Origin of the sequence: Endozoicomonas sp. 8E (assembly GCF_032883915.1) — a bacterium.
GTDB lineage: Bacteria > Pseudomonadota > Gammaproteobacteria > Pseudomonadales > Endozoicomonadaceae > Endozoicomonas_A.
In genome coordinates, this window is record NZ_CP120717.1 from 2,989,117 (window position 1) to 3,045,781 (window position 56,665).

Sequence of the window (56,665 nt, forward strand, 5' to 3'; positions counted from 1 at the left end):
AGCTATGGGCAGCAAGAAGAAATTGATTTTGCGTCCCTTGCCTGGTCTGCCAGTCATCCGTGACTTGATTGTGGATATGAGCCTTTTCTATAAACAGTACGAAAAGATCAAGCCCTTCTTGATCAATGAAGAGCCTGCGCCGGCCATAGAGCGTCTGCAGAGTCCTGAAGATCGTGAGAAGCTGGATGGCCTGTATGAGTGCATTCTCTGTGCATGTTGCTCCACAGCATGTCCATCTTTCTGGTGGAATCCAGACAAGTTTGTTGGTCCATCCGGTCTCCTGCAGGCATATCGTTTTCTGGCTGACAGCCGTGATACTGCGACTCAGGAACGTCTTGCGGATCTGGATGACCCGTTCAGCGTTTTCCGTTGCCGTGGTATCATGAACTGTGTGGCTGTGTGTCCAAAAGGTCTGAATCCAACCAAGGCAATTGGTCATATTAAACAGATGCTGTTTGATAGTGCATCCTGATCGGTTACTCTATAAAGTGGATTTAAGAGATTAAACAGACAACAGGGGGCTCTTTTATTGCTGCATAAGAGACTCCCTGGAAGAGGAAGTTGTCGGGGAACTCGTTATCAGATTAATTTGAGGCTGGTCCGATGACGTGAAATGTGCGAATGTTGTGTGAGCGTACGTTTTTTGCTATCAGCAGTATCTACACTGGTTTTCAAAACTGATTTTCAACACAAAGGGTCTGAGGCTGGCGCCAGAAGTCTGGAGAAGCTGATGATCCAAAGAAAATTTCTGACTATAGTTGCGCTGTCGCACGAATTAAGTGGAACTGTAGTTTATTCTAAGCTTGGCTGACTACTGACTCTCTAAACCAATGAAGGGCAGGTCAGGCAGGTTTTATCAGCGGGACGGCCGGTCAATCACCGGTCTATCTGTGGAGTTTGAATAAGCGGGGGAGGCGAAAGCCCCGGTGTTCAGCGTTCTGCCTGTCAGGACAACAGACAGCAGGCCACAGTGCGACTCTCATGATTAGACAGCCCTTCATTCACGGGGTAGTGATGATGCAAGAAGGTGTGATGCAGCAAATGTGGGATACTTCACATATTTCCGGGGGGAATGCTGCATACGTCGAAGAACTTTACGAACAATTCCTTCGCGACCCGAATTCGGTCTCTGAGGAGTGGCGTGATTATTTTGAAAAACTTCCTCAGGTCAATGGTGGTGGTCCGGATGTACCTCATTCCACCATCCAGGAGAATTTTGTCTTAATGGCGCGCCAGCGTCAAAGCACCCGCCCAATCCAAGCCGGCACCATTTCCAGCGATCATGAGCGCAAGCAGATTCAGGTGTTGCGTTTGATCAGTGCCTTCCGAATCCGGGGGCATCAACTGGCCAGAATCGACCCATTGGGTTGTATGCAGCGTGAACAGTTTCCCGATCTGAGTCTTGAGTATCATGGGCTGAGCGAAGCAGATCTGGATACTGAATTCCAGACCAGTACCATTTTTATCGGTAAAGAGCGGGCGACGCTGCGTGAGATTATCGATTCTCTCATGGCCACCTACTGCGGTTCCATTGGTGTTGAGTACATGCACATTGTCAACACTGGAGAGCGTCGCTGGTTCCAAAGCCGCATGGAAAGTGTTCGAGGTCGTCCGGATTTGGGCCTTGAAGGCAGGCAGCATCTGCTGGAACGCCTGACTGCGGCAGAAGGTCTGGAAAAATACCTGGGAACCAAGTACCCGGGCACCAAACGTTTTGGTTTGGAAGGAGCGGAATCACTGATTCCTATGCTGGACGAAATTATCCAGCGCTCCGGTTCCTACGGCGCCAAGGAAATCGTGATCGGCATGGCACATCGTGGTCGCCTCAACGTACTGGTTAATATTCTCGGAAAGAACCCTTCCGAGCTGTTTGACGAGTTCGAGGGTAAGAAAATGGCCGATACCGGCTCCGGTGACGTGAAGTACCACCAGGGCTTCTCCTCCAACGTCATGACGCCGGGTGGTGAAGTTCACCTGGCATTGGCATTCAACCCTTCTCATCTGGAAATTGTGTCCCCTGTTGTGGAAGGCTCTGTGCGTGCTCGTCAGGATCGTCGTAACGATACAGCCCGTGGTCAGGTTATACCAATTGCCATTCACGGTGATGCCGCTTTTGCTGGTCAGGGGGTTGTCATGGAAACCCTGCAGATGTCCCAGACCCGTGCTTATAAGACCGGTGGTACTCTGCATATTATCGTCAACAATCAGGTGGGTTTTACAACCAGCAAACAGGAAGATGCTCGTTCTACAGAGTACTGCACGGATGTAGCCAAGATTGTGGGTGCTCCTATCCTTCATGTGAATGGTGATGACCCTGAAGCCGTCCACTTTGCGACCAAAATGGCGCTTGATTACCGAATGGAATTCAAGCGCGATGTTGTTATTGACCTGGTCTGCTACCGTCGCCGTGGACACAATGAGGCCGATGAACCTTCCGGTACACAGCCACTGATGTATCAGATTATCAAGAGTCACAAGACTACCCGTGATCTGTATGCAGAGAGACTGGTGGCAGCAGGCGTCATGGATGCAGAGAAGGACAAGGCGCTGGTAGACAGCTACCGTAATGCTCTGGACAACGGTGGTCATGTTGTTAAGTCGCTGGTAAAAGAACCCAACAAAGAACTGTTTGTTGATTGGGCTCCTTATCTGGGACATGAATGGACTGCGCGTCACGATACCCGCGTAGCCCTGGCTACACTGCAGGGGCTGGGTCAGAAGCTGTGCAAGGTACCTGAGGGTTTTGTCGTTCAGCGCCAGGTCAGCAAGATTATTGATGATCGACTGAAAATGGCTGCGGGAGCACAATCCATTAACTGGGGTGCAGCTGAAACATTGGCATACGGTACCCTGATTATGGAAGGTCATCCGGTACGTATTACCGGTCAGGATGTTGGTCGAGGCACTTTCTCTCACCGTCATGCTGTGCTGCATAATCAGAAAGACGGGTCTACCTATGTACCGCTGGCCAATATCTCCGAAAATCAGCCTGACTTCCAGATCTGGGACTCTTTGCTCTCGGAAGAGGCTGTGCTGGCTTTTGAATATGGTTATGCAACTACGACACCAGGCGCACTGGTTATCTGGGAAGCCCAGTTTGGTGACTTTGCTAACGGCTGTCAGGTTGTTATTGACCAGTTTATTACCAGTGGTGAGCACAAGTGGGGTCGTCTCTGTGGTCTGACCATGCTGTTGCCTCACGGTTATGAAGGTCAGGGTCCGGAGCACTCTTCAGCCCGTCTTGAGCGTTATCTGCAACTGTGTGCTGAGCACAATATCCAGGTGTGTGTGCCAACCACTCCGGCTCAGGTGTTCCACATGCTGCGTCGTCAGGTGTTGCGTCCGCTGCGCAAGCCATTAATCGCTTTTACTCCAAAGAGCCTGCTCAGGCACAAGTTGGCAGTTTCCACTTTGGAAGAACTGGCTGAAGGAAGCTTCCAGACCATCATTCCAGAGATTGATGAACATGAAACAGCCGAAATTACCCGTCTTATCATGTGCAGCGGTAAGGTCTACTACGATCTGCTTGAGTATAAGCGTGCAAATGAACTGAAAAATTCAGTCATCATTCGTATCGAGCAGCTGTATCCTTTTCCTCAGGATGACCTGGATGAGGTGATTGCGCGCTATCCAAACCTGAAGGATGTTGTCTGGTGCCAGGAAGAGCCCATGAATCAGGGCGCCTGGTATTGCAGCCAGCATCATATGCGCCGTGCTCTCGATAATCACACTAACAACTTGCGTCTGGCTTATTCAGGTCGTGAAGCTTCTGCGGCACCCGCTTGTGGTTATATGTCCAAGCATGTTGAAGAGCAACAAAAGCTGGTAAAAGACGCTTTTAACGTTTAATTGATGATGCCCCGGCAGCTCCGGGGCGATAGGTCGCAACCCCGAAAGGATCCATAATGGCCACTGAAATAAAAGCACCAACGTTTCCGGAATCTGTCGCTGACGGTGTGGTTGCCACTTGGCACAAGAAGCCCGGAGAAGCTTGCTCTCGTGATGAGCTGCTGGTCGATATAGAGACCGATAAAGTAGTGCTGGAAGTTGTTGCTCCAGCGGATGGCGTGCTGAAAGAGATTCTCAAGAATGAAGACGACACGGTCCTGAGCGAAGAGGTTATTGCCGTTTTTGAAGCCGGTGCAGCGGCTGCAGCCTCCGCTCCAGCGGTTGAATCAGCGTCGGTAACCAATGAAGTGCCTGCTAGTACGGAAGAGCCAATTTTGAGCCCCGCTGCTCGAAAGATCGCTAATGAAAAAGGCATTGACCCTACGACTATTTCCGGCACTGGCAAGGGCGGTCGTGTCACCAAGGAAGACGTCGTTCGTCATGCAGAGCAGCGGCCAGCTCAGATAGCTGTTCCTGCTCCAGCAGTCCAGGCTTCTTCTGCTCCTGTAGTAGAAGCTACCACTCCGGTATTTGCTGGTGAGCGCACGGAAAAACGTGTACCAATGACACGTCTGCGTGCTAGAGTTGCACAGCGTCTGGTAGAAGCACAGCAGACAGCCGCCATGCTGACCACTTTTAATGAGGTCAACATGAAGCCGGTTATGGAACTGAGAGCCCGTTATAAAGATCAGTTCGAGAAGCGTCACGGTGTCCGTCTCGGATTCATGTCCTTCTTTGTCAAAGCCTGTGCTGAAGCCCTGCGTCGTTATCCTGCAGTTAATGCCTCCATTGATGGTAATGATATCGTTTACCACGGCTATCAGGATATTGGCGTTGCTGTGTCCAGCGATCGTGGTCTGGTAGTACCTATTCTGCGTAATGCTGAAAACATGAGCCTGGCCGACGTTGAGGCGAAAATCCGTGAATACGGTAAAAAAGCCCAGGGTGGCAAGCTGGATATTGAGGACATGACCGGTGGAACTTTTACTATTTCCAACGGCGGTGTGTTTGGTTCGCTCTTGTCTACACCGATTCTGAATCCACCTCAGTCCGCCATTCTGGGTATGCACAAAATTCAGGAGCGCCCCATGGCCGTTAACGGTCAGGTGGAGATTCTACCCATGATGAATCTGGCTTTGTCCTATGACCACAGGTTGCTGGATGGCAAGGAAGCAGTCACTTTCCTCGTTACCATCAAGGAACTTTTGGAAGATCCAGCCAGAATCCTGCTGGAATTGTAAGTTTTCATGGGTTATGCGGCGGCTCAAAAGGCCGCCATTCTCATTTTCTTGGAATAGAAGATATGGCAAATCAGTTTGACGTTGTTGTCATCGGAGCAGGTCCTGCAGGTTATGTTTGTGCAATTCGTGCAGCGCAGCTGGGCCTTAAGACTGCTTGTATTGAAAAGTGGACTGATGACAAAGGCAAAACAGCTCTGGGCGGAACCTGCCTGAATGTAGGTTGCATTCCCTCCAAAGCGCTGCTGGACAGCTCTCACAAATTTGTTGAAGCTCAGAAAGACTTCAAGCTGCACGGTATCAATCACTCTGGTGTGGAAATGGACGTGCCGCAAATGATCGCCCGCAAGAGCAAGATCGTTAAAACCCTCACTACTGGCGTCGGTGGTCTGTTTAAAGCAAATGGTGTGACTCTGCTGGAAGGCGCTGGTAAAGTACTGGCGAATAAGCAGGTTGAGCTGACTAAGGCTGATGGCACTGTTGAAGTTTATGAAGCGGGTAATGTTGTCATTGCTACTGGCTCCCGTCCGGTAGAAATACCCCCAGCACCGACTGATGGTGATTTGATTGTTGATTCCACCGGTGCCCTCGAATTTCAGGAAACACCCAAACGTCTGGGGGTTATTGGAGCAGGTGTTATCGGTCTTGAACTGGGTAGCGTTTGGGGTCGCCTTGGCTCTGAAGTCATTGTTCTGGAAGCCATGGATCGTTTCCTGGCAGCTGCCGACGAGCAGATCTCCAAAGAATCCATGAAAATCTTCAAGAAGCAGGGACTGGACATCCGTCTGGGTGCCCGTGTCACTGGTTCTGAAATCAAGGGCAATGAAGTACACGTTACCTATGCGGATTCTGATGGCAGTGAACAGGTTGTTGTATTCGACAAACTGATTGTTGCTGTAGGCCGTCGTCCATACACAGAGAGCCTGCTGGCTGCAGATTGTGGTGTGAACATGGATGAGCGTGGCTTTATTTTTGTTGATGATCACTGTGCTACTGACGTACCCGGTGTATACGCCGTTGGTGATGTAGTTCGTGGTCCAATGTTGGCGCACAAGGGCAGTGAAGAAGGCATCATGGTTGCTGAAATCATTGCTGGCCAGAAAGGCCATATGAACTACGATTTGATTCCTTCTGTGATCTATACCCATCCTGAAATTGCATGGGTGGGCAAGACCGAGCAGGAACTGAAAGCCGAAGGTGCTGATTACAAAGTAGGTACCTTCCCATTTGTAGCCAGTGGTCGTGCTCTGGCTGCTAACGAGACGGAAGGAATGGTTAAGGTTATTGCTGACAAGGTAACTGACCGTGTCCTGGGTGTGCACGTAGTAGGCCCGAGCGCTGCTGAATTGGTTCAGCAGGGAGTTATTGCCATGGAGTTTGCTGCCAGCACTGAAGACCTGGCTCTGACTATCTTCTCTCACCCCACACTGAGTGAAGCTTTGCACGAAGCCGTTCTGGCTGTAGACGGTCATGCGATTCATATTCCTAATCGTAAGCGTCGCTAATTGAGTGTCCGGGAATGACTTACTGGTGTGCGGAATACCCACTTATAGCAGTAAGCTTTCTCAATCAAAAACTGATGCGAAGAAGTGTCAGAGGGAATCTTGGCCTGTAGGACTTAAGACAATTTCATATTGAAAGTACAAGTTAGACAGGCGTCAGGACCCAAAGTTTAATTTCGATGCCTTAAGGGTTGGGGTCGAAACAAAGAAACCTTTTTATCCACGGATGTGGATAGGAATTTGATTAAAACAACAATGGTATTGTCAGTATGAATCTCCATGAATATCAGGGTAAGCAGCTGTTTGCTGAATATGGCCTGCCGGTATCCAAGGGTATTGCCTGCGATACACCGGAAGAAGCAGTTGCAGCCGCAGACCAGATTGGCGGAAATCAGTGGGTTGTTAAAGCACAGGTTCATGCAGGTGGCCGCGGTAAGGCTGGCGGCGTAAAGCTGGTTAGCTCCAAGGATGAAATTCGTGAATTTGCCGAGAACTGGCTTGGTAAGAATCTGGTCACTTACCAGACAGACGAAAATGGTCAACCAGTTAGCAAAATTCTGGTAGAAAATTGCACCGACATCGCTCAGGAACTTTATCTGGGTGCTGTTGTAGACCGTTCTACCCGTCGGATCGTTTTCATGGCCTCCACTGAAGGTGGCGTTGAAATCGAGAAGGTGGCAGAAGAAACGCCAGAAAAGATTCTGAAGGCGACTATTGACCCTCTGGTCGGCGCTCAGCCCTATCAGGGTCGTGAACTCGCTTTCAAACTGGGTCTAAACGCTATTCAGGTTAAGCAGTTTACCAAGATCTTCCTGGGTCTGGCGAAACTGTTCCAGGATCTGGATTTGGCTCTGCTGGAAATCAATCCATTGGTTATCACTGAAGCTGGCGATCTGCATTGCCTGGATGCCAAGCTGAACATTGATAGCAACGCTCTTTACCGTCAGCCTCGTCTGAAGACCATGCACGATCCTTCTCAAGAAGACGCCCGTGAAGCCCACGCTGCTCAGTGGGAACTGAACTACGTAGCCCTGGATGGTAACATCGGCTGCATGGTAAACGGCGCTGGTCTGGCTATGGGTACCATGGACATCGTTAAACTGTCCGGTGGTGCTCCAGCAAACTTCCTGGACGTGGGTGGCGGTGCTACCAAAGAACGTGTCAGTGAAGCTTTCAAGATTATTCTGTCAGACGATAGTGTTAAAGCGGTACTGGTTAACATCTTCGGCGGCATCGTTCGCTGTGACCTGATTGCTGACGGCATCATCGGTGCAGTGAAAGAAGTCGGCGTTGAAGTGCCTGTTGTCGTGCGTCTGGAAGGCAACAACGCTGAGCTGGGTGCTCAGAAACTGGCTGAAAGTGGACTCGATATTATCGCTGCAAGCAGTCTCTCCGACGCTGCAGACCAGGTAGTAAAAGCAGCGGAGGGTAAATAAGAATGAGTGTCCTGATTAATAAAGAGACCAAAGTGATCTGCCAGGGCTTTACTGGCTCTCAGGGAACTTTCCACTCCGAACAGGCGATTGCCTACGGCACTCGTATGGTTGGTGGTGTTACTCCTGGTAAGGGTGGTCAGGAGCATCTGGGTCTGCCTGTATTCAACACGGTTGCTGAGGCAGTCGCTACAACCGGCGCTGAAGCTTCTGTAATCTACGTGCCCGCCGCTTTCTGTAAGGATTCCATCCTCGAAGCTGCTAATGCCGGTATTAAGTTGATTGTCTGCATTACTGAAGGTATTCCAACTCTGGATATGTTGGACTGTAAGGTTCGCTGTGATGAGCTGGGTGTTACTCTGATTGGTCCTAACTGCCCGGGTGTTATCACTCCGGGCGAGTGTAAGATCGGCATTATGCCAGGCCACATACATAAACCAGGTAAAGTCGGTATTGTTTCCCGTTCCGGGACCCTCACTTATGAAGCCGTTAAGCAGACCACTGACTTTGGTTTTGGTCAGTCCACCTGTGTCGGTATCGGTGGTGACCCGATTCCTGGCTCCAACTTCATCGACATCCTGAAGCTGTTTCAAGAAGATCCACAGACTGAAGCGATTGTTATGATCGGCGAAATCGGTGGTACAGCTGAAGAAGAAGCGGCTGCTTACATAAAAGAGAATGTAACCAAGCCGGTTGTCTCCTACATTGCCGGTGTTACTGCACCTTCAGGTAAGCGTATGGGTCATGCGGGTGCAATTATTTCTGGTGGTAAAGGGACTGCTGACGAGAAGTTTGCTGCTCTGGAAGAAGCTGGTGTTAAAACCGTCCGCTCTCTGGCAGAAATCGGTCAAGCTCTGAAAGAGAAAGCAGGTTGGTAAGAGTCCTATCTGATCAGTTTTGACTCATTATACGGCTCATCTCAGAGGAGATGAGCCGTTTTTTTAGTGATTTCCTGAGTGACCGCCCTCCTGTTTACCTGCATCCTATCGGGATTTCGGAATATCGCTATAGGCTGAAGCCGCTCAATGGCACATAGTTTCGCGTTTATCTCCACCCTCAGGGAATTCTACAGTGGATAAACCGAATCTGAATCCTGATAAATACAGTTTTGCGAAGGCCCTCAGGCCTTTTTCCTTTTCTGTTGCACTGATCACTTGTGGATTAGGGATCGCCGTGGCTTTCTCAAAGGGAGAGGGTGATATTGCAAGTGCTGTGGCTGTTATGATTGCGGGTATTTTATTACAGGCAGCCAGTAATCTGGCCAATGATCATGCTGACTTACATTTCTGGAATGGCAAGACAGGCCAATTGGCAGAGCAGGTGATTCAGCAGATTCGCAGGAACTTTGCTTTTGCCGGTCTTTTTGCCCTGGTAGCAACTGCCATAGGACTCTGGCTTGTCTGGAAAACAGGCTGGCCTTTATTTCTAATGGGGCTTTTTGGTGTTACTGCAGGGTACTTCTATACAGGAGAGCCTGTCGTCTATAAACATCTCGGTCTGGGGGTTCCAGCCGTTTTCCTTCTAACTGGGGTGCTGATGGTAAGCGGGTCTTATTATGCGGTTGCTGGTGTCTGGGATAATAAGCTGCTTTGGGTTTCTATACCGGTAAGTCTTTTAACTGCTGCCCTACTGGTGTCGAATGAAATTCGTGACTATCTGGAAGATCAGTCTTCCAGTATCCGAACCCTGACTGTCAGAATAGGGTTTGATGTGGGCAGGATATTCTACGCTGTATTGTTGCTGTCGGTATACCCGATCAGCTATTACCTCTACCTGAATAACTTACTGATAAACCCCGCTTATCTGATATTTTCGTTGTTACTCATCTGGCAACCGATTAAATTGTTAAAATGTTCACCAGGTGATTGTGAGTTAAACAAATTGCCGCCTATGACTGGGTGTTTTTTTCTGGTGTTCGGCATCTGCTTTATATTGAGCGTGATTAGACTTTCTTGATAATGAATTTAGGCCAAAGGACTCTCTATTGAAAAATTTAGAGTGGCGAAGTAAATGCAATTTTGAACAAGGATCAGGATAGACGACTTTTTTCTTTTTTATTGTCAGTTTTTTGAAAATAAGAAGTCAAAAGTTTGCAAATAATTTTAACGCAGTAAGCCTTTTATGAAAAATAGAAAAAACCAGATTTCATAATCTGGCTTTTTCTAACTCGCTCTTATTACTTGAATTCAGCATCAGTCTCCACTTTGCCAAGCTTTTTTATCTTTCTTACGCAGATCAAAGGCTTCTGGTTCGAACAGGGTAGATGGCTCTTCCGGTAGCATGTCAGGTGCCTTTTTATTGTGCTGAATCACTTTCAATTTGGTGTAACGGTCTTTGGTTGCTTTAGCCAGTGTTTCAGAGTTTCTCATGATGGTAGGTCTGATAAACAACATGAGATTTCGCTTCTGGTTCTTATCCTGCTCGAAGCGGAACAGGCTTCCGATGATAGGGATATCACCCAGTAGCGGGACTTTCTTCTTGGTCTGACTCTTGACGTTTTCAATCAGGCCACCAATGACTATCGTCTGGCCATCATCTACGAGAACGGTGGTTTTCAGAGTTCTGTTATTGAAGATCAGGTCATCATTCTTTAAAAGGGATTCTGAAGTACGAGTGTCCAGAGAAGAAACTTCCTGTTCCAGCTCTAGCCTGATGCCGTTTCCTTCACTGAGGTGAGGGGTGATCTTGAGCTTAATGCCGACATCCTTCCGGTCAGTCGTGGTGAACGGGTTATTACTGCCACCACCGGCTGAGGTTTGATAAGAGCCTGTCTTGATAGGAATATTCTGACCTACAAGGAATTCAGCTTCCTGATTGTCCAGCGTCAGCATACTGGGTGTAGAGAGAATGTCGTTGTTAGATCTTGAACTCAATGCAGATACCAGTACACCAAAATTATCCGCTCTCAAAGCCAGGGAGCCCAGGGTGATTGCCGTGTTATCGAGAATGTGTCCTGTTATGCTGCTCTTGTTGCCGACAACGGTTTTGGTTGATTTACCAGAAGGGTCGGTCTCGGTTGAGCCGCGAATGGTCTCTTTACCATCAATACCCCACTGGACACCCAGAGCATCATCTATACCGCCAGAGACTTCTACGATGACAGCTTCCAAAAGTACCTGGGATCTTGGGACGTCAAGCTGCCGAACGATATGCTCCATCTCTGCAAGAGTGTCCGGGTCAGCAATCATGATAAGGGCGTTCTGAGATTCGTCGGCTTTAACGAACACGTTCGGTGCTGCACCGGAACCCTTGCTTTTTCCGGAAGGCTGACCTTTGGTCTGAACCCTCGGAACAGAGGGGTGCTGTGGAACAGGCTGTTGTGATGAAGCAGAAGAATTGGATTTCTTTTCCTGACTCTCCTGAATCGTAGTAGATGCTTCTGCAAGGATTTCTGAAATATTCTTGGCGTCGCCGTAGCTGAGGAAGATCACCTTGGTAGTGGACTTGCGAATGCCTTCCTTGTCCAGTGTATCTACCAGTTTCCTGACTCTCTGGCGCTTGCTGGAGTTACCTTTGATGACCAGACGGTTGCTGCGCTCATCAGCAATGACCTGCAGTCCGCTTGGCATTTGTCCCTTGGCAGCTATCAGTGTGTCCTGAATGATTTTGGAAACATCACCCACCCAGGCATGCTTCAACTGAAGCACTTCGTAATCATTATTACCTGTCTTGTCCAGCTCCCTCACCAGCTTGGTGATACGCTCAACGTTGTCTGCAAGGTCACTGACTATGACAGCGTTACTGGATGCGGAAGCGGCTGCGTGCCCATACTGGGCGATCAGAGGGCGAATAATGGGAATCAGTTCAATAGCCGATACACTGTGAAGTTCCAGGACTCGTGTGGTCATGACAGCATTACGTGGCTTCTGATTCCCACTGGGAGAGCTGGTTTTTGCTGTAGTACTGGGCACTATATTGATGATGTTGCCCTTGGGTATCACGGCGTAGCCATTAGCTGACAGTACTTCGAGGAAAACATCGTAAACTTCGTCGCTGCTCAACGGTTTGGAAGAAATAACCGTTACAGTGTTACCCCCCTTGATTCTGGGGTCTATGACGAAGGTCTCACCAGTGATTTTGGCGATTTGGCCAATAAATTCACGAATGTCAGCATTCTGATGATTCAGAGTCCACTTCTTGTCCCTGACCGTTTCAGCCTTGAGGGCTTTTGTGGGAGGGGTCGCAGCCAGATTGACTGCAGCGGTTTCAGCAGAAGGGGCCGCTGATACATTGCTCTGAAGGCTAAGGGCAAGCAATGCAGCAAACAGAGGTCTGAAGGCCATGCATACAAATGGACAGTCTTTAGTTTTCATCACTTAACCATATGAAAAAGTTTTAATTCTTGTATCAAATCCCTTGATTAGCCTGCTGAAGTTTGTCTCTCAACTCCTGCATGCGCTGTTCAAGTGATTTTCCATCCGGCTCCTGAGTGAAACCGGGGCGTTCTGTGTTCTTATCCATAGTGTCTGTGGGGCTCTTGAATTCCTGCAAAGCCCTGTCATCTTTACCTGCATCCGGAAAATAAAGGATTTCAAGCTGGCCGTTGCGACTTAAAACCACATGATCTGAATGCACTTCCCTGAGTATGGCGCCACCGGGCAGGGTGTCTTGGATGCCATAAAGCTTGTCCTGATTATTGCCTTGGATAATAGCACTTGAATACTTATTCTTCTGGTCACGTTCTCCAAGAGTACCTCTGAGTACCAGATTTAACTTTGTTTTAGGCATATCGGCGGACTGTTTAGCGACTTCAGGCTGATGATTGGCACCAAAGAGTAATTCGAAGTCTTTAGGAGTAAGAACTTTTTCTTTTGGTTGATCTTGGTACACTTGTTCATAATCATCAAAAGCGTCTTCTTTAGCCAGTGATTCATAAATGATATATGACTGAGCGCCTAATGAAACAATCATGGTGATCGCCAGAAGGCTGGTCAGTGCTATACGATTTTTTCGATGGCCCCATTTTAAGTAGGTGGCCATGACCTCTGAATTCATACTGTTCTCTAATTTCTCTATTTAATGTGCACTTGATTAAGGAAAGCGTTATGGGTCATGGGCTATTCTTAAACTAAATAAAGCATAAGAGTGCTATTTTTAAAAGCTGATGCTTTCACCAAAAACAGTTTCCAATTAATCGTTTTCGATCAGGAATATCTTTTGGATCAAAAAGTTGGGTTTGTTCTTGAATCATTTTTAAAATTCAGTTGTAAAATTTGGATAATGGATCACACTTCCTGTGACGTGCTTGAAGAATAATTCAATTTCCAGGGTTCAGAGCAAAAAATATCGGATTGTTTCTGGTTGTCCTCGATCAACCTAATAGAAGTTCTGGAATTATTAATTATCCAAGGAGTTAGCCTTGACTGACACAGCCAGCCTTCCAGAAGATCCGGCATCCCAAAATCAGGGACAGGTTTTGCATCGTCTGCCATTTACTTTTGCCAAAAGGCATGGGGTGGTGCTGGTCTGGGAGCAGGAACATCCGGTGCTCTATTTTCGCTCGGTACCTTCAGCTGATATCTTCTCTGAGGTCACACGAATAACCTGCCAGTCTCCTGTTTATCGCAAAGTGGGAGCGGACAGACTCTCTGAAGTCTTGTCCGAGTGTTATCACAATGACAGCTCCGAAGCTCTGCAGAATGCTGCCGGTATTAGTGATGATCTCGATCTGAGCAGCCTTGCTGAAGCAGTGCCAGTAACAGAAGACCTGCTTGAGCAGAGTGATGATGCCCCTGTGATTCGCCTGATCAACGCTTTATTGACGGAAGCGATCAAGGAAGGCGCATCGGATGTCCATATCGAAACCTTCGAAAGTAATCTGGTTGTCAGGCTGCGGGTGGATGGTGTTCTGAGAGAAATTCTCAGTCTGCAACGAACTCTGGCTGCACTCCTGGTCTCGAGAATCAAGGTTATGGCTCGTCTGGATATTGCTGAAAAACGCATTCCCCAGGATGGCCGTATCTCTCTGAAAGTTGCGGGTAAAGAGGTAGATGTCAGGGTTTCAACACTACCGTCCAGTAATGGGGAGAGAGTGGTACTGCGTCTTCTTGATAAGGCAGCCGGTCGTCTTGAACTGAAGCATCTGGGTATGGAAAATCAGGATCTCCAATGCGTATCCAGCCTGCTGGCCAAACCTTATGGCATTATTCTGGTCACGGGGCCTACCGGTTCCGGTAAAACCACCTCCCTCTATGGTTGCTTGACCTCACTGAATGATAAATGTCGAAATATTCTCACCGTAGAAGATCCCATCGAATACAACCTCGAGGGTATTGGCCAGACTCAGGTGAATACCAAGGTTGATATGACGTTTGCAAGGGGGCTGAGAGCTATTCTACGTCAGGACCCGGATGTGGTTATGGTGGGGGAAATACGCGATACCGAGACAGCTGAAATTGCCGTACAGGCCAGTTTGACCGGTCACCTCGTGTTATCGACACTTCATACCAATACTGCCATTGGTGCATTGACCCGTTTGCAGGATATGGGAATTGAACCTTTTCTCCTCTCTTCCAGCTTGCTGGGTGTGATAGCTCAGCGTCTGGTCAGAGTTCTCTGTAATCAATGTAAACAGCCCTACCATCCTGATGAGGCTGAATGCAGGGAGTTAGGGATAGAGGTAGTCAATGCGCCTGAACTATACCATGCAAAAGGCTGTAAAGATTGCAACCATAGTGGATACCGTGGACGGACTGGCATCTACGAAGTGGTCATGGTCGACGAGCAGGTCAGAAGAATGATTCATGCAGGAGAGGGAGAGCAGGTAATTACTGACTATGTCAGAAAGAGCTCTCCTGGCATAAGGGAAGATGGTGCCAAGAAAGTATTGGCTGGTCTGACAACACTGGAAGAAGTGCTCAGAGTGACCCAGAAAGATTAATCCGTATCGGAGGCGGATCACCGCACGACATGGCTGCATATGAATACATCGCCCTCGACCAGCAGGGCAAACAGCATAAGGGAACACTGGAAGCCGACAGTAACCGGCATGTCCGGCAGATGCTTCGTGATAAAGAGTTGACACCTCTATCGGTCAATCAGGTTTCAGAGCAGAAACAGAATGCCTCCGGTGGTTTGTCTACGTTCTTTCAACGCGGTGTTTCTGCTGTCGAGCTAGCGACTCTGACTCGTCAGTTAGCCACTCTCATTCAGGCGGCCATGCCCGTAGAGGAAGCGCTTTATGGTGTCGCTTCCCAGCAAGAAAAGCGTAGGCTTAAAAATATTTTGTTGGCGATTCGTTCCAGAGTGCTTGAAGGTTTCACATTGGCCCAGAGCCTTGAAGATTTTCCTCATATTTTCCCCCAGATGTTCCGGGCCACGGTGGCAGCCGGTGAACATGCCGGGTATTTGGATAAGGTACTGAATCGATTGGCGGACTACACCGAAGCCAGAATGAAATCCACCCAGAAAATTCAACAGGCTCTTTTGTACCCCATCATACTGTTGATGGCGGCTCTGGGGATCGTTAGTTTCCTTCTGGGCTATGTGGTGCCGGATGTCGTAAAGGTCTTCGTCGACACGGGTCAGGATTTGCCCGGCATTACGGTTGCGCTGATCGCCGCCAGTGAAGGATTCCAGACCTACTGGCCTGTCATTTTCGGTATTATTTTCTTTGGGATTGTCGCTTTCAGACAGGCGCTGAAGAGGCCGGCTGTCCGGATGTCATGGGATCGTTTCTTTTTACGCTTACCCATTCTTGGCCGCTTTAGTAGAACATTAAGTGCTGCAAGGTTTGCCAGTACTTTGAGCATACTCACCCGAAGCGGTGTTTCGCTGGTGGAAGCCCTGATCATTGCGTCACAGGTTATTGATAACCGTGCAATTTGTGATGCGGTTAAAGATGTTGCCCGAAGGGTCAGTGAAGGTTCCAGCCTGAACCGAGCCTTGGCTGAAACCGGTTATTTCCCACCTTTGATGCTTCACATGATTGGCAGTGGTGAATCGACAGGTGAGCTGGACGAAATGCTGGACAGAACCGCCCAGAATCAGCAGATGGAGCTGGATGGAAGAATATCCCTCCTGCTCGGGCTTTTTGAACCCTTAATGTTGGTGGTTATGGGCGGTGTAGTCATGGTGATTGTGTTAGCCATACTGTTGCCCATTCTTAACATGAATCAGCTTTTAAACTGAATGCGATGAGCATGGCTTTTACAGCAATGTTCGTAAAGGTCGAAACAGGACGTACACGACAGAATCTGCCGGTTGACTGACAGATTTCTGGAAATGGAGGCAGTGATCCCATTTCTCGGTACGGAATCCATTGATGAGGTCGTGAAAATGATGACAAGACAGGTACAAAGAGGATTTACCCTCATAGAGATAATGGTGGTTGTCGTGATCTTGGGGATATTGGCTGCCATGGTGGCGCCAAAAATTCTCAGCCGTCCTGATCAGGCCAAGATTACAGTGGCCAGGTCGGATATTGAAACGCTCTCCCAGGCGCTTGAATTATTCAGACTGGACAATGGCTTTTATCCTTCAACAGATCAGGGTCTGGATGCCCTGATCAAGAAGCCTACCATCGCTCCTGAGCCTAGAAACTGGAATCCGGAAGGCTATTTGAAGAAAGCTCCGGTTGACCCTTGGGGGAATGCCTACATTTATCTGCAGCCTGGTAATCATGGAAAATACGATCTCTATTCTCAGGGGGCTGATGGCCGTGAGGGCGGTGAAGGTCTTAATGCAGATATTACTAACTGGGAAGAGTCTTGAACTCGGTTCTGATATCGGATTAAACCTTTCAAAGTTAAAGGCGCTCAATGAACAGTATGGTATCGGAAGTAAGCAGAACAGGTAGTAACAAAAATCAGGGTTTTACTCTGGTCGAATTGCTTGTTGTCATTCTGATCATAGGCATATTGCTGGGTATTACGCTATTGAGCCCAATGACCGGCAATGTACAAAAAACAGTTCAGGAGCAGGCAGCAAGATTGCAGATTTTGTTCTCTCAGGTCAGGGACAAAGCGCTCCTGGATAATGCCGAATACGGTTTTTCCATTGATGAGAATGGGCGTTACTACTGGTGGGTATTGCCGCTGGAAAGTAATGAATGGATTGTGATTACAGAGACACCTTTTCAGCCTTATAGGATGCCGGAAAGTCTGGATGTTTATCTGTATACAGATGAGGACGATTTGCCCTTTCTCGAACCCACAGATGCCGGCCCTGATGTTGTGTTTTATTCAGACTATCAGGTGACCCCTTTTTCTCTATTCGTGATCCCCAGTGAAAACAAAAAGCAAAGGGTGGTGTTGATAACCGATGGCTTGTCCGATGTCGAAGTCGTCCGCTAGTGTTTTTGGTTTCACCCTTATTGAGGTGATGGTGGCTGTGGTTATTTTTGCTTTAGCCGCTTCCATGTTGATGCTGGCAGACGGTAACAGTATCCGCCAAACCCGCTATATGCAGGAAAAGGTTTTGGCTGCACAGCTGGCCGATCAGTCTCTGAGCCGTATCCAGGCAGAAAAAAACTGGCCTGATAAAGGGGTCAGGGGAAAGGTTGAAAACTATGTTGGGTATGACTGGTACGTTCGTCAAACCGTCAGGGATACCACTAAGAGAGACTTCAGAAAGATCGTTGTGGATGTCTTTGTGGGTGTTCAGAAGCCTGATGGTGACGATATTCCGATCTTCTCTCTGGAGTCCTATCTGAGGAAGCCCAGAAAATGAACGGAAGCAAAGGGTTTACACTGCTTGAGCTGATGATAGCCATAATGCTCTTTGCCATGATCAGTACGGCGGCCTACAAGTTGTTCGATTCAGTGAGTCGGGCTCAGCAGGTGACCGAAGGCATTCTGGACAGTTTGGATGAAATTCAGCGGGCGAAGCTGATTCTGGAGAAAGATCTGTTCCAGTTGGCGGCAAGACCGGTACGGGATGAATTCGGTGAGACTCTACCAGCCGTCAAGTCTCCCAGTCTTGATGGCTTTGTTCTGGAATTTACCCGTGCTGGCTGGCGTAACCCGCTGATGGAGCTGAGGAGCAACCTGCAACGAGTTGCTTATAACCTGGAAGACGATGAGCTGGTACGTTACTACTGGCTAATGTTGGACAGGGCTCCTGATCCGGTTCTGATTAGGCAGGTTATTCTCGACAATGTGCACGGATTGAAAGTCCGTTTTATGGACGAAAAGAAGCGCTGGAACAACAGCTGGCCACCGGAGAAAAAATCCCGGAGACCCAAACCAGCAATTGGAGCAAAGAAAACAGAAGATCTGCTGATGCCTCACGCAATAGAGCTGACGATGCAGCATGGAAATTTTGGAAAACTGGTAACGATTTTGCCAGCTCTGGATTACAAGTCCTCGAATGCTCATACAAAACCCGATCAGGAACAGGGTAAAGATCAGAAGAAAGCAGGGCGAATGTCTTTCATGCCAGAGCTGTATGAGAGTGACGATGAAGAAGGTGATGAGAAAGAGGATGAACGATGAGGCCAGTTAACCGGCAGCGTGGCATTGCCCTGATCTATGTGCTCCTGATCTTCGCCATGATTACCTTGATGGCTTCCCAGATGACGACCAGTCTCTGGCTCCATACTGAAAAAAACACCCATTATCTGGAGCGTATCCAGGCCAGACATCTGGCTTTGGGGGCTGAACACTATGTTGCTTTATTGCTAGAGCAGGATGCGGAAGAAGACAAGAAAAAGAAAAAAATCATGGATCACGAAAGTGAACGCTGGAATATACAGGAAGTGGGCTACGCCGTTGATCAGGGGGATATCGAGCTGGTCATTGTTGACGAAACCAGTCGGTTCAACCTGAACTGGCTCGCCGCAGATGCACTGGACGGACAAAAGTTTCGTGGAATGTTCGAGAACATACTGAAAAACCTGGGTCTGAATGTACAGATTGCCTCAGCCATCAAGGACTGGATTGATCATGATCAGGAACCCTCAGAAGACGGTGGAGAAGACAATAATTATCTGTCCATGGATCCGCCGAGAAGAACTTCTGATGCTCCGTTTGTTTCATTATCCGAGTTAAGACTGATTCAGGGCGTTGGTATTGATGAGTTTGAGTTGTTAGCCCCCCTGGTAACCGCTTTGCCAGACACTACCAGGATCAACGTCAACACAGTGCTGCCTGAAGTAATGCGTTCGCTGTCAGATAAACTCACAGACAGTGATGTAGCGACTATTATTGATGCTCGGAGTGCAGAAGGGTTCGTCAGACTGGAAGATCTGGCCAGGCTGCCGGCCCTGAAAGATAAAACGGCCGCTCTTAAAGAAGTGCCTCTGGATGTTGCCAGCCAATATTTCACGGCTTACATCAAGGCAACGTATCGAGATACGTCATTCTATTTAAAAACCCTTATGTATCGTAATACAGAGGGACAGGTTCAAATCGCCGGTCGTGAGATTGGACCCAACGACTACTGGGTAATTGCCAAGAAGGAATCCTGAGGTCTAATAATGAAAAACATCCTGTTGATTCGGATACCACCGCCGGTTTCCCGGATTGAGACGAACACTCGAGTCCAGTGGGGGGCTTTTGCCAGTGACGGACAGCTCTTGGGAGATATCCATATCTCGGAGCTGGGTCAAGTCAAAAATGACTGGGTCCAGTTTGTTATCCCTAAGCCTGATAACAAGGAACTGGACGAGACCACTCTGGAAGATGAAATGCCTGATCAGGTGGTGGTGCTTTTGCCAGGGACTCTGGTTATGCACAAACAGCTGCCTATTAACAGTGGTCAGCGAAAGCATCTTTCAACCGCGCTGCCCTTTATGATTGAAGAAGAACTAGCCGATGACATTGAGTCCATGCACCTGGCCAGTTATCTACACAGGAAAAGTGAACAAGTTTTCTTATCGGCTGTTCCTCATGAGCAGATGCAATCCCTATTAGCCTGTCTTGATGAACAGGGGATTTCCGCCCAGCAAGTTATGGCTGAGCTACAGTTTTTGCAGGGCGTTCCGCGAGAATTAAACCTCCTTCTTGAAAATGATTCCTCTATTCTTTCTGCACCCGGCCAAGCCAGTGTTTGTCTCGACTACGAAGCGCTCAAGTTTGTTTTGGGTCATTGGGGGGAAAAGATCAGTGAAGACATTCTTCAGACGGATGAGGAGCTGATAGTTGAAGATGCTGAGGCTCTTGTTAGTGCCAGAATAAGATTTGCTGATGGTCTGGTGTCATTGGCTACTGAGAAGAGAGATCAGGTGAAACAATGGCTGGACGAAAAGGGCTGGCTGGTGGAAGAAGAGCCATTGACCGGAACTGTTTTTGAATATCTGGCAGCGTTGTATTTTTCATCCAAAAGATCTGCCGAATTAGTTGACCTGCGTCATGGCCCTTATCAATGCCCCAAAAGAGCCACCCACAGGATGCGTCGCTGGAAGCCTCTGGCCCTGGTAGCTTCCATCTGGTTACTGCTTGAGCTGGGTTTAAAAGTCGGGGAAGGGTTGCTGTATCAACAGAAAGCCCAAGAGTACTGGCAGGATAGCGCAGAGCTCTATTTGGAAGTCTTTCCACAGGATCAGCAGGTGCTTGAGGCCCAGACACACTCAGTTGGAAGTATTAACCTGAAGGGGCGTATGGAAAGTCGATTGAAAAATACTGGTCAAAGTAACACTGGGGAAGCCTTTTTACCCTTGCTGCAACAGGTTTCTGCAGTGTCATCCTCTTTGTCAGATTTTAAGCTGAAGCCGGTCAGCATGGATTTCAATGAAGCGACAGGAACACTGGTGCTGGAGTTGAAAGCAGACAATCTTGAAGGGGTTGATAAGCTGTTGGCGGCAGTAAAATCATCCGGGCTAAGCGCACGCCTGGATAGTGCCAACCAGGACAAAACGGGCGTCAATGCTCGCATGACGATAGGCAGGTGAAGCTGATGAAACTGACTCATCTACTCGAGAGAAGTCCACTCTGGCTGCAGCTTCAGGCTAAGTATGAGCTGATGCCGGAGAAAGACCGAAGAGCATTGCATCTTCTGACAGCACTCCTTTTGTTGGCTTCAGTCTATCTATTCGTTTGGGAGCCTATAACCGAATGGAGTGAAAAGCAGCAGGAAGAGTTCACTCACCAACAATCCATTTACGAATGGATAGCAGATAATGTTGATCAAGCAAAACAAGCTCAAAGGAAACAAAGGGCTGCGGGTGCAAAAAAAGACCTTTCTACTATTGTATCGGGCAGTGCCAGACAATCAGAACTGACATTAAGTCGTGTTCAGCCTGATCGTAAAGGTTTGGGAGTCTGGATAGAAGATGCGGCCTATCAGAAACTGCTGGCCTGGATGGTTGCATTGGATACCCGTTATGAAGTGACTATTCAGCAGATAAAAATCGATAGAGGTAAAGAAGAGGGGCGAGTGAAAGTCTATATGCACCTTGCAAATTGATCCTGCCAGATACGAGGGCTCCATCAAAAGCTTTCGTATCTCTAAATAAACGACAGCTTTAAAATTGAATTTTGGTGCTTTCTTCTTGGTGTTAAAGGAGAGTTTTCAAAATTAGACTCATGTTTTTGTAACCTCATTGATGATATTTGCTGACATTGAAAACACAGAAAAACTCGTAGCTAGAACACAAAAGTTCTTCTTTTTACGTGCTTTTTTTCTTGACACTTTCATCTGATCTGCATAACATTCGCTCCACTTCAGCGCAATGCACCGCGCACAGAAGTTGGGTGATTAGCTCAGCTGGGAGAGCATCTGCCTTACAAGCAGAGGGTCGGCGGTTCGATCCCGTCATCACCCACCAGTTCTCGAAAGGGATTGCGTGACCGCATGCTAGCTACTTTGAGCAGTGTGTGTAGAGTTCAGCGGACCGGTAGTTCAGTTGGTTAGAATGCCGGCCTGTCACGCCGGAGGTCGCGGGTTCGAGTCCCGTCCGGTCCGCCATATTCGAAAACCTAGCGATTTCTGTCGCTAGGTTTTTTTGTTGTTCAGCCTTAAAAAATACGGCTTTTTCACTCCTCCCGGAGTTTTCAGTCTTCGTTGTTTAACCGAATTTTTGCCTGTTTTTTCTGTATTTTTCTCTCTTCTCTCAAACACTGTGGTCTACAGCGGTTGACGAACCACAGCTCTATTTCCCTTTTTTAATCAGTACGTTAGATCTATTTTTGGCTGTGGTTCAAATTTCTGTTCGTTGACAAACCGGCGGTAGGGGCTCGGGACGCTGAGCCAATCTATTTATTCTGCACATCCTTCTTCAATGGCCTGCATTGCCTGCTTGAAAGACTCCTGAACATCGTCAAGCCAGTACATGACTTAGTCTGGTGCTTTGCCTTGTTGAGCAGGATTACGCACCAACAATAAGGTATCTTTCATCTTGTTCAGGTTCCGTACTGATTCCCAGCTTATGATGTTTTAGTGAGGGGGTGTGGTGGAGTAAACTCGATTTGCCTGGTGAGTTATTGAGGACGCAGATTATTGTGAGACAAGTGAAAGGTCACTATCAGTTCGACAGTGACCGGGGAGAAATAGCGGCAATTTTCATAAAGTGTTCCCGTTGTTCATTCCAGAGCATGGGGAATGGCTTCACGCAGTCCTTGAGAGAAAGTACCCACTCTCCCGTATTACAGAGAATGGCCTCCTGAATATCGGGTGCCAGGCAGGTCAGGCGAGTCATTTTGGCAACGCGGCTTTTATCAGTCTTCTCCTTCTTTGCCAATTCCTCCATATTTTTAAACCGGCCAGACTCCAGCTTCTTCATCCACCGATGCCCCTGAATCAAAGCCCTCTGAAGGGACACCATATCCTCGTGCCCAATCATACCGTCCGGCGTTTCAATAGTGGCTTTACCACCCCGGTGAAAAATCCGGATGGGTACAGTGACTTTAATCAGATTCTCTTTTTCCAGAAACTCAACGGTTTCTTCAGCAGTCTTGCGTATTCTTGCCATTATGCAGCTCCTTGCAGTTCTTGGGTGACGGCGTTGATGCCATCAGGTTGGTAGTAAATGGTCACCTGGTTCAGATCCAGCTCAATGCGCTTAATCAACAACTCAACCAGACGACGCTTTTCCGTTGCGAACAGTTCATCCCAAATGGAAGCGAGGTCGTTTAGCGCCGTTCGAATAACCTCTTCACTGATGGTGTTGTCCACCTGGTGGGCCTGTTGCCAGACTTTAAACAGCAGTTCTGGACTGGTCAGTCGTTTGTGGGTTTCTGCCAATATCAGGTTTTCCACGGCAGTGGCCGACAGCGGGGGCAGCGGCGCGTTTTTATAGCCTTTGGCTTGTGCGGTGTGACTCACGTAATAACGGAACTGTTGCCCTTTACGGCGGGTACTGCTGGTGGTCAGAGCGTGACCGTCAGGGCCAAACAATAACCCGCGTAAGAATGAAGGATTTTTCCTGTTACGTGACTCCCTGGAGCGCAGGCTGGCATGCACGTCGAAAGTGCCATGAGCCTTCGCCCACAAGTCCACGCTAATAATCGGTTTGTGTTCACCAGGGTACCATTGACCTTTATTACCGATTTCACCAATGTAGATCCGGTTCTTCAAAATTCGGTGAATGGTGTTTTTGGCAAAGTCGATACCTCCCCGGCTGCCACCGTCGCGTAAGGGTATCAGCTTGGTTTTATGACCTTGTGCGTTGACCACTTCACAGGTGGTGATGATAGAGCGTGTTTTGACAAAAGTTTTAAAAATAAGCTTAACGACTTCCGCTTCTTCCGGATTAATAATGAGTTTGCGCTCATTGACGTCATAACCCAGGGGTGGATTACCTCCCATCCACATGCCTTTCTTTTTCGAGAGCAGAAACTTATCCCGGATACGCTCACTGGTGACTTCCCTTTCAAACTGGGAAAACGACAGCAGAATATTCAATGTGAGTCTTCCCATACTGTTAGTGGTATTAAACTGCTGAGTGACCGAAACAAACGACACATCGTGCTTATCGAACAGTTCCACCAGTTGGGCAAAATCAGCCAGTGAGCGACTGAGTCGATCCACCTTATAAACCACCACAATATCGACCAGCCCAGCCTGAACATCCCGAAGCAGCCGTTGCAAAGCGGGGCGTTCAACATTACCTCCGGAAAAACCTCCATCGTCGTAATCATCCGGTACCAATATCCAGCCTTCGTGCTTCTGAGAGTGAATGAACGCTTCGGCGGCATCCCTTTGGGCATGTAACGAGTTAAACTCCTGTTCCAGCCCCTCTTCGGACGACTTGCGGGTGTATATCGCACACCGTTTTTTTACAGTCGCGTTTTTACTGGCTGGCATTCTGACCTCCTTTCAACCCAAAAAACAAAGGGCCTGACCAGCTTGATCCAGTGATGGTCTGTGCAATTTTGCTCAGGCTTTTATAAATCTCGCCCCGATATTCAAACCCTTCTGGTGTAACAATGACCCGGTGCTCTTCACCGTTGTACTCTTTGGTAATAACTGTTCCCAAGGGTGGCCTGACCAGACGACTGTTTTTAGGTTTGGGTTTGTGTTCACCATGCTTGCTGGCCTGCTTAAGTCGCTCCTTACTCTTCTCACTCAACCCTCCAAAAGCCAGCTCCTGAATTCGCATGGATAACCGTTGGCGTAAAATACGCAGATCCAGTTGGGGAGGAGGCTTGTTGTTCAACTCCCGCCACAACATCCTCAATTCGTCAGTATTCATTTTCTGCAATGCCAGTACTCTGGCAGCAATGCTTTTATCGTTCATAAGCAACCTCTGTCCTGTTTCTCAGTAGTGTTTACAGTCATGCACGAGGTAGCGGAGTTATCCAGTTGGTTAGGGTCTTTATTTTGGGTTCTTTGCTGTTTGCGCAGGATTGCTGAGGCCAGAAGAGTCGCAATTTCATCCCGTGGGCTAAGATCCGATTCTTTGAGAGATAATGATTCGTCCATGGTCGTTTGCCTGATGTCTCCAATGGTTTTTTATCAGTTTTGGGTAATCAGAAAATTCTGGCAATTGGTGATTATCAGGCGTTTTAAGGAGCTTTCAGTGGAACTCAAAAAAGAACGGGCGTATTGACAAAGAATCGGGTTCATTTGAATATGCTGTATAAAAATACAGATGTTTGTTTTGGTCTTTGTAGCGAGATGCATGTATGGAAGCATTGCGAGTCTTTCTAAACCAAACGCCATCAAAAGGAATTCAGGAGTATTTTGATCAGCGTAAGATCGTCTATCCCACTGATACGCCCTGGGATGATTTCCTGGTTCTTAATCTGCATTTGCAGAAGATGATGACCACATTACCGGAGGCCAGGCGGGTTGAGCTGAATGAGGAGTGTCAGCGCATCAATCGTATGGCTTCAGTCAATGGACAACAGGCTCTGGAAGCGGTTGTAAAGGACTGGAGTAAGTTTTCCAGCCTTGAGGATCAGTTTCACAGAAGTCAGTGGTTTTTTGATTATGAGCCGCAAACTTTTCTCCATGCTGAAAGTCTGCTTTGTTTTCATGAGTGCAGAGGTCGAAGTCGGCGCTGGAGCCGTTTTGGCTCGGAGGCAAAAACATCTGAACCTCAAATTCAAAAAAGAAAGGAGACATTCAGAGACTCGGTTCAGAGCTCACTGCGTGGTGGTGATCATACCCGTGTGGAGGTCTTCAGCCATCATCAGCATCCCGAGCGCATTCAGCTCAATATTCTCCGGGAACAACTGACCATCAGTGAGCAGTCGTTTTCTGACTCAGGTGAATTGGTGATGTCCCAGAGAAAGCCGGTCTTTGAATTCATCATTTTATTCGATATCAAGACAGGTCAGTTTGAGATCACTGCAGGCAGAGCAGATGAACGACGTTTACTGGCTGAAATTTTTGCCAGGGATGTGTTGAATGTAAAAAACATTCAGGACATTACGCAATGTGAATATAACCTCTCGTCCCTGATGGGAGAGCGTAATTTCCAGCTCGGTGATGACATTACGGATGTCAAAGTGATTGAGCTGGGTATTCTATCACCGTCGTTTGGAATCGTGGAAAGTTTCAGGCTGGATACCGATGCCCAGAAATGGGGTAACCTGTATCGGCAGCTTAATCGGCGATATGGGAATTACAACCCATTGGCACAGCAGGCAGAAATCAAGCATGCTCACCTCCGGGTGTGTTTCAGGCCAAACCGACACCATCCGAAAGGAAAAAAGTTCACCTTCAAAATTTCCATGAAAAACTGTGATCTGCCTGTAGGTGCGGAGCACCCGGAGGAAACACTCATCAGAGCTCATTACCTGAAACTCTGGGGGCTGGAGGAGGAGACGCCATCATGGATGTTGGGCTGAGTCGGCAGGCGGTGAAAACGCTTTTCCAGTATGCATCCAATGCACGAGAAACACCGGGATCGACTTGTATCATGACTCACCGTTGGCTCAGTCAGCTTTTTTCAAAGGATGACATCGCCCGGTTGGTGTCTTCCGGAGTTCTGGTGGAGTATGAAGAGGTCGAAGTTATCCAGACGGATGAACAGCCTGAGGGCGCGTGTCTTTTACCCCATCCGGTAGATGGCAGATTATGTTATTACGAGGAAGGGAGCCTGGTTTATGTCCAGCGGAAAGATACTCTTCGATACCGATTAAATCTTCAGGAATTGATAAGCCTGCTTCATCAGCTGCTTGAACTGCCAGAGAAGCTTGCTCCTGTTGAAAGGATTCCAGGCGTGATGTGGGAGTTAGGGCGTATTTCAGCCGGTCAGGAAGCTTTACCGGTCTGGTTTTGCTGTTCCCTGGCCAATCATCATGGGCTTGTTTCCGAGTTGCTGGAACAACATAAAACTCAGAAGCCCGGTGTTCTCCTGATCGGGCAGCCCGTTGATAAAGCCTATACCCGTTTGCCCGCTATCCTGGATGTCAGGGTAATTGGAGACCTGCTGGATCCATGGAGCGTAACGACACGCATTAATAAGTCGTTGCTGATCAGTTCATGTGGCTTTGCCCAGACTGCTGATGTGGAAGCACCGTTTTTCATGCCCCCGAATGATGCTTATATCCTGCTCAATCGGACTGGCGAGAAATACAAACTCAGAGGCGACAAACGCAAGAAGTTTTTCCGTTATATTTTCGAAGAGGGTAGAGATGCGCGTTACCAGGTCTCTTTCAGAAAAGCACTGCAAACTGCAGGTTACGAAGATGAATACAGTTCGGTGAAAAGTCTGTTTAAGGAAGGAGACCGACTTCGGGAAATTGTTTCTAATGAAGGTGATGTGCTGACCTTGCGTGAGGTTCCAAATTGATCTGAGAAACGAATAATTGACCCGTCACATGATCATGATGATGAAATGAGGCCCCATCCGGGGTCTTTTTTTTGGATGAAAGTTCACTTTTTTTAAAACGCTCCCAAAACGCTCCTATTTCTACCCTGAAACGCTCTTTTTATTCCGGTGATTCTATCTCCTGCCAACACGGCATTATCTGAAGGAGACAGAAATGGAAATAAAACACTTGAGTCAGGCTGAGCTGGCAGAACGCTGGGCTACCAAGCTAGCCACGCTGGAGAGCTGGCGCAGAAAAGGCTGTGGGCCTTTGTACCTGAAGCTGAACGGCAGAATTCTCTACCGCATTGCGGATGTTGAAGCCTTCGAGCGAAGTCGAACCTATCGAAGCATTGGTGAAAAGGCCGAGCTGGGAGGTGACATATGAATACTTCCCTGCAAAACCTCCTCGGCATGCCATTGCTTGAGCTGGCTTCCAAATCCTCTACTGAGTTACTGCAGTTGGCGGAAGCAGCCCGCCTGGAACTGGAGCAGATCAAGTCACTGAAGGATTTTATTGATGGAGCCATCGGCCATAAGTACGTCAGCCAGGTGACCCGGATGCGCACTGAGCAAGGGAAAGAGTGCGGCGTCGTTCATCTCCTGGACGAAGGCATAAAGGTATCTGCTGATCTGCCCAAGCGAGTGACTTGGGATCAGAAGCAATTGAAGACCATTGCTGACAAGATCGCAGCCCAAGGTGAGGATCCGGCTGAGTACCTGGAGGTGTCCTACAAGGTTGCCGAGCGAAAATACAGCGCTTGGCCAGATACGATCCGCAAGGCGTTTGAGTCTGCCCGAACCCTGAAGACCGGCAAGCCTGTCTACAAACTGTCGTCTGTTGAGGAGGATGCATCATGACCCGAGCACCTTCCGGTGGATTCCCCATCATCAGTGCCGATGAGCGCATGAAATTGCGACAGGGGATCAAAGCCGTACTGGCTGGAGCGTCCGGTATTGGCAAGACCAGCCAGCTATTAACATTGGAGCCGTCCAAAACCTGTTTCATTGATGTTGAGTCGGGTGATCTGTCAGTGGCCAGCTTTACCGGGGACACCCTTCGGCCTCGCAAATGGCAGGAGTTTCGTGACCTTGTCGCGTTTATTGCCGGAGCTAATCCAGCCCTGCGGGATGATCAGCCCTTTTCAAAGGCGCACTTTGATGCGGCTTGTCAGAAGTACGGTGACCCGACGCTACTTGAGAAATACGACACATTTTTCGTGGACTCCATCACGGCACTGGCCCGGCTCTGTCTGCAATGGGCAAAAGGGCAACCACAGGCGTTCTCGGAGAAGACCGGCAAGCCGGACATTCGTGGAGCCTATGGTTTGCATGGTCAGGAGATGATCGCCACGTTGACCCATTTGCAGCATGCCAGAGGTAAAAATGTGGTGTTTGTCGCCATCCTGGAGGAACGCACGGATGATTTCAACCGGCAGCATTACCAGTTGCAGATCGAGGGCAGCAAAACCGGTTTGGAACTGCCCGGCATAGTGGATCAGGTGATCACCATGGCCAGCCTGCCGGATGCGGAGGGTAATCCGCAGAGGGCCTTTGTCTGCCAGACCCTCAACCCCTACGGCTATCCCGCCAAAGACAGAAGTGGTCGTCTGGACATGATTGAACCGGCTCACCTCGGCCAGCTGTTTCACCGGATCCGGAATAGCCCTGTAACCTCTCAAGCCAACAACCCTGAGGAAGCCTGATCATGACTTCATGGAACGATTTTAACGACGCGGAAGATCAGAACCAGTTCGAGATCATTCCCGCTGGCACCCTGCTCAAGGTCCGCATGACCCTGAAACCCGGCGGCCACAACGAACCGGCCATGGGCTGGAACGATGGCTATGCCACCCAGAATGCCGATACCGGTGCTGTTTATCTCAATGCCGAGTTTGTGGGACTGGAGGGGCCGTTTGCACGACGCAAGTTGTGGACCCTTATTGGACTGCACAGTCCGAAGGGGCCTGCCTGGGCTGGAATGGGACGTTCGATGGTGCGGGGCATTTTGCAGTCTGCCCGGGGCATTCGCACCGATGACCGTTCTCCCCGAGCTCAGCAGGCCCGACAGATTCAGTCATTCAGTGAACTGGATGGGATTGAGTTTGTGGCGCGGATTGCTATTGAGCGCGATCAGTTCGGTGATGAGAAAAACGTCATCAAGCAGGCAGTGACTCCGGAGCATAAGGATTATGCCCGACTGATGGGGATTGCTCCTCACACTCAGCAAGCTCCGTCACAACCCCGGGCAGCAGCGCAACCGCAAGGTGAACAGCCGCCATTCCCGAGTGAGCCTCCCAGCTGGGCTTAACCCTTAACACAGCGCCCGGTATATGACCGGGCATTCAAAACCTATAAGGACATGAGTTATGAAAGCGATGACCATTTTCAATCACGAGCAGTTTGGCAATATCCGTACACTGACCGATAAACAGGGGGAGACCTGGTTTGTGGCGAAGGATGTTACGGATGCCCTGGGTTTTCGAGATGCCGAAAAAGGAATACGAGGTCTTGATGAGGATGAGCGGGGAACAACTACAGTGAGTACCCGTGGTGGGGTTCAGCAGGTCAGTACGATTAATGAATCCGGTTTGTACTCTTGCATCCTGAAATCCCGCAAGGCAGCCGTGAAGAAGTTTAAGCGCTGGGTCACCAGAGAGGTATTGCCGAGCATCCGCAAGCAAGGCCAGTACGTGATGAAAGGGGGTACCCTAACTACGGGTAGCCCTGCGGAGCCAGTTATTCATCCGGCTAAAGCACTGGAGGTGGTGACTGACTACTTTCAGCTGGCTACCCAGAATCTGCCCAACCTCAGTGAATCTTCCAAACAGGCATTGATGGCCATGCTTACACAGGAAGTTGTGGGTATCCGCTGCTTGCCTCTGCCAAGAGTTGAAGAGCGATTCTGGACCGCATCGGAACTGGCTGCAGAGTTTTATATTTCTCCCCAGCGGCTTGGCAAGACCGCAAACCACAACGGAATCAAGTGTGATGAGTACGGAGAGTTCCGTATCAGCAAGTCTCGCCACAGTGACAAGCAGGTAGAGCAGTTTTTCTACAACAGCAAGGGGCGATCTACCCTGGCACGGTTGCTCGATTGTGATCTGGATGATACAGCGGACTGATCATGACTGCCTGTTATCAATGCGGTCAGCCTGCCCGTGGATTCAGGTGGGCTCCCACTCAACAGCGACGCTTTACGGCAGGCACCCTGCGACAGTTTTGCAGTCTGGATTGCCTGTCACTGCATACCGAACACATCACGGAAGACGTTATGTTGGATTACAACCAAAAGCGCTCGATCAGTGAGCAGATCACCGAGAAAATCGACCAGACTCTGGAAAAGGTAGAGCAGCAGAAGACACCACGCAGTTATCTCGGGGCTTCACGGCTTGGAGAAGAGTGTCAGCGACGTCTGCAGTTTGAGTTCTGGCATCAGCCTGTAGATCAGGGTCAGCACTTCAGAGGTCAGTTACTGAGAATATTCCAGTTTGGTCATCAGTTTGAAGCGTTGGCGATTAACTGGCTGAGAGCGGCAGGGTTTGAGCTCTACACCGAAACCCGGGAAGGAGGGCAGTTTGGCTTCTCCGCAGCGGACGGAAAACTGAAGGGCCATGTTGACGGGATCTTCAACGGTGCTCCGGCCGGTATTGAGATGGACTGTCCAGCCCTGTGGGAGTGCAAGTCCATGAATAACAAGTCCTGGAAGGACACGGCCAAGCGGGGTGTGGTGCTGGCCAAACCTATCTATGCAGCACAGGTCGTCTTGTACCAAGCCTATATGGAGCCAATCGTTCCCGGTATTTCTCAGAATCCAGCCCTGTTTACAGCAGTGAATAAGGATACTTGTGAACTCTATTTTGAATGGCTGCCCTTTGATGCCGGACTGGCGCAGCAATGCAGTGATAAGGCGGTGGCCATTCTGCAGGCCTGTGAAAGCGGTGAGCTCTTACCGAGGATCAGCACCGATGCCGGTCACTACCACTGCAAGATGTGCCCTTGGAAACAGCAATGCTGGGAGGCAAGAACATGAATAACTGGATGGATTTTAATGATGCGCAGGAGCCGACCATTCTTGATGAGCTGGCTGCCGAAGACGTCAAAAGACGTATATTGGATCGACTGACTGACTTCTTTGGATACCTGTATCCCAATGGGAAGGTAAAAGGGAAGAAGTTTGTTCTGGGCAATGTGGCCGGAGACAAAGGGAAAAGTCTGGAGGTTGAGCTGACAGGAGAACGGGCTGGTCTCTGGCACGATTTTGAAAGTGGTGAAGGTGGTGATCTGGTCACTTTGGTTGCCCGCTCACAACAACTGGATGACAAGCGGGACTACCAGACCATTGTCCGGTTTATGGCTGAATGGCTCGGGCTGCCTTCAATATCGGTTGGGTCTGCCAATGCCCAACCTGCTGTCGATGAGCTTGGTGCGCATACGGGCAAATGGGATTATCACGACGGCAACGGCAATCTGATGGCCTGCGTCTACCGCTACGACACGCCGGAAGGTAAGCAGTTTCGTCCCTGGGATGTTAAGGCCCGTAAGCATCAGGCTCCGAACCCACGACCATTATACAACCAGCCCCGAATAAAAACTGCAGAAGAAGTGGTGTTGGTGGAAGGTGAGAAAGCGGCACAAGCTCTGATTGATCAAAATATCTGTGCTACTACCGCGATGAATGGAGCCAATGCTCCGGTGGAGAAAACGGACTGGTCACCATTGCAAAACAAGAAGGTGCTGATCTGGCCTGACAATGATGAAGCGGGAATCCTCTATGCAAGAAATGCTGCCCAGACCATCGCCGATGCCGGAGCTACCTCCGTATTTATTCTCAAACCACCGGAAGGTAAGCCGGAAAAGTGGGACGCTGCCGATGCCGTGGCTGAGCAGACCGATGTGCGTCACTGGTTGGTTACCGTAGAGCGTAAGACTGTGAAGGACTCAGTACCGGTCTACAGCTTTGGTGATCTCTGGGACGATAACTCACCCACGCCTGCTGATTTGCTTTCGCCAAGAGTATTAACACCGGGCGGGATGCTGGTCATCGGCGGCGCACCCAAGGTGGGTAAGAGTGATTTTCTGTTGAACCTGCTGGCCCATATGGCAGCCGGTCTGCCCTTTCTGGATATGCGGCCCAGTCGCCCGTTGAAGATTTTTTATCTGCAAGCGGAAGTGCAATACCACTACCTGAAGGAGCGGGTGCAGCAGCTGCCATTGAAGGATTATCAGATCACGCAGCTGCGGGAAAATCTGATGATGACTGCTCGAATGAAAATGGTGCTGAATGAGCAGGGACTCAGGCTGGCAGCCCGATCCATCCGTAATGCCTTCAGCGATGCTCCGGATGTCATTGTTATCGATCCCATTCGTAATGTCTTTGACTCCGGTCCTGAAGCCAGCAGTGAAAACGACAATAACGCCATGATGTACTTCCTGCAACAACGGGTTGAGCAACTGCGAGATATGGTGAGTCCGGAAGCGGGCCTGATCCTGGTTCATCACACACGAAAGATGTCCAAGAAGCAGCTGGAGGAAGATCCGTTCCAGGCGTTATCCGGAGCAGGTAGTCTGCGTGGTTATTACACCTCCGGCATGTTGCTGTTCAAACCTGAAGAGATGGAGCCGGAACGGATGCTGTATTACGAACTCAGGAACGGCTCATCACCGGATTCCAAACGGATCATCAAGCGTAATGGTCAGTGGTGTGAAGCGCCTGCCAATGGGGTGAGAATTGCCGGTGAAGAAATGGGCAAGAAACACGACGCAGAACGGATTCGTAAGCGGGAAGTGATAGTCCAGATCCTTCATGACGAGGCTTTACAGGGCAATGTTTATACGGCGAACCAGTTCTCTGAGCGATTTGAAAATCAGCGAGGATTGGGGGCCAAGGCAACTATCTACGAACGGATTCATGTGCTGGCGACCAAAGGCTATATCAAGTTCTTTCGTAACCATCAGGAGTACAACCTGCCCTCAGCCAGGCGCAGTAAATGGGGCTATCTCTGCGTTGAAGATATGAGTTATGGGATGGATGGTAAAGGGCTATGCAATGTCTCGCCCACCCACTTCAAGTGCTCTAAAACCGGAGCCGTATTACCCGTCGAAAACCCGGAAGTATGGGTTTATCACGACCAGGATTTTGTACGTTAAATGAGCAGTTTTCGGCGGTAATGTTTCCAGCTGGTTTCCAGTTTCTTCAGTTTTCAGAAGCTTTCAGAAACTGACTGGAAACGATAAACCATCGGTAAATCAATCAATTGCAACAGGAATGTAGTTTCGGTTCTTAAGTGATCTGGAAACTGACTCCATGGTCTTGCAACTTGTTGATTTTTAATGGGAAAAATTCAGTTTCCAGATTCCAGAAAAATTACCCCTAAAGGGGTATTCGGATGGGCCTCCTTGAGGTCGGCCCCATCCGATACCCGGACCCCTTTCGCAATGGAGGCGAGAATGAAAAATAAAACTCACACGGTGGAGCAGCTGGCAAAGCGATACCGTGAAGCCTGGGTAATATCACGACGAGTGCCGTCCGGACTGCAGTTGGGGTATTCCGCATACTGGCCAGAATTTAATCCCAACCGGTGGGAGGTCTACCGTTTGGAGGGCGTCAAGGCAAAAGCACCACCCGTTTCAGCGAATGCTGTGGATCGGATGGTCGAGTGCATGCGCTGGTTGCGTTGGCTCAGTGAGGATGAGCGGGAACTGGTGTGGATGCGGGCATCGGGAATGTCCTGGCGAGAAATCGCAGGTGCAGCAGGTAAGCCTCGAACAACGGTCTATCGCTACTGGCATCGAGCACTGTTGCAGGTGACTTTGTCGTTAATCGTTGACGGGTAATCACAGATTTTCATGTGTTACTTGTGGAGGTCAGGTGATATAGGGTTATGTTGGTTTTTCGGTAAAAATCAAAGTGGGACAAATTCCCGTTTTTGGCGCATAGTTATCGCTAAGCTCGAAGCAAAGTACACCCAAGCCCCGCACCACTCACGGTCCGGGGTTTTTTGTTGCCTGAATTTCATCACGTTCACGGAAGAACCATGTCCAGAATCCTTGTCGAAGCCATAGAGCATCGTCCCGTCGCCACCCTGGTGCCCTATGCCAACAACGCTCGTACTCACTCCGATGAGCAGGTGGACCAGATTGCCCGGTCCATCGAGGAGTTCGGGTTTGTCAATCCGGTGCTGGTGGGCAGTGACGATGTCATCGTAGCCGGTCATGGTCGTCTGATGGCGGCGAAGCAGTTGGGCATGGAAACTGTGCCGGTGATTGTGTTGGGGCACTTGAGTGAGACTCAGCGCCGGGCGCTGATCATTGCCGACAACCAGATCACGGCCAACTCGGGATGGGATGAAGCACTGCTCAAACAGGAACTGGCAGAGCTGGATGCCCTGGATTTTGACCTGGACCTGATGGGCTTTTCCGATGAGGAGTTGGAAGGTCTGTTGCTGGTGGACGAACCAGAAGGGCAGACCGATGATGATGAAATTCCTGAACCGGAAGAGCATCCCGTCAGCCAGCTGGGTGATGTCTGGATTTTGGGAAGCCATCGGGTGCTGTGCGGCAGTGCTACCGAACAGGCCGATGTGGAAACCCTGATGGCAGGCCAGCTGGCGGATATGGTGTTCACCGATCCACCTTACAACGTTGACTACGCTAACCCTGAGAAAAACACCCAAGCCAAAAAAGATCGCCGGATCAAAAACGATAATCTCGGCTCTGAGTTCCACGCTTTCCTACTGGCCGCCATGACCAACCTGCTCGGAGTCTGCAAGGGGGCTATTTATATCTGCATGTCGTCGTCTGAACTGGATACGCTCCAGAAAGCTTTTCGGGAAGCCGGTGGCAAGTGGTCCACGTTTATCATCTGGGCCAAGAACACCTTCACCCTGGGGCGCTCCGATTATCAGCGACAGTATGAGCCAATCCTCTACGGCTGGAAGGAAGGCAACGAACATTTCTGGTGTGGAGCCAGAGATCAGGGTGATGTCTGGTTCTTCAGCAAGCCTGCCAGAAACGACCTGCATCCCACCATGAAACCCGTGGAGCTGGTAGAGCGTGCTGTTCGCAACTCTTCCAAGACCCACGATATCGTGCTGGATCTGTTTGGCGGTTCCGGCTCCACACTGATTGCCTGCGAAAAGTCACACCGCAGTGCCCGGCTTACCGAACTGGACCCCAAATACGTTGATGTCATTGTGCGCCGATGGGAGGAGTACACAGGCAAGGAAGCCTATCTTGAATCCAATCATCTGACCTTTGAACAAACCAGAGAAGAAAGACATGGAAGAACTTTCAAGGCGACTGGATCAGATTGATTCCAAGCTCGACAAACTGAGCGATGCCGTTTCCCGTTTGTCCATGATCGAGGAACGAATCACTCACCAGACCAACAACCTTACCCGTCAGGATGAACGCCTGGATGAACAGGAGAAACGCATCCGGAAGCTGGAGTTCCAGGCCAGTCGCCGGGGTGTGATGTTGGGCTATATCGAACGCTTCGGTTGGATCGTGCTGACGGCTGCTATTGGCCTGTTGGCCTACTTTCTTAAAACATAAACTCAGGGGATGAGTGATGGGCAAGCGTAAGGAAACCAATTACATCGTCGTTCATTGCTCGGACACCCGAGCCAATCAGCACGTTACCTTTGACGACATCAAACGCTGGCACACCATGGAACGGGCCTTTCTGGATATTGGTTACCATTGGGTGATTGAGCGGGACGGTTCAGTAAAGCAAGGTCGCCCTACTGAAGACTGGGGTGCTCATGTCAAATACCACAACCATGAAAGTGTGGGCATCTGTTTGGTAGGTGGCCTGAATGAGCACAACGAGCCAGAAGATAACTTCACTCCGGATCAGAAACGAATGCTGAAGCTTCTGGTGGCTGGCCATCAAGCTATTTATCCAAACGCTGTCGTGCATGGTCATCATCACTTCAGTAAGGTGAAGACCTGTCCCAACTTTGATGTGCACCAGTGGCTCAGACAGGAAGGACTGCTGGGAGGCAAACGGTGAGTCTGGTGGCTGCCATCCCGGTGATCGGGAAGGTCATCGACAAGCTTTTTCCTGATGCGAACAAAGCCAGGGAAGCCAGAGCGGAACTGAGCAAGATGCTGCTCAACGGTGAGCTGAACGAACTGGAGCAAAAGGCTGGCGTTGTTAAAGCCGAAGCCCAGGGTGAAAGCTGGCTGCAAAGAAACTGGCGACCCATGGTGATGCTGGTCTTTACGGCACTGGTCGTGTGTCGATGGATGGGTTGGTCAGCACCGAACCTAACTGAGGCAGTGGAACTGAAACTGTTCAGTATTATCCAGCTGGGCATTGGCGGATACATTGCCAGCCGTGGGCTGGAGAAGGTGACAAGAACATGGAAAGGCTGAGACTTAATTTAAGTCGATCTGAGCGTTTCTTTTTAAATGCAGGGAGCTTCTCGGGATCGAAGAGAACGCTTGATAAGCGTCTTTTGACGGCTGTTCCGGGGTCCCTGGGAGGCGTCTTCTAGTGCGGGTATGCATCAGCGCGGAATAGCGCTAGCGACAGAGTGAAAATCGGGGTTGACACTCAGGTTGACAGATTGGGCTTCAGCCCAGTAATAGCGGGGCTTTCCGGTGTCAACCAGCCAGTGATTTTGTCAACCAAACTGTCAGCCTTTGCGGCCAGGGTTGTCAACCTGGTTGACAGATCTGAAGTACCACTAAAACTTGAGTTCAATGGCCAGTAGAATGGAGCAATAGCGGCCGTCAGCCAGCCGCCTTGCAATTCAGGAGCGGGTGCTCATGCAGTCTCACCCTGAAAGAGCGCTTCCAGTCCGGCGGTGATCCGGTAAATGCGATCCTTGCCTTCAGGCTTCTCCGATTCAATGGTCAGTCCCAGTCGTTTTTTTAAGGCTCCGGCCAGAGTGCCGCGAACGGTGTGCTGTTGCCATCCGGTCTCGCGCATGATTTCGTGGATCTCCGCGCCCTCGGGTCGGCTCAGTAGCTCAATTACCTTGTGGAGTTTGGTACCGGTGCGGATCTCGCCTTTCTGGGCAGGTTGGTCATCTATCGGGAGGCCGATGGCTGTCTTGCCCTGGGGGCTGATGTCGTAGGTGTCAGCCTTTTTCATGGGGATCAGAAAGCCTTTGCTGGTCAGACTGTCCAGCACTTTCTTTCGGGCACCTCCTTTCAGGGTGAGCTTTGTAGCGTCAAGGGTTCCTGTCTCAGCGGCTTGCTTGAGAACAGTCTCTTGGGTAGCAGTGAGTTTTGTCGTTTTCATGGTGCTTCTCCTTTTGGGGTTATTGTTTTTGGCCTTGTTTCAGGCCCAATTGATAAGCCTGTTCCAAAGCCTTTTTGACTTGCCAGACGGCGACTTCCTCGAAGTCTTCCGAGGTGTTTCGGGTTTTGAGGGTGTCTATTAGCAGGGTCTTTTGGGCGATGGTTTCCAGGGCTTGCTCAGTCTTCTTATTCATGGCCTGTTTCCTTTTTGATGCTTGTTTGCGTTATGTACAGTAAGGCTCCATAACCGGTGGTTATCAAGGAAAAAACTATTAATAATCAATGGGTTGTCGAAAAAGGAGGGCGCATCCGGCCAAGGCGGGACAGGGGAGGTTATACAGATCGCTATGACACTCATCTCGCAATCGGAATTCGCCAAACGTCAAGGCTGGAGCCGCCAATATGTGACCAAATTGGTCAAGTCCGGCAAGATTCGTCTGCACAAGGGCAAGGTCAATCCGGATGAGGCCCTGAAGGCGATCCAGGCCCAGGCTGAGCCCTCGACTGTGCTTAGGAAACCTGTTTCCCGAGATACCCTGCCAGTGGCCCCCACTGATTCAAGACAGGCAGTGGATTTCGTTACGGCTCGGACCATGCGGGAAGCTTTCAGGGCCAAGATGGCGAAGATGGAGTACGAGGAAAAGGCTGGAAAGCTCACCGAAGCCAGCAAAGTTCGAGAAGATGCTTACCGGGCGGGAAGAATGCTGAGGGATGCTTTGTTAGGCATCCCGGACCGACAGGCGGATGTCCTGGCGGCAGAAACCGATCCTCGCAAAGTACGACAGCTGTTGATGGATGAACTGGAAGCAATCCTTTCTGAACTGAGTGGCCCATGACTTCACCTTATCTGGATGGTTTTTTTGCAGGTCTGAAACCTGACACACGACTGACGGTTTCAGAGTGGGCCGATGAATACCGCATTCTGCCCATGAAAGCGGCCAAAGAAGCCGGTCGCTGGCGAACCGCCCGGACACCTTACCTCAAAGAAATTATGGATTGTCTGTCACCCTCTTCGAATGTGGAACGTGTCGTTTTTATGAAAGGTGCACAGGTCGGTGGCACCGAATGTGGCAATAATTGGCTGGGCTATGTGATCCATCATACGCCCGGTCCCATGATGTATGTGCTGCCGACGTTGGATATGGCCAAGAGAACCTCCAAGCAGCGCATAGCGCCGATGATTGAAGAGATGCCGATTTTGCGGGAGCGGGTGAAAGACCCTCGTTCCCGGGATTCTGGCAATACTCAGATGGTGAAGGAATTCCCTAACGGTGTATTGATCATCACCGGAGCCAACTCCGCCACAGGGTTGCGCTCCATGCCTGCCCGTTTTCTTTTTCTGGATGAAATAGATGCTTATGAAGATGATGTTGATGGGGAAGGCAGCCCTATCAATCTGGCCATTAAACGGACGGCGACGTTTTCCCGTAATCGAAAAATCCTGATGGTATCTACACCCAATATTGCCGGGGCCAGCAAAGTTGAATCGGCTTATCAGGCCAGTGATCAGCGACAATACCATGTGCCTTGTTTGAATTGTGGGCACAGACAGCCCATCGAGTGGCAGCAGATAAAGTTTGAAAACCAGAACCCGGAGACGGCTTGTTTTGAATGCATCCAGTGTCAACATCGGATGCAGGAACATGACAAACCCAGATTACTGGAGAATGGGCAGTGGGAGCCTCAGAATCCAGAGAGTGACGGCAAAATCCGGGGCTACCATCTGAATTCACTGTACAGCCCTAATGGCTGGTACAGCTGGAAAGATGCCGTGGAAGATTTTCTGGCAGCCAAAGATGATCCGGTTCTCTTGAAAGACTGGACCAATACCGTGTTGGGCCAGACCTGGCAGGAAGCCGGAGAAACCGTCGATTACGAATTACTTTACCAGCGTCGTGAACACTATGTTGCTGAAGTACCTTGGTCAGTAGAAGTGCTGACCTGCGGAATCGATGTTCAGGATGATCGGGTCGAGTATGAAGTAGTGGGCTGGGGTGCCGGTGAAGAGAGCTGGTCCATTGATTACATCCGGCTTTATGGTGATCTGAGTCGCCCGGAAATCTGGAAGATTCTGGCGGATAAACTGAGAGCGACTTATCGGCGGCAGGATGGAGTATTGATGAACCTCGCCCAGATTTGTATGGATTCCGGTGGTCACTTTACCGATGAGGTTTATGCTTTTTCCCGTAAGCAGGGGGCCGACTGGCTGATTCCAATCAAGGGGGCTTCCCAGTCTGGTAAACCCATCGCTACCTTCCCGAAAACTCGCAACAAGAAAGGTGTCTACCTGACTCTGGTGGGTACAGACACGGCCAAAGAACTGATCTATCAGCGATACCGAATTCTGGAGCCTGGTGCAGGTTACTGCCACTGGCCGGTGAAGGACAGCTTTGATGAAGACTACTTCAAACAGGCTTCGGCAGAAGAAAAGGTGCGCAAATACAAACACGGGGTCGCTTACTTTGAATGGGATGCCCGCAAGAAGCGGAATGAAGCTTTGGACTGTCGGGTTTATGCCCTGACTGCGGTGCGTATTCTGCAGCAACACCGTGGATTGAATCTGGAGCAACTGGCCGCTCAACGTCCAGAGCCGGAAGTTATGGTTGATGACTCTGAACCCGACGCTTTCACTCAAGCCCGATCCCGACGATTCTCTCGCAGCTCTTATCTGAATGGGTAGCCAATGATTACGGATGCTGAATATAAAGCCCTGAAGCGTGCGGTATTACTAAGAGAAACCCGCACAGTGGAATTTGAAGGTCGCAAGGTGGAGTATGCCAGCTTCTCAGAAATGGAAAGGCGACTGCAGGCCATTGAGCGGGAATTGATCAAGCAACAGAAGCGACCCCGGCAATATGGGGTCTATTCGTCAAAGGGTATTTAATTTCCCAAGCCGAAAAGGATACAAAACCAAATGACGGTGGCAAAAAGAGCTATGAAGGCTGCACAAGCAAAAGCCAGTATGGGGTCTGTTAACCATAATGTGGATTCGGCCCACAAAAAGTAGCAGGTTCCTAAAAATACAATGAGAGCTGGTAGCCACATAAACCATAGGCGAAGTGAAAGGCAGAACCTTTGCCTCCACGTCAGCGGTTCATCATGGAAGGAATGTTGTTCAGCGTGATCAAAGAAATAATCGCCCAGCTCAGGGATATCAGAGGTGTCAATGTCTTCATCTGACATTGCTTCCAAGCGTTTCCAGTCGGTGTCTGTTTTCTTTTTCATAGTGATTTTTACATTAGCACAGCTTTCGGGAATGACTGAATGGGCTTGAAACAACGTATTGCAGGCTGGCTACTGCCCGAACTGAAAAATCTGGCTTATACCTCGGCAGGTCAGGGGCGAAGAAGCCAGAGTTGGATTGCGCCTTCTACCGGACCCAATAATTCACTGACCGGAAATCTTGGAACCCTGATCAACCGCTCTCGGGCTGCGATTCGTAATGATCCCTGGGCCGCTTCCGGGCTGGAAAAGCTGGTCGCCAATATTGTCGGCACCGGCATCAAGCCCAAGTCAGAAGCCCGTGATGATGGGTTTCGTAAAGAGTTACAGGCCTTGTTTCTGGACTGGACCGATGAGTCCGATGCCGATGGCCAGCTCGATTTTTATGGCCAGCAGGCTCTGGCCATGCGTTCGGTTTTGGAGGCCGGAGAGTGCTTTGTTCGCTTCCGTCCCCGCAAACCCGGCGATGGTTTGAGTGTGCCGCTGCAGCTGCAATTGCTGGAAGCGGAGTTTGTCCCCTGGGATTACAACGATGATCTGAAAAAGGGCCACAAGATCCGGGCCGGTATCGAATTTAATGCCATCGGGCAGCGGGTGGCTTACTGGATGCACAAGCAGCATCCCTCGGATTACACCACACTGGATACTGCCGACTTGCGACGGGTCTCTGCCGATCAGGTGTTGCATCTTTATGAACCGCTCCGGCCAGGTCAGCTGCGTGGGCAACCTTTGTTGAGCCAGGTACTGCTTCGAATGTATCACCTGGACAAATTCGATGATGCCACGCTGCTTCGGCAGGAAATCGCCAACCTGTTCACCGGCTTTATCACCAAACCGGCTCCGGAAACGGAAAAGGTCGATCCTTTAACCGGTCGGCCCATTGTCTATGACCTGCAAGGTGTACCTATGGTAGCAATGGAGCCGGGCACTATGCAGGAGCTATCACCGGGTGAAGAAATAACGTTTAACACACCACCGGGAGCGGCCAGTAACTACCCGGACTTTATCCGCCAACAGCTGATGGCGGTGTCGGCGGGTATTGGTCTGCCTTATGAGATTCTGTCCGGCGATATGAAAGGCGTCAGTGACCGGGCTTTACGGGTGGTGCTTAATGAGTTCCGCCGTCGTATTCAACAGATCCAGCATAATTTGATGGTATTCCAACTTTGTCGCCCGGTCTGGAAACGATGGCTGGAACTGGCCGTACTCAGTGGGGCGATTTCAGCCCCGAACTTTCATCGAAACCCAACGCACTATCGCAAGGTGAAATGGATTCCCCAGGGCTGGGCTTATATTCATCCAGTCCAGGATGTGCAGTCCCAGAATCTGGCAGTCCGTAGTGGTTTCAAATCTCGTTCAGAAGTGGTCTCTGAACAAGGCTACGACAGCGAACAAATTGACGATGAGATCGCAGCAGATAACCAGCGAGCCGACGAGCTGGAGCTGCAATACGACAGTGATGCCAGAACTCAGGAAATAAACAACACCATCATGGAAGAGGAACCCGATAACGATGAACAAAAAGCCGCTCAATAAGAACCGGGCCTGGTTCACGTTGAAAAATCAGTCAGGCCAACCAGCGGAGCTGCTGATTTATGATGTGATTGGCGATTGGGCAGGCTTATCTGCCCGGCAACTGGTCAGCAGCCTGAAAGATCTGGACACGGATGACATTACCGTTCGGATCAACAGCCCCGGTGGCTCAGTGTTTGACGGAGTCGCCATTTACAACGCCCTGCGTTACCACAAGGCTAACATCCATGTTCGGATTGAAGGGCTGGCAGCCAGTATCGCCAGTGTCATTGCTATGGCAGGCGACACCATACATATGGCTGAAAATGCCTTGCTAATGATTCACAATCCTTTCGGCTGGGTCGGAGGTGATGCTGGAGAGTTGCGCAAAATGGCGGATATGTTGGACAAAACCACCGAGGTGATTGCCCAGACTTACTGCAATCGCTGTGAATTAGATCTGAAAGCCATGCTGAAACTAATGGACGAGGAGACCTGGTTCACCGCCACTGAAGCCCAAGGCCATGGCCTGATTGATGAAGTGGAAGCACCGGTGAAAATGGCAGCTCATTTCGACCTTTCAAGCTTTATGCATCCACCTCAGCCCGCAAACTCTGAATCTGAAAATGGGGATAAAGGCGCTCATGCCCTGGCAGTAATGACCTTGTGTAATCAGGCCGGTTACCCGGAAATGGCTGAAACTTTTGTCCGCCAGCAGCAGGGTATCGAAGACGTCAAAGCTCGTCTGGCTGAATGTGAAACAATCAAATCCCTGTGTGCAGCAGCGCACTGTGAAGATCGGGCCGGACAGTATATTCAGTCTGGCAAGACGGAAGCTCAGGTACGCACTGAACTGTTTGATCTGCTCTTGCAGGATGACGACAGCATTAATAACCAGCTGACACCCGATCAGCAAGATAAAAGAATCCAGCCACTGGTGGATACCCAAGCTGTTTACCGCAAGCGTAACGGTCAATCGGTGGCCTGAGATCACTCACCCTTTCATAACTTTCCCTTTCTCACTCAAAGGAACTGAACCATGCCTGTGATGACAGAGCCGATGCATACTGGCGAATTTATCGTGTCCGAAGGAAACAACAGTATCAGCCGGGAGCTGATCGAACTGGCTCCGGATCTGGCGCTACTGCCCGGCACCATTCTTGGCAAGAATACCTCCACAGGTGTTTATGGTCCTATTGATCCGGCTGCTGACACAGGCTTGCAAATGGCCGCTGGAGTGCTTTGGGATCATGTCATTACCGATGCCACAGGCGGCGAGGGCGTCATCATTGCCCGACTGGCAGAAGTGGATCAGGAGTTACTGGTCTGGCCGGAAGGCATCACTGACGAAGAAAAAACGACGGCGGTTGAGGAGCTGTCGTCACTGGATATCATTCTCAGGACAGGAGAGCAGGGATGAACTTGCTGGATATTTTTAACAACGATGCCTTCAGTCTTACCAGCCTGACTGCCACCCTGAACGATATGCCCTATAAGCCAGGGCGTATCGGTGAACTGGGGCTGTTTTCTGAAAGTGGCATTAACACCACCACGGCGATTGTAGAGTCACGGAATGGTGAGCTGATCCTGCTGCCTACTTCTGAGCGCGGTGCTCCGGCTGCCCAGGCTCGCGGAGGCAAGCGGAAGGTACGCAGTTTTGTGATCCCTCATATCCCCTATGACTCCACCATCATTGCTGATGAGGTGCGCAATGTACGAGCCTTTGGCTCCGAGAGCGCCCTGGAAGGGGTGAAAACGGTGGTTAATGATCGACTGTCGTCCATGAATGCCAATCATGAAGTGACCCTGGAGCACTTGCGACTGGGAGCCATCAAGGGACAGATTCTCGATGCCGATGGCTCCAGTGTAATCTACGACCTGTTTCAGGAATTCGGTGTCACCCAGCAAAACCATACCTTTAAATTCAGTGCGGCTGAAACGGATATCCGGTTAGAGTGTGTGGCTCTTCGCAGGAAGGTAGACACGGCTCTGGGCGCTCAGCCTTACACTGGATTAAGAGCCTTCTGTGGTGCTGATTTTTATGATGCTCTGGTCGGACACGATTACGTCAAAGATGCTTACCATCGCTATCAGGACAGCGTTTTACTGCGCAATGATCCCAAGACCGGATTCCGGTTCGGTGATATCGATTGGGAAGAGTATCGTGGACAGGTAGGCGATATTCCTTTCATTAAACCGGATGAAGCTTACGTGATCCCGGAAGGCACCGGCATCTTCCGCACCTGGTTTGCCCCAGCGGACTTTATCGAAACCGTGAATACCATTGGTCTGCCACGGTACGCGAAACAGAAAATTCTCGACTTCGATAAAGGCGTGCAGGTCCACACTCAGTCCAACCCACTGCCCATCTGTCTTAAGCCAAGAGCCGTGATCAAATGCAAGATGAGCTAAGTGATCTGAATCGGCAGGTACTGGCTACCTTTGGGGAGGTTGTCACATTGAAAAAGTCAGATGACAGTAGGCTGGAAGTGACGGGCATTTTGACTCGGGAGCTGATGCCTACCGGTCCTTATGAACAGGTGTTGCAAGAGGTCACTACATTGGCATTGCCCAATGATGTAAAGGTGAGTCGAGGTGATGAGGTGATCTCTGCAGCACAACAATGGACCATTGACCGGAAACTGAAAGGCGATGGTCAAATGAACTGGTGGTCACTCCATGAAGCTGGAGCTTGAGCTGGATGACAGCATTGACGAGTTGATCCATTACTTCAAGAACACTCCGGAAACTCTCCAGCTCGCCATTCGAAGATCATTGAGGAAGTTAACCCGTTTTGCTGAACGACGAACCCTGAGAGCATTAGCTCGAGAGCAAGGCATTACTCAAAAGAAGCTAAAAGAGCTGGGCCGGGTCAAGGTCAATCTCCTGCAACCGGGTGAGCGAGGGAGTGAAGGCTATAGTCTGGTGATCTGGATTGGTGCCTGGGATATACCGGCCCATTATCTGGGCAAACCCAGACAGACCAAACAAGGTGTCAGAACTGGCAAGCATTTCTGGGGAGGGGCTTTTTTAATGCAGCCGGTCAATGCTACACACTCGATGGTCTTCAGGCGAAAAGCCAACTGGCGGCATAAATACCAGCGCTCCAAAAAATCCGGGCGCATGATGTGGATGGGCTTGCCCCTGGAAAAGAAGACTTTGCCGATCCTGAACAGTGCCATTCAGGTGCTGGAAAAGCTTCAGCCCATTTTACTGGAGCGGTTTGCCACCCTGATGCAGCAAGAACTGAATTTCATCGTCAACGGAGCCGGTCATGCTTAACCCAGAACAACAACTGGTTAGCCTTTTGGTAGGTGTTCTGGAGACAGTGTGTAATCAGGTATTGTTGGGCTATGCTGCCACCGGCATTGAACAGGGTCTGAAGCCGCCAGCCGTACTGGTGCAACTGGAATCAATCAGTGAGTTACAACAACAGGGCAGCCGTCGTAAAGATCAATGGCTGTTTAATCTCAGCGCTGTGGTGCCGACCAATGACCGGGCAACTTATGCCTTGCTGGAGCTCTCCAGAACGATTCGCCAAGCCCTGAGCAATGATAAAGCCCTGTCAGAACATTGCCGCAAGCTGACCTTCTCTGAAACCCAGTTTGATATTGCTCCCAGTCAGGGACAATTGTCCTTTGCAGATATCACCCTAACCCTCGAAACCGTCTTTTAAATCCTCTTCAAGGAAGGAGAATTCTATGTCCACCATCGACCGCAGTTTTATTGGTGCAGGCAGTATCCATATTCAGCCTTACGACAAATCCGCACCACTGCTGCCCATTGGCAATGTCAGTGAGTTTAACTTCAGCTTTGAAGAAGATCGTAAAGAGCTGAAAAACTATCTGGGCGGTGGTGGCAATCGCAATGTTATCAGCCGAGTGTCGGGCATTACCGCCAACCTGGTAGCCCATGATTTCACTGCCAGTAATATCTCCCTGGCACTTCGAGGCAGTGTTACTGAGGCTGCGATCACCCCGGTGACTGATGAAGCGCAAGAAACCTATGGTGTGGCAGGTGAATTGATTCCTTTCGGGCATTTACCTGATTTGGATCAGACCATTACGGTAAAAGACAGTCTGGATACCGTATTGGTAGAAGGTGATGACTACCAACTGATGAAATCTGGCATTCAGGTCATTGAAGGCGGGGGAGTTGACAACCTGGGCATCAAGGTTAGTTACACACCGCTCAAGGCCAATATGGTACAAGCGCTGGTTGAGTCCGGGCGTGAGTTTACCCTGTTTATGGAAGGGTTGAATGATGCCCAAGAAGGATTGCCCTTCAATATCCGGGTGCATCGGGTGAAGTTCTCTCCGGTGCAGAATCTGGGCTTTATCTCGGATGACTTTGCCAGCATTCCCTTGCAAGTCGATGTGCTGGCGGATACGGCGATTTCAGGGAATGGGCTGAGTGCGTTTATGCAGTTGGACCTGGCAGGGTAGTCGCTGATATTTATAGGTGTTCTGATTTGAGGTAGTAAAAGTGGGCGGCAGACTGAGCTACTTCTGCCAAATCATATTTTCAAGGGTTTCCATATACTCAGTAGACCTTGCTTGTAGCTCGTTAAGCTCCTTCCTGAAAGCGGTGTGGTCATAATTATCTGACTCTATTTGGGGGTGCCATTTTGTGGTGAATGGTCTTATGTGTTTGGTCAGAAATTGGTTTGATGATTTTTGAAACTGTATACAGGATTTTCCATAAGAATGACAAATATCTCTTAGCCTTTGAAATAATGAATAAATACTTTTTAGTGCAGAGAGGTTACAACCTAAATTGGGGTCTAATTCTATAGTTGTTACTCTGCTTGAAAGCTCTACATAAAAATCAAAAGCAGCATTTTTTTCATCTTCTTCATGTTTGTTAGATTTTTTGTCGAAATGGTTGTCAAAGAAGTATAGAAATAAACTGATTTTGTCCGGATCTTTTTGTTTACTTAATTTTGAAAGTTTATTTCTGTTTAAATAAGATTTAAGTGATTCTTCATTTTCTTTATTATGGGGATAATAAAAACAATGAGTGAAAAAAACTTTTTGCAGTACTCCTGATTTTTTTAATTTCTCTTCCAGTTCATTGCATAGTTCTACAACGATAGGGTTTTCTCTATTGCTCATAGGATTGCTCATAGCTTTAGTGAAAGCATGAATTTTAGATCATAGAATGGATGTACACTATTTCCCCTGAGAATGGAATTATTCCCCTGAAAATGCAGTTTTTTCCCCTGACAAAGAGGCAAGTCATATTCATACTTACCAGCGCGTTATATCCAATATGGTGTAATTATCATGGCTAAGAAAATTGATCCTCAAGATAATCAGGCTAATCAGAAAAATCCAAATAAAGGGACTGATGGTACAAATCGTCAGTACGATAAAGTTCAGGGAAATAGAGGGAAAGAGTTAAATCCAAACCAAAAACCAACCAGTGGTGAATGAAAATGTCAAAGGTCCAACCTAAACGTACTCCGGCTTCTAACCCCGTGGTACCCAACTTGCCTAGTAAAAACCCCGGCATGCCTTCAGGGAGAAGACGTGGGAATTATCCTCCGAATGGAAGATAGGTTTTCATAATCAGGGCAGCTTAGCTGCCCTCCTTTAGGTTAGCTCGAAAGCCATTGAGACAATGTAGATTGATCCCAATCATAGATTTTTTCTTCCATGATGTACTTGGGCATACCTGCAGTACAGCAATTTCTATGTCTCAGTAGTAGTAAATATTTATTATTACCATGTATATTTAAAAAAGTATCTATTTCCCATTCTACCCATTCACTGCTATGAGTATTTTCTCCAATGATAACAAGTAATCTGTTACTTCTTTCTAATAGTTGATGAATTTTGTTTCTTACTTCACTAGCGGCTTTATGATACGGTGATTTTGTGATTATATGGCCATATTCGTTCTTTATTGGTCCAGGTAAGGACTCGTCAATAAAATTTATCTTGTTATTTGAATTTTTAGCAATAGATTGAATATCTCGTACATATTGCACGTCCTCAGATTTGTAACTGATGAAAAGATGTAACAAGGTTATTACTCCCAGAAGGTTAAATTTAACTAATCAGGAGTAAGCATATCAGGCATTTAATACTTCATATGATTTTTTTTATTTGACTCATGGAGGGAGCCATGTCATCGATAAAGGAATCCGCCCTTCGGCTGGTCCTCAAAGCTAAAGATACCCTTTCGAAAACCGTCCTCCAGTCAGCAACCTCCCTTGAGTCCCTCCGCAAAGAAACCCAAACACTCAAACAAAAACTGTCTGATTTGCAGAAGCAAGATCGTCTTCTGTCGTCTTTCCAAAAACAGACAGCAGCCGTTCGAGATGCAGGCAAATCATACTGGGAAGCGGAAGTCAGGGTTGAGAAACTGGCCAAGGAGTTTCAGCAGACTGAGAAGCCTTCCCGGTCTCTCCAGCGCTCTTTGGAATCGGCTCGTAAATCCGTGGTGTCGGCCAGTCGGGCTTATCAGAATCAGCGCCAGAAGCTGGCCGGGTTGCGCAGCAGTTTGGAGCAGGCGGGTCTTTCCAATCGCAATCTGTCTGCCCAGCAACAGCGTCTGCAAAAGGAACTGAAAGAAACCGCATCAGCTTTGCAGAAAGTGGATGCCAAAGCTAAGACATCCTCCCGTACCTTCAAACGTTCCGGCCTCAGGCAATTATCCCGAGATGGAGATCGCGCATCAGGCAGTATGGGGCGTTTGTCTAAACGATTGGGAACTCTGCTGGCTGCCAGTGTCGGCTTGTATACCGTCAAACGGGCTATCCAGGGATTGCTGGGAACAGGTGATCAGTTTGAACGCTTGAGGGTGCAGTTCAATGCCGTGATGGGTTCGGTGGCTGAAGGTGAACGAGCCATTCAGTGGATCAAGCAGTTTACCCGTGAGACGCCTTATCAACTGGAGCAGGTGGCGGAGGCATTTGTACGACTGAAGGCGTTCGGTCTTGATCCTATGGACGGCAGTATGCAGGCTATTGTGGATCAGGCTTCCAAACTGGGCGGTGGCATGGAGCGCCTGAATGGGATTTCTTTGGCGGTTGGGCAGGCTTGGGCCAAGCAGAAGTTGCAGGGCGAAGAGATCCTGCAACTGGTCGAGCGGGGTGTTCCGGTTTGGGAGTTACTGGAAAAAGCCACCGGTAAAAATGTTCAGGAACTGCAGAAGCTTTCTACAGCGGGCAAACTGGGTCGGGATACCATTGCCCTGCTGATTGAGGAAATTGGCAAGAGCTCTGCCGGAGCTGCCGCTGAGAATATGTCTCTGCTGTCCGGTTATGTCAGCAACCTGAAAGACAGCTGGCAGAACTTTCTGGATGAAGTGGCCCAGAGTGGCGCACTGTCTTATGCCAAGGATCAGCTCAAAAGCCTTTCCGACCAGATCAGTATTATGTCTGAAGATGGTCGTTTGTCTCGACTGGCTCAGTCCATCAGTGATGCGTTTGTGCAGATGGGGGAGGCGATCAAGGCTAACTTCACTGGGCTGACGTTTGAAGGAGTGGTAGCCAGCATTCAGTCCGCCAGCCAGCGTATCGCTTCCACATTGGCCAGTCTCAACAATACCTTCACTGTGACGGGTAATGCTGTCCAGCTGTTGTTTAATGGTTTTACTCTGACTGTTAAGTCTTTTGGTCTGGTGTTCAGCGAAGTTATCTCATCCGTTTCCCGAGGGATGGGCAGTCTGTTGAATGCATTAGGTGCGACAGAGTCGGCCCAAAAACTTCAGTCCTTCGGTGAGTCGCTGAAAGCGGTGTCGGCGGGTTTCAGGGAAGCGGTGAAAGAAGATGTGCAGGACATTAACAACAGCTGGCAGTCACTGGGTGAAGTGATTATTCAATCCAGCCAAAGTACCCAGCAAGCTATCCGTAATGAAAGCCAGAAAACGACAGCGTCCGTCGAACAAGATGTCGTCAAGCTTAATTCGGTCTATGTCCAATCAGCCCAGACTGCCAAGAAAGCCTTCACCGGTGTCGCCGATGCCCTGAAGCAGATCAATGCTGCTGAAACCCGCACAGAGCTGTCTGATCTGGCCGTGAAACTGTCTCAAGCATTTGCTGACGGCACCCTAACCCAGGAGCAATACAACGAAGCATTAGCAGCCAGCAGAGAGAAACTGGCCGAGCTGGAAGACGGTGCCCACTCAGCTGCAGATGCAGCCCGGTCATTGGGCGATGCCGTGGATGAGGCCGGAAATAAACAAACACAGGGAGCAGAACGTGCATCCGGCACACTCAACGGTTTGGTGGGTTTTTACAACAATATCACCTCCGAACTCTATGGTCTCAGCGCCCAGGCAGAAGACACTTTCCTCTCCATGCAAGGCGCTACCCAGATCGATACCACAGACACTCTGGGTGAGCTGGGACAGCTAAAAGCGACACTGGCTGAAACCAAAGAGGAACTCCAAGCTCTGGCCACTGCCAATGTCGGACTGGATACCACCGGCATCGGACACTGGATGAAGGATACAGCGACCAATGCTGCTTCAGTAAGAGCTGAATTCTATGAGCAGAAAATCGCTCTGGAAGCGTTGGTACAGAGCTATGAAAACGGCTCTGTCTCTGCCCAACAGATGGCCAGCGATGGTCAGAATCTGGCTGACAGTCTGAACCTGCTCGACCAGCAAGACCTGGATCGTTTGAATCAATCCATCGAGCAAGCCAACGACAGTATGCAACGGCTGTCAGACAGCACCCAAGGCACACTGGACAGCCTCCAGGATGAACTGGACCGACTCCAGGGTAGGCACGGCGATATCGAACAACGCCGCCATGAAGCCCGAAAGAAAGACCTCGAGCTGGAGCTGGCCATCGCCAAACAAGACGGGGACTCTCAGGCGGAGAGCAACCTGCAAAAGGCGCTCTCGCTCAATCAATCGATCCGGGCTGAGAAGCAGCGCCAGTATCAGCTTCAGCAACAAGAGAAAGTACAAAAACAAAGGGAGCAGCAAGCTCAACAGGAAAAATCACGTATTCAAACCCAACGGCAACCCACCCAAAGTAGATCACCAGAGAAAGTCATTCGTCTGGAATACCCGGGAGGTCAGGTGGATGTTGGCGTTAAGCCGGGTGATGAAAGACGACTGCTGGAAGCTCTGAAAAATGCCGGAATGAGGTCTGCCTGATGACACTGGATACCATCACACTGCCCGACGATTTGTTGTGGATTAATGAGTTCGACTGGAACCCTGTGGAGCAGAGCCAGGATCGCAGCCTGACCGGAGGCTTGCTGATCCAGGAGCAGAGCAAAAGCTATGGCCGATCTATCGAGCTGAATGGTGGCGAAGACGCCGCCTGGGTTTCTCGCTCCGTAGTGGTCAACCTGCTGGCCCTGAGCCAGATCGCCAACAAAGTCATGACTCTGACCTTGCCGGACCTGAGACAGTACTCAGTGATCTTTGATCGGAGCTCGGGTGCGCCCGTCGAAGCCCGACAGGTTCTGCCCTATGCCTATCCGGGTGACAACTACCAATACAGCCTGATTGTCCGACTGCTGACCGTGGAATAAGCAAGAAACTATTAAAAGGAGCAAGGGATGGCCATCAACAACGATGATGTAAAACTCTTTGAAAGCCAGCGTCTCAGTGACGAGGAGGACGGCGGTGGCCGGGCCACTGGCACTGTGGTGATCGACGGGAATGTGAATAACCTCTTTCAGGACATCTCCCGGATTGACCGCACCATTGGTGATGTCGCCCTGCGTAAAGCCTACATTGGCATCAGCACCGACAACAATGACGCTTATCTCGGCGGCCATATCATCCTCACCGATGCACCGGATGACGACAATGTCAGTGTGCTGCTGTTCAACACCGACAGCCAGAACGATGAGCGCAATGCCGCCCGGGATCGGATCGAAGCCTATGTGGTGCCGGGCACATCAGCCAGCTTTGAACTGCTGGGTGATCAGCTGGTGGGTCAGCGCAGCATTGTCGGCATTCAGCGAGAAGAAAAAGCCCTGCCGGAGATTGGGGAAGTTTATCGGCTGTACAACAGCGATAGCAAAAAGGAGCAGTACGTCCGCATCACCAAAGTGGAACACCGCATCGAAACCTTCACCTATGCCTACAGCGCAGGCAGCTATGTCGACTTTGAACGTCGGCGGCTGGATATGGAAATCAGTACGGCCCTGATTGATCGCTTTGCCGGTGGCACTGCGACACCTGCAGGGACCGTCATGCCAGTGGACGGGCAAGGAGCCAGTGAAGCGAAGACCTCAGTGCAGTCGACACAGATTGCAGACACCTCTCGCTACTACGGCATCCAGCCAACCAAAGCAGCCATTAACCAGGGCGATCTGACCCTGAAGGTCAACAGCGTTTATTCACCTCTGGTGCCCAGCGCCAGGGTTGAAAGTCCGGTGGTCGATCAGTACGGGGGCTACACCGCCAAACGGATGGTGGCCACCTCTGCCGCACAACGCAATGTCAGCCTCTCTTTTGTGCATCTTTCTGGCAACCAGAGCCGGGCTTTTCTGCAGACGGGAGCACTGCCAGGAACCGTGACTCTGTCGTTAGAAGGCGGCACCTTTGAAGACGACAAAACCGGCCAGCTGGTACACAAAAGCGGGTCCAATAACTACAGTAACCTGACCATTGACTATGAAAGTGGTGAGCTGAACGTCTGGCGAAACAGCAGTTACTATACCAGTACGGCTACTGCCCTATACCAGCCTGCCACTGGCATCACCGGAGCCGCCATCAGTGGCACCCTGGACATCACCGCCCAGAACCGGGGCTTTAACTACACCTTCAACTTTGCCGAGGCCAAGCCCAAGCCTGGCACCTTGGTGATGAGCTATATCTCTCTGGGCAAGTGGCAAGACCTGAGCGATCCGGGCAATGGTCTGCTGGATGGATCAGGCTCAGGCACTATGGACTTCAGCACTGGCAGCGTGGCGGTGACTCTCGATGGTTTGCCCGATCCTGACAGCAAGCTGGTATTCAGTTATATCACCCAGGCGGATGATGAAATCACCCTGCGAACCGGCTCGGTGGCGGTGGATAAGTTTTCGTTTCGGCACACCACTGCTTCGCCAGGTATCAAGCCAGGCAGTGTCGTCATCACCTATCTGGCCAGTGAGCAAACCAAGACCCTGACTGATCAGGGCAACGGCCTGTTGACGGGCGATGGATCAGGCAGTGTCTACTATGCCTCGGGTGAGCTGGGCTTTGTGTTGAATGCCTTGCCAGACCAGGGCACCGAGATCGAGATTCAGTACGAAGAAGGCGAAGTGGCAGGCGGTATTGTCGATGTGACAGTGGATGGTTCCGGTTTAATAACCGGCACCATTGCCGGTGCACCTCTCTTGCCAGGCTCCGTTCAGGTTCAGTTTTCGGTGGATCGACAAAGTAATGTGCCACAGCATGCCAGCAGTCGCAGCAGTGACTACACCACTTACCAGACCACGTCTCAGCGATTTAAAAGTTACACTGACGATGGTAGCGGTAACTGGCGTGATGTTGCCGGTACGATTGATTACCAGACCGGTGACTTCACTCTTCAGGCGACAGAGAACTACAGCTACCCAGAATACACACTCAGAAAAGAGGTCTACAAATACCGACTGAGTTACACCAATACCACCAAGACCGAAGTCTTCACAGGCAACACAGTGACCAGCAAGGCGCAAAGCAACAGCCTTAGCCACCAGGCGAATACCGATACCCTGAGTGCGCCAGAGCTGACTATCGACCTGCTGCCACTGATTGAAGATCCACTGCTGCCCGGCAGTGTCATTCTGGAATGGAACGGAGAGCTCTACTTTGACCGTGACGGTGTGCTATACAAAAACGTCAGCAGTCAGACTAATGCCGGATCATCGGTAGGCACCCTGGATTACACCGGAGGCGTGGCGACACTGGCCGTCTATCCCTCGGGTACCGTTAACACGGCAACAGTGCAGGCAGCTGCTACCATCTCCGGTGGTTTTAAAGTCGATGCGGTCGCCTTTAGAACACCAGGCGCACCCATCCGGACCGGAAGCCTTCAGCTCACCGCAGTGCGTGTGGATAATGCCGAGATCATCACCGCCACAGCAGACTTTAACGGCGATATCAACACGTCAGAGGTCCAGGGCTCCATGGATGCCACTACTGGCTGGTGTGAGCTGACCTTCACCGATGGTACCGATCCTATCTATGTCATTCCACAGAGTGTGCGCTACAACTGCATCGTCGAAACCAGCCTGCCACTGGATGCCGAGCTGATCGGTCTGGACCCGGTACGTCTGCCACCCGATGGCCAGGTGCCGATTTATCGTCCGGGGGATATTGTCGTTATCAGTCATAGCCAAAACACCGATGCAGGCACACCCACAGCGGGCCAACTGGTCACCCTGAACCGTGATCATCAGGCAGAGATCACCGTAGAGGACAGCCAGGGCCAGGCCCTCGATCCAGCCCAATACACGACGGATCGTGAAGCAGGTAACGTTACCTTTGCCGATCCACTGCTGCTTCAGGATGCAGAGAGCAACAGTCTGACAGCGCCGTTTACCATCAAAGACCGTGTCGAGCATATGAGCGTGGCCAGCGACGTGCAGATCAATGGCGAGATTACCATCATTGCTCCGGTACCCTGGGGCTTACCAGCCAATGAAACACAAGTCAGCAGTGCCGTGGTTTATGGTGACCTGCAGGCCAGGGTTCACAACTTCTTCAGTCAGAAAGTCTGGGATGGTGGCGATCCTAACTGGACCGATGAGCGCATCGGTGATAACACCACTGCCCAGTACAACACCATTAACTATCCATTGGTGGTGACCAACAAGGGAGCCATCTTCGGCAAGTGGGCGATTATTTTCACGTCCGGCTCCGCCTTCCAGATTGTGGAAGAGAAGCTCGGGATTATTGATACGGCCACTACTGCCGCTGATGCAGCACCCATTAATCCGGAAACCGGTACACCCTACTTCACCATCAAATCTGAGGGTTGGGGAACCGGATGGGCTGTGGGCAATGTTATTCGTTTTGATACAGACGGTTGTCTGGCTCCGGTGTGGATTTGTCGAACTGTGCTGGCTGGACAGGGCACAGAAACCAGTGACCAGTTTACATTGCAGATTCGGGGGGATGCTGACTGATGGCAGGGATATGGTTCGCTAAAGAGAACACTCTGGGTCGGCTGGAAGGCCCTATTACGGATAAGAATACAGGTATTTATTTTGGCTCAAACAAGAGGCTTTATTTCTACGCTTTGATTTATATAGACAGCAGCAATGCTGACAAGAACATCCCGTTGTTGACCACCTTGTCTGATTCCAACAATAGCCCGTCCCGCTATAAGACCCGAATCTATTGTGAGAATGGCCAGATCAAAGTGTACGGCACCCGAGACAGTACATTAGTGCTGAGAGGATACTGCGATAACGTCATCCCAATGGACGAACTGGTTGAAATAGTGGTTCAGGGAGATTCAGGAGGTGGTAGTAATGCAGTTAATATTTACTATAACGGTGTCGCCCAAAGCGTATCCTCCAAATTCGGGAGGTACAGCATTTTTGACCGATATACCCAGGTCATTCTGGGCGGAGATACGACAGCGACCGGGAATGCAAAGGGAGTGCTGATATCAAAATTGGTCATCACTGATGACTGGGATAGTCCACCTGTCGCACCACCACTAATCCCTAATAGTACGGGGGTAGTTTGGACTTCTGACTTTGAAGATGTCAATGCACCACTGAAGATTAAGGGCCAGTCAAACAGTCAGGAATACGAACTAGTCTGGACTAACATCGACGCCACCAACGTCGTTTGGACCGACACCAACGCTCCACCTTCTTCAGGCAGCGCCGGTGGCATCATCATCCCAGGCAATGGTAACACGACCCGCATCCAGGGCACCGTCATGGAAGACGATCTGCCAGTAGCTCGTCAGGTCTTTGCCATCACCCAGGCACAACTGGCAGTCGATGGCAGCCAGGAAACAAAACATGCCGTTTTGAACAGTGTGCTCAGCGACAGCATCAGTGGCAGTTACTCTCTGGATACCAGCCCTTACGAAGGAGCCGTGATTGTGGTGGCCATGGATGACTATGGCGAAGTCTGGCTGGCCAACAGCACCTATGCAGTGGGCAATGTAATCCGTCCGGCCAGCTTCCGGGGCTACGTTTATATCTGCACTGTGGCTGGTACAGGTGACAGCACTGAACCCACCTGGTGGTTTGATGACAGTGTTCAGGCAGTAGGCACCGCCCAATTCAAAGCCAAGCCCTACACTCGCCCCCTGGCCCATGGCCCGGTGACACCCGAGATCGTACCGGAGAGTTAAGTGGCCTACTTTCCTGAGAAGACACAAGACTTCAAATTTACCCGGGAGGCTTATCAACCCGCCTCCCTTTTTAAGTTCTATCCACAGCCTACCTATGCCTTTATTCCACCGCCCACTGTCGTCAGTGCCTGCCAGAGCCAGTGGCAGACAGGAAACGCCTATCAGGTATCTGCCAGAGGACCGTTCCAGCACTCAATGACGATTCAGGCCAG

At 50.0% G+C, this 56,665-nt stretch carries 57 protein-coding genes and 2 tRNA genes (2 of these 59 running past the window's edge); 49 read left to right on the forward strand and 10 right to left on the reverse strand.

Translation table 11 applies throughout. From position 1 onward, the window contains the following. From P6910_RS09350 to P6910_RS09380, 7 genes are all read left to right on the forward strand, one after another. On the forward strand, positions 1 to 472 hold the 3' portion of the coding sequence (locus tag P6910_RS09350; RefSeq protein WP_317146002.1) for a succinate dehydrogenase iron-sulfur subunit. 251 nt of this gene lie to the left of the window's left edge; the window shows 472 of its 723 coding nt (coding positions 252–723); its start codon lies beyond the left edge, outside the window; it ends in the stop codon at positions 470 to 472. Positions 473 to 1,017: 545 nt separating this feature from the next. Beyond that, on the forward strand, positions 1,018 to 3,849 hold the full coding sequence (locus tag P6910_RS09355; RefSeq protein WP_317146528.1) for a 2-oxoglutarate dehydrogenase E1 component: 2,832 nt from the start codon (positions 1,018 to 1,020) through the stop codon (positions 3,847 to 3,849). Between the two features lie 56 nt (positions 3,850 to 3,905). After that, complete coding sequence (gene odhB, locus P6910_RS09360) at positions 3,906 to 5,129, forward strand: 2-oxoglutarate dehydrogenase complex dihydrolipoyllysine-residue succinyltransferase (RefSeq protein WP_317146003.1); 1,224 nt, start codon at positions 3,906 to 3,908, stop codon at positions 5,127 to 5,129. 62 nt (positions 5,130 to 5,191) lie between these two features. Continuing rightward, the gene (gene lpdA, locus P6910_RS09365; RefSeq protein WP_317146004.1) at positions 5,192 to 6,631 is read left to right on the forward strand and encodes a dihydrolipoyl dehydrogenase; all 1,440 of its coding nucleotides are present in this window, start codon (positions 5,192 to 5,194) and stop codon (positions 6,629 to 6,631) included. 266 nt (positions 6,632 to 6,897) lie between these two features. Next, positions 6,898 to 8,064 carry an ADP-forming succinate--CoA ligase subunit beta gene (sucC, locus tag P6910_RS09370; RefSeq protein ID WP_317146005.1) on the forward strand — a complete coding sequence of 389 codons (1,167 nt, stop codon included), beginning with the start codon at positions 6,898 to 6,900 and terminating at the stop codon, positions 8,062 to 8,064. A 2-nt stretch (positions 8,065 to 8,066) separates the two neighbouring features. Continuing rightward, positions 8,067 to 8,939 carry a succinate--CoA ligase subunit alpha gene (sucD, locus tag P6910_RS09375; RefSeq protein WP_317146006.1) on the forward strand — a complete coding sequence of 291 codons (873 nt, stop codon included), beginning with the start codon at positions 8,067 to 8,069 and terminating at the stop codon, positions 8,937 to 8,939. A gap of 193 nt (positions 8,940 to 9,132) precedes the next feature. Continuing rightward, entirely contained in the window at positions 9,133 to 10,017 is an 885-nt protein-coding gene (locus tag P6910_RS09380; protein WP_317146007.1) for a prenyltransferase, read from the forward strand. A 236-nt stretch (positions 10,018 to 10,253) separates the two neighbouring features. On the opposite strand, the gene gspD is transcribed toward P6910_RS09380, so the two are convergent. Together gspD and P6910_RS09390 are read right to left on the reverse strand one after the other, a co-directional pair. Continuing rightward, positions 10,254 to 12,374, reverse strand: a complete 2,121-nt coding sequence (gspD, locus tag P6910_RS09385; protein ID WP_317146008.1) for a type II secretion system secretin GspD — start codon at positions 12,372 to 12,374, stop codon at positions 10,254 to 10,256. Between the two features lie 34 nt (positions 12,375 to 12,408). Next, complete coding sequence (locus tag P6910_RS09390) at positions 12,409 to 13,056, reverse strand: type II secretion system protein N (RefSeq protein ID WP_317146009.1); 648 nt, start codon at positions 13,054 to 13,056, stop codon at positions 12,409 to 12,411. Between the two features lie 364 nt (positions 13,057 to 13,420). On the opposite strand from P6910_RS09390, the gene gspE reads away from it, so the two are divergent. The 11 genes from gspE (at position 13,421) to P6910_RS09445 (ending at position 21,906) form a co-directional block, all read left to right on the forward strand. After that, on the forward strand, positions 13,421 to 14,941 hold the full coding sequence (gene gspE, locus P6910_RS09395; protein WP_317146010.1) for a type II secretion system ATPase GspE: 1,521 nt from the start codon (positions 13,421 to 13,423) through the stop codon (positions 14,939 to 14,941). Between the two features lie 29 nt (positions 14,942 to 14,970). Further along, a complete protein-coding gene (gene gspF / locus P6910_RS09400; RefSeq protein WP_317146011.1) occupies positions 14,971 to 16,191 on the forward strand; it encodes a type II secretion system inner membrane protein GspF in 1,221 nt (406 codons plus the stop codon). Positions 16,192 to 16,338: 147 nt separating this feature from the next. Then, positions 16,339 to 16,773 (forward strand): type II secretion system major pseudopilin GspG, encoded by a 435-nt coding sequence (gene gspG, locus P6910_RS09405; protein ID WP_317146529.1) that lies wholly within the window; start codon positions 16,339 to 16,341, stop codon positions 16,771 to 16,773. Between the two features lie 47 nt (positions 16,774 to 16,820). After that, a complete protein-coding gene (locus P6910_RS09410; RefSeq protein ID WP_317146012.1) occupies positions 16,821 to 17,354 on the forward strand; it encodes a prepilin-type N-terminal cleavage/methylation domain-containing protein in 534 nt (177 codons plus the stop codon). Then, complete coding sequence (gene gspI / locus P6910_RS09415; protein ID WP_317146013.1) at positions 17,335 to 17,730, forward strand: type II secretion system minor pseudopilin GspI; 396 nt, start codon at positions 17,335 to 17,337, stop codon at positions 17,728 to 17,730. Before P6910_RS09410 ends, gspI begins: the two co-directional genes overlap by 20 nt. Then, positions 17,727 to 18,494, forward strand: coding sequence for a type II secretion system minor pseudopilin GspJ (gspJ, locus tag P6910_RS09420; RefSeq protein WP_317146014.1), 768 nt, complete (start codon positions 17,727 to 17,729; stop codon positions 18,492 to 18,494). The genes gspI and gspJ overlap by 4 nt, the downstream gene beginning before the upstream one ends. Then, positions 18,491 to 19,468 carry a type II secretion system minor pseudopilin GspK gene (gene gspK / locus P6910_RS09425; protein WP_317146015.1) on the forward strand — a complete coding sequence of 326 codons (978 nt, stop codon included), beginning with the start codon at positions 18,491 to 18,493 and terminating at the stop codon, positions 19,466 to 19,468. The genes gspJ and gspK overlap by 4 nt, the downstream gene beginning before the upstream one ends. Positions 19,469 to 19,477: 9 nt before the next feature. Beyond that, the gene (gspL, locus tag P6910_RS09430; RefSeq protein WP_317146016.1) at positions 19,478 to 20,890 is read left to right on the forward strand and encodes a type II secretion system protein GspL; all 1,413 of its coding nucleotides are present in this window, start codon (positions 19,478 to 19,480) and stop codon (positions 20,888 to 20,890) included. A 5-nt stretch (positions 20,891 to 20,895) separates the two neighbouring features. Next, entirely contained in the window at positions 20,896 to 21,405 is a 510-nt protein-coding gene (gene gspM, locus P6910_RS09435) for a type II secretion system protein GspM (RefSeq protein WP_317146017.1), read from the forward strand. Between the two features lie 285 nt (positions 21,406 to 21,690). Continuing rightward, positions 21,691 to 21,766, forward strand: a tRNA-Val gene (locus P6910_RS09440). 63 nt (positions 21,767 to 21,829) lie between these two features. Then, positions 21,830 to 21,906, forward strand: a tRNA-Asp gene (locus P6910_RS09445). A gap of 556 nt (positions 21,907 to 22,462) precedes the next feature. Here the strand turns inward: P6910_RS09445 and P6910_RS09450 are convergent. The 3 genes from P6910_RS09450 to P6910_RS09460 are packed head-to-tail and all read right to left on the reverse strand — an operon-like array spanning position 22,463 to position 24,676. Next, positions 22,463 to 22,909 carry a hypothetical protein gene (locus tag P6910_RS09450; protein WP_317146018.1) on the reverse strand — a complete coding sequence of 149 codons (447 nt, stop codon included), beginning with the start codon at positions 22,907 to 22,909 and terminating at the stop codon, positions 22,463 to 22,465. Next, complete coding sequence (locus P6910_RS09455; RefSeq protein ID WP_317146019.1) at positions 22,909 to 24,243, reverse strand: recombinase family protein; 1,335 nt, start codon at positions 24,241 to 24,243, stop codon at positions 22,909 to 22,911. The genes P6910_RS09450 and P6910_RS09455 overlap by 1 nt, the downstream gene beginning before the upstream one ends. After that, the gene (locus P6910_RS09460; RefSeq protein WP_317146020.1) at positions 24,230 to 24,676 is read right to left on the reverse strand and encodes a DUF2924 domain-containing protein; all 447 of its coding nucleotides are present in this window, start codon (positions 24,674 to 24,676) and stop codon (positions 24,230 to 24,232) included. Before P6910_RS09460 ends, P6910_RS09455 begins: the two co-directional genes overlap by 14 nt. 388 nt (positions 24,677 to 25,064) lie before the next feature. On the opposite strand from P6910_RS09460, the gene P6910_RS09465 reads away from it, so the two are divergent. From P6910_RS09465 to P6910_RS09530, 14 genes are all read left to right on the forward strand, one after another. Then, positions 25,065 to 26,234: a hypothetical protein gene (locus P6910_RS09465; protein ID WP_317146021.1), complete on the forward strand. Its 1,170-nt coding sequence runs from the start codon at positions 25,065 to 25,067 to the stop codon at positions 26,232 to 26,234. After that, complete coding sequence (locus P6910_RS09470; RefSeq protein ID WP_317146022.1) at positions 26,219 to 27,181, forward strand: hypothetical protein; 963 nt, start codon at positions 26,219 to 26,221, stop codon at positions 27,179 to 27,181. The genes P6910_RS09465 and P6910_RS09470 overlap by 16 nt, the downstream gene beginning before the upstream one ends. Positions 27,182 to 27,374: 193 nt before the next feature. After that, positions 27,375 to 27,587 carry a DNA-binding protein gene (locus tag P6910_RS09475; RefSeq protein ID WP_317146023.1) on the forward strand — a complete coding sequence of 71 codons (213 nt, stop codon included), beginning with the start codon at positions 27,375 to 27,377 and terminating at the stop codon, positions 27,585 to 27,587. Then, on the forward strand, positions 27,584 to 28,060 hold the full coding sequence (locus tag P6910_RS09480) for a hypothetical protein (RefSeq protein WP_317146024.1): 477 nt from the start codon (positions 27,584 to 27,586) through the stop codon (positions 28,058 to 28,060). Before P6910_RS09475 ends, P6910_RS09480 begins: the two co-directional genes overlap by 4 nt. Next, positions 28,057 to 28,905: an ATP-binding protein gene (locus P6910_RS09485; RefSeq protein ID WP_317146025.1), complete on the forward strand. Its 849-nt coding sequence runs from the start codon at positions 28,057 to 28,059 to the stop codon at positions 28,903 to 28,905. The genes P6910_RS09480 and P6910_RS09485 overlap by 4 nt, the downstream gene beginning before the upstream one ends. Before the next feature lie 2 nt (positions 28,906 to 28,907). After that, positions 28,908 to 29,510 (forward strand): hypothetical protein, encoded by a 603-nt coding sequence (locus P6910_RS09490; RefSeq protein ID WP_317146026.1) that lies wholly within the window; start codon positions 28,908 to 28,910, stop codon positions 29,508 to 29,510. Positions 29,511 to 29,568: 58 nt separating this feature from the next. Then, positions 29,569 to 30,324 carry a Bro-N domain-containing protein gene (locus P6910_RS09495; protein WP_317146027.1) on the forward strand — a complete coding sequence of 252 codons (756 nt, stop codon included), beginning with the start codon at positions 29,569 to 29,571 and terminating at the stop codon, positions 30,322 to 30,324. Between the two features lie 2 nt (positions 30,325 to 30,326). Next, positions 30,327 to 31,232 carry a hypothetical protein gene (locus tag P6910_RS09500; RefSeq protein WP_317146028.1) on the forward strand — a complete coding sequence of 302 codons (906 nt, stop codon included), beginning with the start codon at positions 30,327 to 30,329 and terminating at the stop codon, positions 31,230 to 31,232. Next, on the forward strand, positions 31,229 to 33,349 hold the full coding sequence (locus P6910_RS09505; protein WP_317146029.1) for an AAA family ATPase: 2,121 nt from the start codon (positions 31,229 to 31,231) through the stop codon (positions 33,347 to 33,349). The genes P6910_RS09500 and P6910_RS09505 overlap by 4 nt, the downstream gene beginning before the upstream one ends. 300 nt (positions 33,350 to 33,649) lie before the next feature. Continuing rightward, positions 33,650 to 34,036, forward strand: a complete 387-nt coding sequence (locus P6910_RS09510; RefSeq protein ID WP_317146030.1) for a DUF6362 family protein — start codon at positions 33,650 to 33,652, stop codon at positions 34,034 to 34,036. Between the two features lie 200 nt (positions 34,037 to 34,236). Continuing rightward, a complete protein-coding gene (locus tag P6910_RS09515; RefSeq protein WP_317146031.1) occupies positions 34,237 to 35,514 on the forward strand; it encodes a site-specific DNA-methyltransferase in 1,278 nt (425 codons plus the stop codon). After that, positions 35,480 to 35,755 (forward strand): flagellin, encoded by a 276-nt coding sequence (locus tag P6910_RS09520; protein ID WP_257276409.1) that lies wholly within the window; start codon positions 35,480 to 35,482, stop codon positions 35,753 to 35,755. Before P6910_RS09515 ends, P6910_RS09520 begins: the two co-directional genes overlap by 35 nt. Before the next feature lie 16 nt (positions 35,756 to 35,771). Next, positions 35,772 to 36,215, forward strand: a complete 444-nt coding sequence (locus P6910_RS09525) for an N-acetylmuramoyl-L-alanine amidase (protein ID WP_317146032.1) — start codon at positions 35,772 to 35,774, stop codon at positions 36,213 to 36,215. Beyond that, on the forward strand, positions 36,212 to 36,580 hold the full coding sequence (locus P6910_RS09530; protein WP_317146033.1) for a 3TM-type holin: 369 nt from the start codon (positions 36,212 to 36,214) through the stop codon (positions 36,578 to 36,580). The genes P6910_RS09525 and P6910_RS09530 overlap by 4 nt, the downstream gene beginning before the upstream one ends. Before the next feature lie 394 nt (positions 36,581 to 36,974). Here P6910_RS09530 and P6910_RS09535 read toward each other — a convergent pair whose 3' ends face one another. After that, the gene (locus P6910_RS09535; protein ID WP_317146034.1) at positions 36,975 to 37,454 is read right to left on the reverse strand and encodes a DUF3489 domain-containing protein; all 480 of its coding nucleotides are present in this window, start codon (positions 37,452 to 37,454) and stop codon (positions 36,975 to 36,977) included. A 19-nt stretch (positions 37,455 to 37,473) separates the two neighbouring features. Continuing rightward, complete coding sequence (locus tag P6910_RS09540; RefSeq protein ID WP_317146035.1) at positions 37,474 to 37,647, reverse strand: DUF6900 domain-containing protein; 174 nt, start codon at positions 37,645 to 37,647, stop codon at positions 37,474 to 37,476. 153 nt (positions 37,648 to 37,800) lie between these two features. Between P6910_RS09540 and P6910_RS09545 the strand changes: the two genes are divergently transcribed. The 3 genes from P6910_RS09545 to P6910_RS09555 are packed head-to-tail and all read left to right on the forward strand — an operon-like array spanning position 37,801 to position 40,337. Further along, positions 37,801 to 38,289 (forward strand): hypothetical protein, encoded by a 489-nt coding sequence (locus P6910_RS09545; RefSeq protein WP_317146036.1) that lies wholly within the window; start codon positions 37,801 to 37,803, stop codon positions 38,287 to 38,289. Then, positions 38,286 to 40,133 carry a phage terminase large subunit family protein gene (locus P6910_RS09550; RefSeq protein ID WP_317146037.1) on the forward strand — a complete coding sequence of 616 codons (1,848 nt, stop codon included), beginning with the start codon at positions 38,286 to 38,288 and terminating at the stop codon, positions 40,131 to 40,133. Before P6910_RS09545 ends, P6910_RS09550 begins: the two co-directional genes overlap by 4 nt. Positions 40,134 to 40,136: 3 nt before the next feature. Next, positions 40,137 to 40,337, forward strand: coding sequence for a phage head-tail joining protein (locus P6910_RS09555; protein WP_317146038.1), 201 nt, complete (start codon positions 40,137 to 40,139; stop codon positions 40,335 to 40,337). Here the strand turns inward: P6910_RS09555 and P6910_RS09560 are convergent. Then, complete coding sequence (locus tag P6910_RS09560) at positions 40,334 to 40,678, reverse strand: hypothetical protein (RefSeq protein ID WP_257287963.1); 345 nt, start codon at positions 40,676 to 40,678, stop codon at positions 40,334 to 40,336. The genes P6910_RS09555 and P6910_RS09560 overlap by 4 nt on opposite strands. 39 nt (positions 40,679 to 40,717) lie before the next feature. Here P6910_RS09560 and P6910_RS09565 point away from each other — a divergent pair, with 39 nt between their 5' ends. Genes P6910_RS09565 through P6910_RS09600 form a run of 8 tightly spaced genes read left to right on the forward strand, consistent with a single transcriptional unit; the run spans position 40,718 to position 46,632 of the window. After that, positions 40,718 to 42,211 (forward strand): phage portal protein, encoded by a 1,494-nt coding sequence (locus tag P6910_RS09565; protein WP_317146039.1) that lies wholly within the window; start codon positions 40,718 to 40,720, stop codon positions 42,209 to 42,211. Further along, complete coding sequence (locus P6910_RS09570; protein WP_317146040.1) at positions 42,189 to 43,175, forward strand: head maturation protease, ClpP-related; 987 nt, start codon at positions 42,189 to 42,191, stop codon at positions 43,173 to 43,175. Before P6910_RS09565 ends, P6910_RS09570 begins: the two co-directional genes overlap by 23 nt. 51 nt (positions 43,176 to 43,226) lie before the next feature. Further along, positions 43,227 to 43,607, forward strand: coding sequence for a head decoration protein (locus tag P6910_RS09575; protein WP_317146041.1), 381 nt, complete (start codon positions 43,227 to 43,229; stop codon positions 43,605 to 43,607). Then, complete coding sequence (locus tag P6910_RS09580) at positions 43,604 to 44,599, forward strand: major capsid protein (protein ID WP_317146042.1); 996 nt, start codon at positions 43,604 to 43,606, stop codon at positions 44,597 to 44,599. Before P6910_RS09575 ends, P6910_RS09580 begins: the two co-directional genes overlap by 4 nt. Beyond that, positions 44,584 to 44,883 (forward strand): hypothetical protein, encoded by a 300-nt coding sequence (locus tag P6910_RS09585; RefSeq protein ID WP_317146043.1) that lies wholly within the window; start codon positions 44,584 to 44,586, stop codon positions 44,881 to 44,883. Before P6910_RS09580 ends, P6910_RS09585 begins: the two co-directional genes overlap by 16 nt. Continuing rightward, positions 44,867 to 45,469, forward strand: coding sequence for a hypothetical protein (locus P6910_RS09590; protein WP_317146044.1), 603 nt, complete (start codon positions 44,867 to 44,869; stop codon positions 45,467 to 45,469). Before P6910_RS09585 ends, P6910_RS09590 begins: the two co-directional genes overlap by 17 nt. Further along, positions 45,462 to 45,863, forward strand: coding sequence for a hypothetical protein (locus tag P6910_RS09595; protein WP_257287970.1), 402 nt, complete (start codon positions 45,462 to 45,464; stop codon positions 45,861 to 45,863). The genes P6910_RS09590 and P6910_RS09595 overlap by 8 nt, the downstream gene beginning before the upstream one ends. Before the next feature lie 25 nt (positions 45,864 to 45,888). After that, positions 45,889 to 46,632, forward strand: coding sequence for a hypothetical protein (locus P6910_RS09600; protein WP_317146045.1), 744 nt, complete (start codon positions 45,889 to 45,891; stop codon positions 46,630 to 46,632). 57 nt (positions 46,633 to 46,689) lie between these two features. Here P6910_RS09600 and P6910_RS09605 read toward each other — a convergent pair whose 3' ends face one another. Next, positions 46,690 to 47,301 (reverse strand): hypothetical protein, encoded by a 612-nt coding sequence (locus tag P6910_RS09605; RefSeq protein ID WP_317146046.1) that lies wholly within the window; start codon positions 47,299 to 47,301, stop codon positions 46,690 to 46,692. Between the two features lie 171 nt (positions 47,302 to 47,472). On the opposite strand from P6910_RS09605, the gene P6910_RS09610 reads away from it, so the two are divergent. Continuing rightward, the gene (locus P6910_RS09610) at positions 47,473 to 47,622 is read left to right on the forward strand and encodes an alpha-amylase (RefSeq protein WP_317146047.1); all 150 of its coding nucleotides are present in this window, start codon (positions 47,473 to 47,475) and stop codon (positions 47,620 to 47,622) included. Positions 47,623 to 47,786: 164 nt separating this feature from the next. Here P6910_RS09610 and P6910_RS09615 read toward each other — a convergent pair whose 3' ends face one another. Further along, entirely contained in the window at positions 47,787 to 48,215 is a 429-nt protein-coding gene (locus P6910_RS09615) for a TIR domain-containing protein (protein WP_317146048.1), read from the reverse strand. A gap of 101 nt (positions 48,216 to 48,316) precedes the next feature. Between P6910_RS09615 and P6910_RS09620 the strand changes: the two genes are divergently transcribed. The 5 genes in view from P6910_RS09620 to P6910_RS09640 are tightly spaced (at most 27 nt apart) and all read left to right on the forward strand, a layout consistent with a single transcriptional unit that may run on beyond the window. Next, on the forward strand, positions 48,317 to 51,304 hold the full coding sequence (locus P6910_RS09620; RefSeq protein ID WP_317146049.1) for a tape measure protein: 2,988 nt from the start codon (positions 48,317 to 48,319) through the stop codon (positions 51,302 to 51,304). Further along, positions 51,304 to 51,687, forward strand: coding sequence for a hypothetical protein (locus tag P6910_RS09625; protein ID WP_317146050.1), 384 nt, complete (start codon positions 51,304 to 51,306; stop codon positions 51,685 to 51,687). The genes P6910_RS09620 and P6910_RS09625 overlap by 1 nt, the downstream gene beginning before the upstream one ends. A 27-nt stretch (positions 51,688 to 51,714) precedes the next feature. Then, entirely contained in the window at positions 51,715 to 55,263 is a 3,549-nt protein-coding gene (locus tag P6910_RS09630) for a hypothetical protein (protein WP_317146051.1), read from the forward strand. Further along, entirely contained in the window at positions 55,263 to 56,453 is a 1,191-nt protein-coding gene (locus tag P6910_RS09635) for a hypothetical protein (RefSeq protein WP_317146052.1), read from the forward strand. The genes P6910_RS09630 and P6910_RS09635 overlap by 1 nt, the downstream gene beginning before the upstream one ends. After that, positions 56,454 to 56,665: the 5' portion of a hypothetical protein gene (locus tag P6910_RS09640; RefSeq protein ID WP_317146053.1), read on the forward strand. 1,630 nt of this gene lie beyond the right edge of the window; only the first 212 of its 1,842 coding nucleotides appear in the window; it begins with the start codon at positions 56,454 to 56,456; its stop codon lies off the right edge, out of view.

Excerpts from the sequence above, each read along its gene's own strand:
- P6910_RS09355 (WP_317146528.1), top strand. The coding sequence starts at position 1,018 with ATGCAAGAAGGTGTGATGCAGCAAATGTGGGATACTTCACATATTTCC.
- odhB (WP_317146003.1), top strand. The coding sequence starts at position 3,906 with ATGGCCACTGAAATAAAAGCACCAACGTTTCCGGAATCTGTCGCTGAC.
- lpdA (WP_317146004.1), top strand. The coding sequence starts at position 5,192 with ATGGCAAATCAGTTTGACGTTGTTGTCATCGGAGCAGGTCCTGCAGGT.
- sucC (WP_317146005.1), top strand. The coding sequence starts at position 6,898 with ATGAATCTCCATGAATATCAGGGTAAGCAGCTGTTTGCTGAATATGGC.
- sucD (WP_317146006.1), top strand. The coding sequence starts at position 8,067 with ATGAGTGTCCTGATTAATAAAGAGACCAAAGTGATCTGCCAGGGCTTT.
- gspD (WP_317146008.1), bottom strand. The coding sequence starts at position 12,374 with ATGAAAACTAAAGACTGTCCATTTGTATGCATGGCCTTCAGACCTCTG.
- P6910_RS09390 (WP_317146009.1), bottom strand. The coding sequence starts at position 13,056 with ATGAATTCAGAGGTCATGGCCACCTACTTAAAATGGGGCCATCGAAAA.
- gspF (WP_317146011.1), top strand. The coding sequence starts at position 14,971 with ATGGCTGCATATGAATACATCGCCCTCGACCAGCAGGGCAAACAGCAT.
- gspG (WP_317146529.1), top strand. The coding sequence starts at position 16,339 with ATGATGACAAGACAGGTACAAAGAGGATTTACCCTCATAGAGATAATG.
- P6910_RS09410 (WP_317146012.1), top strand. The coding sequence starts at position 16,821 with ATGAACAGTATGGTATCGGAAGTAAGCAGAACAGGTAGTAACAAAAAT.
- gspI (WP_317146013.1), top strand. The coding sequence starts at position 17,335 with ATGTCGAAGTCGTCCGCTAGTGTTTTTGGTTTCACCCTTATTGAGGTG.
- gspJ (WP_317146014.1), top strand. The coding sequence starts at position 17,727 with ATGAACGGAAGCAAAGGGTTTACACTGCTTGAGCTGATGATAGCCATA.
- gspK (WP_317146015.1), top strand. The coding sequence starts at position 18,491 with ATGAGGCCAGTTAACCGGCAGCGTGGCATTGCCCTGATCTATGTGCTC.
- gspL (WP_317146016.1), top strand. The coding sequence starts at position 19,478 with ATGAAAAACATCCTGTTGATTCGGATACCACCGCCGGTTTCCCGGATT.
- gspM (WP_317146017.1), top strand. The coding sequence starts at position 20,896 with ATGAAACTGACTCATCTACTCGAGAGAAGTCCACTCTGGCTGCAGCTT.
- P6910_RS09450 (WP_317146018.1), bottom strand. The coding sequence starts at position 22,909 with ATGGCAAGAATACGCAAGACTGCTGAAGAAACCGTTGAGTTTCTGGAA.
- P6910_RS09455 (WP_317146019.1), bottom strand. The coding sequence starts at position 24,243 with ATGCCAGCCAGTAAAAACGCGACTGTAAAAAAACGGTGTGCGATATAC.
- P6910_RS09460 (WP_317146020.1), bottom strand. The coding sequence starts at position 24,676 with ATGAACGATAAAAGCATTGCTGCCAGAGTACTGGCATTGCAGAAAATG.
- P6910_RS09465 (WP_317146021.1), top strand. The coding sequence starts at position 25,065 with ATGGAAGCATTGCGAGTCTTTCTAAACCAAACGCCATCAAAAGGAATT.
- P6910_RS09470 (WP_317146022.1), top strand. The coding sequence starts at position 26,219 with ATGGATGTTGGGCTGAGTCGGCAGGCGGTGAAAACGCTTTTCCAGTAT.
- P6910_RS09475 (WP_317146023.1), top strand. The coding sequence starts at position 27,375 with ATGGAAATAAAACACTTGAGTCAGGCTGAGCTGGCAGAACGCTGGGCT.
- P6910_RS09480 (WP_317146024.1), top strand. The coding sequence starts at position 27,584 with ATGAATACTTCCCTGCAAAACCTCCTCGGCATGCCATTGCTTGAGCTG.
- P6910_RS09485 (WP_317146025.1), top strand. The coding sequence starts at position 28,057 with ATGACCCGAGCACCTTCCGGTGGATTCCCCATCATCAGTGCCGATGAG.
- P6910_RS09490 (WP_317146026.1), top strand. The coding sequence starts at position 28,908 with ATGACTTCATGGAACGATTTTAACGACGCGGAAGATCAGAACCAGTTC.
- P6910_RS09495 (WP_317146027.1), top strand. The coding sequence starts at position 29,569 with ATGAAAGCGATGACCATTTTCAATCACGAGCAGTTTGGCAATATCCGT.
- P6910_RS09500 (WP_317146028.1), top strand. The coding sequence starts at position 30,327 with ATGACTGCCTGTTATCAATGCGGTCAGCCTGCCCGTGGATTCAGGTGG.
- P6910_RS09505 (WP_317146029.1), top strand. The coding sequence starts at position 31,229 with ATGAATAACTGGATGGATTTTAATGATGCGCAGGAGCCGACCATTCTT.
- P6910_RS09510 (WP_317146030.1), top strand. The coding sequence starts at position 33,650 with ATGAAAAATAAAACTCACACGGTGGAGCAGCTGGCAAAGCGATACCGT.
- P6910_RS09515 (WP_317146031.1), top strand. The coding sequence starts at position 34,237 with ATGTCCAGAATCCTTGTCGAAGCCATAGAGCATCGTCCCGTCGCCACC.
- P6910_RS09520 (WP_257276409.1), top strand. The coding sequence starts at position 35,480 with ATGGAAGAACTTTCAAGGCGACTGGATCAGATTGATTCCAAGCTCGAC.
- P6910_RS09525 (WP_317146032.1), top strand. The coding sequence starts at position 35,772 with ATGGGCAAGCGTAAGGAAACCAATTACATCGTCGTTCATTGCTCGGAC.
- P6910_RS09535 (WP_317146034.1), bottom strand. The coding sequence starts at position 37,454 with ATGAAAACGACAAAACTCACTGCTACCCAAGAGACTGTTCTCAAGCAA.
- P6910_RS09540 (WP_317146035.1), bottom strand. The coding sequence starts at position 37,647 with ATGAATAAGAAGACTGAGCAAGCCCTGGAAACCATCGCCCAAAAGACC.
- P6910_RS09545 (WP_317146036.1), top strand. The coding sequence starts at position 37,801 with ATGACACTCATCTCGCAATCGGAATTCGCCAAACGTCAAGGCTGGAGC.
- P6910_RS09550 (WP_317146037.1), top strand. The coding sequence starts at position 38,286 with ATGACTTCACCTTATCTGGATGGTTTTTTTGCAGGTCTGAAACCTGAC.
- P6910_RS09555 (WP_317146038.1), top strand. The coding sequence starts at position 40,137 with ATGATTACGGATGCTGAATATAAAGCCCTGAAGCGTGCGGTATTACTA.
- P6910_RS09560 (WP_257287963.1), bottom strand. The coding sequence starts at position 40,678 with ATGAAAAAGAAAACAGACACCGACTGGAAACGCTTGGAAGCAATGTCA.
- P6910_RS09565 (WP_317146039.1), top strand. The coding sequence starts at position 40,718 with ATGGGCTTGAAACAACGTATTGCAGGCTGGCTACTGCCCGAACTGAAA.
- P6910_RS09570 (WP_317146040.1), top strand. The coding sequence starts at position 42,189 with ATGAACAAAAAGCCGCTCAATAAGAACCGGGCCTGGTTCACGTTGAAA.
- P6910_RS09575 (WP_317146041.1), top strand. The coding sequence starts at position 43,227 with ATGCCTGTGATGACAGAGCCGATGCATACTGGCGAATTTATCGTGTCC.
- P6910_RS09580 (WP_317146042.1), top strand. The coding sequence starts at position 43,604 with ATGAACTTGCTGGATATTTTTAACAACGATGCCTTCAGTCTTACCAGC.
- P6910_RS09585 (WP_317146043.1), top strand. The coding sequence starts at position 44,584 with ATGCAAGATGAGCTAAGTGATCTGAATCGGCAGGTACTGGCTACCTTT.
- P6910_RS09590 (WP_317146044.1), top strand. The coding sequence starts at position 44,867 with ATGAAGCTGGAGCTTGAGCTGGATGACAGCATTGACGAGTTGATCCAT.
- P6910_RS09595 (WP_257287970.1), top strand. The coding sequence starts at position 45,462 with ATGCTTAACCCAGAACAACAACTGGTTAGCCTTTTGGTAGGTGTTCTG.
- P6910_RS09600 (WP_317146045.1), top strand. The coding sequence starts at position 45,889 with ATGTCCACCATCGACCGCAGTTTTATTGGTGCAGGCAGTATCCATATT.
- P6910_RS09605 (WP_317146046.1), bottom strand. The coding sequence starts at position 47,301 with ATGAGCAATAGAGAAAACCCTATCGTTGTAGAACTATGCAATGAACTG.
- P6910_RS09610 (WP_317146047.1), top strand. The coding sequence starts at position 47,473 with ATGGCTAAGAAAATTGATCCTCAAGATAATCAGGCTAATCAGAAAAAT.
- P6910_RS09620 (WP_317146049.1), top strand. The coding sequence starts at position 48,317 with ATGTCATCGATAAAGGAATCCGCCCTTCGGCTGGTCCTCAAAGCTAAA.
- P6910_RS09625 (WP_317146050.1), top strand. The coding sequence starts at position 51,304 with ATGACACTGGATACCATCACACTGCCCGACGATTTGTTGTGGATTAAT.
- P6910_RS09630 (WP_317146051.1), top strand. The coding sequence starts at position 51,715 with ATGGCCATCAACAACGATGATGTAAAACTCTTTGAAAGCCAGCGTCTC.
- P6910_RS09635 (WP_317146052.1), top strand. The coding sequence starts at position 55,263 with ATGGCAGGGATATGGTTCGCTAAAGAGAACACTCTGGGTCGGCTGGAA.